This is a genomic window from Streptomyces sp. bgisy130 (assembly GCF_057708345.1).
In genome coordinates this window covers 56274-113428 of record NZ_JBYISA010000013.1, presented here as the reverse complement: position 1 = coordinate 113428, position 57155 = coordinate 56274, and the positions used below count along the sequence as shown (strand labels likewise).

General features: G+C 71.7%; 48 protein-coding genes (1 of these 48 only partly in view). 24 read left to right on the top strand and 24 right to left on the bottom strand.

The features are described from left to right. Window positions 1-635, bottom strand: the 5' end (the start) of a protein-coding gene (gabT, locus tag AC3EUV_RS19400) for a 4-aminobutyrate--2-oxoglutarate transaminase (RefSeq protein ID WP_398827166.1). Its footprint begins 715 nt before the window's first position; only the first 635 of its 1350 coding nucleotides appear in the window; its start codon is at window positions 633-635; its stop codon lies off the left edge, out of view. Window positions 636-897: 262 nt separating this feature from the next. Between gabT and AC3EUV_RS19395 the strand changes: the two genes are divergently transcribed. From AC3EUV_RS19395 to AC3EUV_RS19345, 11 genes are all read left to right on the top strand, one after another. Then, window positions 898-3108, top strand: coding sequence for a type IV secretory system conjugative DNA transfer family protein (locus AC3EUV_RS19395; RefSeq protein WP_435603431.1), 2211 nt, complete (start codon window positions 898-900; stop codon window positions 3106-3108). A gap of 210 nt (window positions 3109-3318) precedes the next feature. Continuing rightward, window positions 3319-4965: a PucR family transcriptional regulator gene (locus AC3EUV_RS19390; protein WP_432145852.1), complete on the top strand. Its 1647-nt coding sequence runs from the start codon at window positions 3319-3321 to the stop codon at window positions 4963-4965. A 220-nt stretch (window positions 4966-5185) separates the two neighbouring features. After that, on the top strand, window positions 5186-6646 hold the full coding sequence (locus AC3EUV_RS19385; RefSeq protein WP_432145851.1) for an aldehyde dehydrogenase family protein: 1461 nt from the start codon (window positions 5186-5188) through the stop codon (window positions 6644-6646). A gap of 497 nt (window positions 6647-7143) precedes the next feature. Next, complete coding sequence (locus tag AC3EUV_RS19380; protein ID WP_432145850.1) at window positions 7144-9063, top strand: acyl-CoA dehydrogenase family protein; 1920 nt, start codon at window positions 7144-7146, stop codon at window positions 9061-9063. Between the two features lie 150 nt (window positions 9064-9213). Next, entirely contained in the window at window positions 9214-10479 is a 1266-nt protein-coding gene (gene dxr, locus AC3EUV_RS19375) for a 1-deoxy-D-xylulose-5-phosphate reductoisomerase (protein ID WP_432145849.1), read from the top strand. After that, entirely contained in the window at window positions 10476-11777 is a 1302-nt protein-coding gene (locus AC3EUV_RS19370; protein WP_432145848.1) for a M50 family metallopeptidase, read from the top strand. The genes dxr and AC3EUV_RS19370 overlap by 4 nt, the downstream gene beginning before the upstream one ends. 194 nt (window positions 11778-11971) lie before the next feature. Continuing rightward, window positions 11972-13129: a flavodoxin-dependent (E)-4-hydroxy-3-methylbut-2-enyl-diphosphate synthase gene (gene ispG / locus AC3EUV_RS19365; protein WP_042149495.1), complete on the top strand. Its 1158-nt coding sequence runs from the start codon at window positions 11972-11974 to the stop codon at window positions 13127-13129. Window positions 13130-13314: 185 nt separating this feature from the next. Next, window positions 13315-14160: a GNAT family N-acetyltransferase gene (locus AC3EUV_RS19360; protein WP_435603430.1), complete on the top strand. Its 846-nt coding sequence runs from the start codon at window positions 13315-13317 to the stop codon at window positions 14158-14160. A gap of 24 nt (window positions 14161-14184) precedes the next feature. Further along, window positions 14185-14721 (top strand): GNAT family N-acetyltransferase, encoded by a 537-nt coding sequence (locus AC3EUV_RS19355; RefSeq protein ID WP_432145846.1) that lies wholly within the window; start codon window positions 14185-14187, stop codon window positions 14719-14721. Between the two features lie 471 nt (window positions 14722-15192). Beyond that, window positions 15193-16221, top strand: coding sequence for an ATP-binding cassette domain-containing protein (locus AC3EUV_RS19350; protein ID WP_435603429.1), 1029 nt, complete (start codon window positions 15193-15195; stop codon window positions 16219-16221). Next, window positions 16218-17048 (top strand): ABC transporter permease, encoded by an 831-nt coding sequence (locus AC3EUV_RS19345; protein WP_432146031.1) that lies wholly within the window; start codon window positions 16218-16220, stop codon window positions 17046-17048. The genes AC3EUV_RS19350 and AC3EUV_RS19345 overlap by 4 nt, the downstream gene beginning before the upstream one ends. Before the next feature lie 109 nt (window positions 17049-17157). Here the strand turns inward: AC3EUV_RS19345 and AC3EUV_RS19340 are convergent, their stop codons facing one another. Next, entirely contained in the window at window positions 17158-20538 is a 3381-nt protein-coding gene (locus tag AC3EUV_RS19340; protein WP_435603428.1) for an AfsR/SARP family transcriptional regulator, read from the bottom strand. A 173-nt stretch (window positions 20539-20711) separates the two neighbouring features. Between AC3EUV_RS19340 and AC3EUV_RS19335 the strand changes: the two genes are divergently transcribed. Further along, entirely contained in the window at window positions 20712-21518 is an 807-nt protein-coding gene (locus AC3EUV_RS19335) for a site-2 protease family protein (RefSeq protein WP_432146029.1), read from the top strand. A gap of 136 nt (window positions 21519-21654) precedes the next feature. Here AC3EUV_RS19335 and AC3EUV_RS19330 read toward each other — a convergent pair whose 3' ends face one another. From AC3EUV_RS19330 to AC3EUV_RS19300, 7 genes are all read right to left on the bottom strand, one after another. Further along, window positions 21655-21864, bottom strand: a complete 210-nt coding sequence (locus AC3EUV_RS19330; RefSeq protein ID WP_432146028.1) for a hypothetical protein — start codon at window positions 21862-21864, stop codon at window positions 21655-21657. Window positions 21865-21942: 78 nt separating this feature from the next. Beyond that, the gene (gene npdG, locus AC3EUV_RS19325; protein ID WP_432146027.1) at window positions 21943-22674 is read right to left on the bottom strand and encodes an NADPH-dependent F420 reductase; all 732 of its coding nucleotides are present in this window, start codon (window positions 22672-22674) and stop codon (window positions 21943-21945) included. 79 nt (window positions 22675-22753) lie between these two features. Next, window positions 22754-23602, bottom strand: coding sequence for a carbohydrate ABC transporter permease (locus AC3EUV_RS19320; RefSeq protein WP_432146026.1), 849 nt, complete (start codon window positions 23600-23602; stop codon window positions 22754-22756). Further along, the gene (locus AC3EUV_RS19315) at window positions 23599-24600 is read right to left on the bottom strand and encodes a carbohydrate ABC transporter permease (protein WP_432146025.1); all 1002 of its coding nucleotides are present in this window, start codon (window positions 24598-24600) and stop codon (window positions 23599-23601) included. The genes AC3EUV_RS19320 and AC3EUV_RS19315 overlap by 4 nt, the downstream gene beginning before the upstream one ends. Beyond that, window positions 24597-25922 (bottom strand): ABC transporter substrate-binding protein, encoded by a 1326-nt coding sequence (locus tag AC3EUV_RS19310; RefSeq protein WP_432146024.1) that lies wholly within the window; start codon window positions 25920-25922, stop codon window positions 24597-24599. Before AC3EUV_RS19310 ends, AC3EUV_RS19315 begins: the two co-directional genes overlap by 4 nt. Next, window positions 25919-26842 (bottom strand): sialidase family protein, encoded by a 924-nt coding sequence (locus AC3EUV_RS19305; protein ID WP_432146023.1) that lies wholly within the window; start codon window positions 26840-26842, stop codon window positions 25919-25921. Before AC3EUV_RS19305 ends, AC3EUV_RS19310 begins: the two co-directional genes overlap by 4 nt. Window positions 26843-27044: 202 nt before the next feature. Further along, on the bottom strand, window positions 27045-27731 hold the full coding sequence (locus AC3EUV_RS19300; RefSeq protein ID WP_432146022.1) for a FadR/GntR family transcriptional regulator: 687 nt from the start codon (window positions 27729-27731) through the stop codon (window positions 27045-27047). Window positions 27732-27887: 156 nt separating this feature from the next. On the opposite strand from AC3EUV_RS19300, the gene AC3EUV_RS19295 reads away from it, so the two are divergent. Beyond that, a complete protein-coding gene (locus tag AC3EUV_RS19295; protein WP_432146021.1) occupies window positions 27888-28862 on the top strand; it encodes a dihydrodipicolinate synthase family protein in 975 nt (324 codons plus the stop codon). Here AC3EUV_RS19295 and AC3EUV_RS19290 read toward each other — a convergent pair. After that, complete coding sequence (locus AC3EUV_RS19290; RefSeq protein ID WP_435603427.1) at window positions 28859-30244, bottom strand: hypothetical protein; 1386 nt, start codon at window positions 30242-30244, stop codon at window positions 28859-28861. The two genes, AC3EUV_RS19295 and AC3EUV_RS19290, sit on opposite strands and share 4 nt — an antisense overlap. A gap of 161 nt (window positions 30245-30405) precedes the next feature. Here AC3EUV_RS19290 and AC3EUV_RS19285 point away from each other — a divergent pair, with 161 nt between their 5' ends. Both AC3EUV_RS19285 and AC3EUV_RS19280 read left to right on the top strand, forming a co-directional pair. Further along, entirely contained in the window at window positions 30406-31035 is a 630-nt protein-coding gene (locus AC3EUV_RS19285; RefSeq protein ID WP_432146019.1) for a hypothetical protein, read from the top strand. Window positions 31036-31105: 70 nt separating this feature from the next. Continuing rightward, window positions 31106-32500 carry an MFS transporter gene (locus AC3EUV_RS19280; RefSeq protein WP_432146018.1) on the top strand — a complete coding sequence of 465 codons (1395 nt, stop codon included), beginning with the start codon at window positions 31106-31108 and terminating at the stop codon, window positions 32498-32500. Window positions 32501-32551: 51 nt separating this feature from the next. On the opposite strand, the gene AC3EUV_RS19275 is transcribed toward AC3EUV_RS19280, so the two are convergent. Then, entirely contained in the window at window positions 32552-32794 is a 243-nt protein-coding gene (locus AC3EUV_RS19275) for a hypothetical protein (RefSeq protein ID WP_432146017.1), read from the bottom strand. Between the two features lie 65 nt (window positions 32795-32859). Between AC3EUV_RS19275 and map the strand changes: the two genes are divergently transcribed. Together map and AC3EUV_RS19265 are read left to right on the top strand one after the other, a co-directional pair. After that, window positions 32860-33717 (top strand): type I methionyl aminopeptidase, encoded by an 858-nt coding sequence (gene map / locus AC3EUV_RS19270; protein WP_388199311.1) that lies wholly within the window; start codon window positions 32860-32862, stop codon window positions 33715-33717. Window positions 33718-33888: 171 nt separating this feature from the next. Next, window positions 33889-34578 carry a biliverdin-producing heme oxygenase gene (locus AC3EUV_RS19265; RefSeq protein WP_432146016.1) on the top strand — a complete coding sequence of 230 codons (690 nt, stop codon included), beginning with the start codon at window positions 33889-33891 and terminating at the stop codon, window positions 34576-34578. 124 nt (window positions 34579-34702) lie between these two features. On the opposite strand, the gene AC3EUV_RS19260 is transcribed toward AC3EUV_RS19265, so the two are convergent. Continuing rightward, the gene (locus AC3EUV_RS19260) at window positions 34703-35368 is read right to left on the bottom strand and encodes a PhzF family phenazine biosynthesis protein (protein WP_432146015.1); all 666 of its coding nucleotides are present in this window, start codon (window positions 35366-35368) and stop codon (window positions 34703-34705) included. Window positions 35369-35668: 300 nt separating this feature from the next. Here AC3EUV_RS19260 and efeO point away from each other — a divergent pair, with 300 nt between their 5' ends. The 4 genes from efeO (at window position 35669) to AC3EUV_RS19240 (ending at window position 40094) form a co-directional block, all read left to right on the top strand. Beyond that, on the top strand, window positions 35669-36823 hold the full coding sequence (gene efeO, locus AC3EUV_RS19255; RefSeq protein ID WP_432146014.1) for an iron uptake system protein EfeO: 1155 nt from the start codon (window positions 35669-35671) through the stop codon (window positions 36821-36823). A gap of 24 nt (window positions 36824-36847) precedes the next feature. Continuing rightward, a complete protein-coding gene (efeB, locus tag AC3EUV_RS19250) occupies window positions 36848-38176 on the top strand; it encodes an iron uptake transporter deferrochelatase/peroxidase subunit (protein WP_435603426.1) in 1329 nt (442 codons plus the stop codon). 66 nt (window positions 38177-38242) lie between these two features. Beyond that, window positions 38243-39235 carry an iron uptake transporter permease EfeU gene (efeU, locus tag AC3EUV_RS19245; protein ID WP_432146012.1) on the top strand — a complete coding sequence of 331 codons (993 nt, stop codon included), beginning with the start codon at window positions 38243-38245 and terminating at the stop codon, window positions 39233-39235. Continuing rightward, the gene (locus AC3EUV_RS19240) at window positions 39132-40094 is read left to right on the top strand and encodes an SCO2278 family lipoprotein (RefSeq protein WP_488187912.1); all 963 of its coding nucleotides are present in this window, start codon (window positions 39132-39134) and stop codon (window positions 40092-40094) included. The genes efeU and AC3EUV_RS19240 overlap by 104 nt, the downstream gene beginning before the upstream one ends. 99 nt (window positions 40095-40193) lie before the next feature. On the opposite strand, the gene AC3EUV_RS19235 is transcribed toward AC3EUV_RS19240, so the two are convergent. The 6 genes from AC3EUV_RS19235 to AC3EUV_RS19210 all read right to left on the bottom strand — a co-directional run bounded on the left by AC3EUV_RS19235 (window position 40194) and on the right by AC3EUV_RS19210 (window position 47310). Continuing rightward, on the bottom strand, window positions 40194-40940 hold the full coding sequence (locus AC3EUV_RS19235) for a bifunctional DNA primase/polymerase (protein WP_042154160.1): 747 nt from the start codon (window positions 40938-40940) through the stop codon (window positions 40194-40196). Window positions 40941-41102: 162 nt separating this feature from the next. Beyond that, window positions 41103-41702, bottom strand: a complete 600-nt coding sequence (locus AC3EUV_RS19230) for a TetR/AcrR family transcriptional regulator (RefSeq protein ID WP_432146010.1) — start codon at window positions 41700-41702, stop codon at window positions 41103-41105. A 369-nt stretch (window positions 41703-42071) separates the two neighbouring features. Next, window positions 42072-43028, bottom strand: coding sequence for a small ribosomal subunit Rsm22 family protein (locus tag AC3EUV_RS19225; protein ID WP_432146009.1), 957 nt, complete (start codon window positions 43026-43028; stop codon window positions 42072-42074). Window positions 43029-43068: 40 nt separating this feature from the next. Next, window positions 43069-44124, bottom strand: a complete 1056-nt coding sequence (locus AC3EUV_RS19220; protein ID WP_432146008.1) for a serine hydrolase domain-containing protein — start codon at window positions 44122-44124, stop codon at window positions 43069-43071. A 77-nt stretch (window positions 44125-44201) separates the two neighbouring features. Then, the gene (locus tag AC3EUV_RS19215) at window positions 44202-45518 is read right to left on the bottom strand and encodes a multidrug effflux MFS transporter (RefSeq protein WP_432146007.1); all 1317 of its coding nucleotides are present in this window, start codon (window positions 45516-45518) and stop codon (window positions 44202-44204) included. Window positions 45519-45642: 124 nt separating this feature from the next. Then, window positions 45643-47310, bottom strand: coding sequence for an alkaline phosphatase D family protein (locus AC3EUV_RS19210; protein WP_432146006.1), 1668 nt, complete (start codon window positions 47308-47310; stop codon window positions 45643-45645). Between the two features lie 178 nt (window positions 47311-47488). On the opposite strand from AC3EUV_RS19210, the gene AC3EUV_RS19205 reads away from it, so the two are divergent. The 3 genes from AC3EUV_RS19205 to AC3EUV_RS19195 all read left to right on the top strand — a co-directional run bounded on the left by AC3EUV_RS19205 (window position 47489) and on the right by AC3EUV_RS19195 (window position 50679). Further along, window positions 47489-48421, top strand: a complete 933-nt coding sequence (locus AC3EUV_RS19205; RefSeq protein WP_432146005.1) for a DUF4429 domain-containing protein — start codon at window positions 47489-47491, stop codon at window positions 48419-48421. 97 nt (window positions 48422-48518) lie between these two features. Continuing rightward, entirely contained in the window at window positions 48519-49409 is an 891-nt protein-coding gene (locus tag AC3EUV_RS19200) for an SDR family oxidoreductase (protein ID WP_432146035.1), read from the top strand. A gap of 235 nt (window positions 49410-49644) precedes the next feature. Further along, window positions 49645-50679, top strand: a complete 1035-nt coding sequence (locus AC3EUV_RS19195; protein ID WP_432146004.1) for a trypsin-like serine peptidase — start codon at window positions 49645-49647, stop codon at window positions 50677-50679. A 78-nt stretch (window positions 50680-50757) separates the two neighbouring features. Here the strand turns inward: AC3EUV_RS19195 and AC3EUV_RS19190 are convergent, their stop codons facing one another. The 6 genes from AC3EUV_RS19190 to AC3EUV_RS19165 form a co-directional block, all read right to left on the bottom strand. Further along, window positions 50758-51495, bottom strand: coding sequence for an HAD family hydrolase (locus AC3EUV_RS19190; RefSeq protein WP_432146003.1), 738 nt, complete (start codon window positions 51493-51495; stop codon window positions 50758-50760). Continuing rightward, window positions 51492-52298 carry a DeoR/GlpR family DNA-binding transcription regulator gene (locus tag AC3EUV_RS19185; RefSeq protein ID WP_435603425.1) on the bottom strand — a complete coding sequence of 269 codons (807 nt, stop codon included), beginning with the start codon at window positions 52296-52298 and terminating at the stop codon, window positions 51492-51494. Before AC3EUV_RS19185 ends, AC3EUV_RS19190 begins: the two co-directional genes overlap by 4 nt. A gap of 144 nt (window positions 52299-52442) precedes the next feature. Then, entirely contained in the window at window positions 52443-53477 is a 1035-nt protein-coding gene (locus AC3EUV_RS19180; protein ID WP_432146001.1) for a zinc-dependent alcohol dehydrogenase, read from the bottom strand. Window positions 53478-53552: 75 nt separating this feature from the next. Next, on the bottom strand, window positions 53553-54449 hold the full coding sequence (locus tag AC3EUV_RS19175; RefSeq protein WP_432146000.1) for a carbohydrate ABC transporter permease: 897 nt from the start codon (window positions 54447-54449) through the stop codon (window positions 53553-53555). Further along, window positions 54446-55408, bottom strand: coding sequence for a carbohydrate ABC transporter permease (locus AC3EUV_RS19170; RefSeq protein WP_432145999.1), 963 nt, complete (start codon window positions 55406-55408; stop codon window positions 54446-54448). Before AC3EUV_RS19170 ends, AC3EUV_RS19175 begins: the two co-directional genes overlap by 4 nt. Window positions 55409-55493: 85 nt before the next feature. Next, on the bottom strand, window positions 55494-56852 hold the full coding sequence (locus AC3EUV_RS19165) for an ABC transporter substrate-binding protein (RefSeq protein ID WP_432145998.1): 1359 nt from the start codon (window positions 56850-56852) through the stop codon (window positions 55494-55496). Window positions 56853-57155: the final 303 nt, after the last annotated feature.

The window sequence follows — 57155 nt, the reverse complement described above, 5'->3', positions numbered from 1 at the left end:
TGGTCGGCGGCCTCCTGCGCGCAGTTCTCCGGGCCGGTCAGCCAGCGGTAGGGGTAGGCCAGCGGGACGCGGTAGACCTCGGGCGCGAACGGGCCGAAGCCGTGCTTGTACGGCATGTTCTTGGCGGTCAGCGCCATCGTCAGGTTCGTCCGGCCGTGGTACCCGTGGTCGAACACGACCACGGCCTGCCGCTTGGTGTACGCACGCGCGATCTTGACCGCGTTCTCCACCGCCTCCGCACCGGAGTTGAACAGCGCCGACTTCTTCGCGTGATCACCCGGCGTCAGCTCGGCCAGCTGCTCACAGACCTCGATGTACGGCTCGTACGGCGCCACCATGGCACAGGTGTGGGTGAAGGCCGCGAGCTGCGCGGTGGCCCGGCGGACGACCGCCTCCGCGCTGTTGCCGACCGAGGTCACCGCGATGCCGGAGCCGAAGTCGATCAGGGAGTTGCCGTCCACGTCCTCCAGGACGCCACCGCCCGCGCGCTTGACGAAGACGGGCAGCACGGCGCCGACACCACCGGCCACCGTGGCCTGCTTACGGGCCCACAGCTCCTGCGACTTCGGGCCGGGGATCGCGGTGACGACGCGACGCTCCTGGGCGAGGGCGGGGCCTCCGGACAGTTCGGTCATGGCAGTCTCCTGGGGGTGGAACGGGACGTACACAGGTGTTGTTCTCGCAGGCTAGGGGCGGCGGGGCGGGTCTGGCATGTTCCGTTCGGGAGAAGTGCGCGTGTTGCGTTGTCCGCACCGGACATAGCGGCGCCCCACGGCCAGTAGATTGAACGCCGGCCCACCCGGCAACGGTGGCCACCAGCGCGGGCATGACAATGACAACGCGGCCGGCCGCCCCGGCCGCGACAGGCCACGGCTCAAGGGGGACAAGGGGCACCGGATGGACACCGAGGGCACGCACGACGCACAGCACACCGCTCCCCAACCGTCCGGCGGAGCGCACCGACCCGAACCCACCGTGCCGCACCCCGTGGCACCCCCCGCCGCACCGGCCGCGGCGCCGCACACCCCGCCACCACCCGCTGTTCCGCCCACCTTGCCGGCCATGCCCACCACCCCACCGGGCCCCGCGCCCGCCGGCGCCGCGGCCGAACCGCCGCTGCTGGGCTGGCTGCGCACCCCGCGCCCCGCCGCCGCCCCCGGGATCTGGACGTACGGCCACCGGCCCCGGCCGGCGGAGGAGCCCGACCGGGTCCCCGGACGGCAGCTGATCAGCGGGGCGGTGATCTCGTTCCTGTGCGGGTGGCTGTTGTGGTCGTTGCTGTGGAACGGCTACCTCGGGCCGTACTGGTCCTGGCCCATGGCAGTGCTTTTCCCCGACGCCTGGGTGCTGGGAGCGACGCCCGGTGACCGGCTCGCCAACGCCATTGCCTCCAACGTCTACTACGGCCTGTGGATCGTCGGCCTGGTGATCGTCTTCGGGCGTCTCGGCCGGTGGGCGGAGGTGGTCCGCCGGTACGTGCTCCCGGCTTTCCGCCGTAAGCGCGCCCCCGCCCCCAAGCCCGAGCCCGCCGCCGACCGGGCACTGTGGCCCGAGCTGCGTGCCCAGGGCGCCGCCGATGCCGCCGACAAGCTCGCGGCCGAGGCACGGACCGGGCGGATGAACGATGTGGACGTGGCCAGGATCGAGCGTGCCTGGCAGTCGGTGCGGGCCGGCAAGAACTCCGCCGCCTCCTTCACCGACACCGTGCTCCGGCACGGCGCGGCGGCCTGTGCGCATCCTTCGGGGCGGCGCGATCTGCCCCGCAGGGCCGCCCACCACGACCTGCTCGCCCACCAGGTCCGGATCGGCACCGCCGCCGAACACCCGCGGAACCCGTATCAGCACCGCGGCGCGGGCAGCGCGCTGTCGCCCGCCGTGCTGGGCACCTCGCTGCTGGCCGTGGGCCCCGCCGGAAGCGGCAAGACCACCCGCGTCGTCAAGCCGGTCGTTGAGTCGATGTGCCTCCAGGCGCTGGCCGGGCAGTGCGCGCTGATCGCCGTCGGCCCGGCGGGATCGGACCTCGGGCCGGACGACGCGTTCGATGTGGTGGTCAGGGTCGGCCGCTCCGACCCGGACTGCGACCTCGACCTGTACGGCGGCACCACCGACCCTGACGAGGCGTCCGGAATCCTCGCCGAGGCGCTGGTCGGTGACCTTGCCGAGCAGCTGCCCGGCGGTGACAGCCGGCGCGCCGCGACGGCGCTGTCCCAGCTGCTCGGCCCCTTCCGGGCCGCCCACGACCGCTTCCCCACGGTGCCGGAACTGCGGGAGCTGCTGGACGGCGCGCCCGCAGCGATCGCCGCACTGCGCACCGCGCTGGAGGCTGCCGATGCCCCCGCCCTGCTGCGCGAACTGGACGCCCGCGTACGGCAGTCGGACCGCCCCGGCGATGTCGCCGTACTGCTCGCCGACCGCATCGCGCTGCTCGACCGGCCGGCCTTCGCCGCCTTCTTCGACCCCACGGGTCGCACCCGCCAGGTCTTCCTGCGGGCCCTGGACCACCCCCTGCGGGTCCGCATCGAACTGCCGGAGCGCGGGCACGCGGAGGCTTCGCGGATTCTCGCCCGGCTGGTCCTCGCCCAGTTCACCGAGTGCGCGGTGGCCCGCGGCGACCGCTCGCTGTTCGCGTGTCTGGTCGTCGACGAGGCCGCGCACACCATCACCGCCGAGGCCCTGCGCGGGCTGCAACGGCTGCGTTCGGCCAATGCGGGTGCGGTGCTGACGCTGCGTTCCTTGGACGACGTGCCCGACGCGCTGCGCGGCACCCTGCTCGGCGCGGTCGGCTGCCGGATGGCGTTCTCGGGCGTCACGACCTGGGACGGCGCGCGGTTCGCCGAGGTGTGGGGCAAGGAGTGGGTGGAGACCCGCGATGTGACCGACCGCCAGATCATCGCGGAGAGCGCCGCGGGGAAGGCGTTCCATATGCTGCGCCAACTGGTCACCGGCAAGGCGGCCACCGCCAAAGCCGTCACCGTCCGCACCGTCGAGCGGGAGCGCTGGTCCGCCTCGGATCTGGCGAATTGTGTGCCGCCCGGGCATGCGGTGCTGTCCGTGACGTCGGTGGCGGGGGAGCATGCTCCGCCGGTGCTGGTGGATCTGCGGTCCTGAGGGGCCCGGGGGAGGGCCGGCCGTCCCGGCTGCCCGGCGCGGAGGTGTGGGGGGCTGGAATGACGGGTCCCCCCGATTCCTCCGTTGAGGCAGAATCGGCGGTGGCCGTTCATACGAGGCGGCGTAATCAATCGGGTGTCGGGCGGGCATCGGCCGGTTCGTGGCCGGTTGCCGGCCGGTCCTCGTAGTTGTCGACGTCATGAAGGTTCCATGCCGCACACCCTGGCTTCCCTGGTCAATCACACCGCGCTCAAGCTGACCGTGCTCGCGGGCGAGGAGCGGCTGGATGTGCCGGTGCGCTGGGCGCACGCCAGTGAGCTGATCGATCCGGTGCCGTACATGGAGGGCGGCGAGCTGCTGCTGATCACCGCGCTCAAGCTGGACGCGGAGGACGCGGAGGCGACCCGCAGGTATGTGCGGCGGGTCGCGGAGGCGGGGGTCGTCGGGCTGGGTTTCGCGGTCGGGGTGAATTACGAGGGGGTGCCGCAGGCGCTGGTCGACGCGGCCAGGGAGCAGGGGCTGCCGCTGCTCGGGGTGCCGCGCAGGACACCGTTCATCGCGATCAGCAAGGCGGTGTCGGCGGCCGTCGCCGCGGACCAGTACCGCGCGGTGACGGCCGGGTTCGAGGCGCAGCGGGAGCTGACCCGGGCGGCGCTCAGCGCGGAGGGGCCGGCCGAGCTGCTGGCCCGGCTGGCGGCGCATCTGGACGGCTGGGCCGCGCTCTATGACGCGTCGGGTGCGGTGGTGGCCGCCGCCCCCGACTGGGCCGCCCGCCGCGCGGCCCGGCTGACCGACGACGTCGGGCGGCTGCGGGAGCGGCCCGCCCCCGCCAGCTCGGTCGTCAGCGACACCGACGGCGACGACCGGGTCGAGCTCCAGTCGCTGGGCACCGGGCGCCGGGCCCGCGGGGTGCTCGCGGTGGGGACGGCCGCGCCGCTCGGCACCGCCGAGCGCTATGCCGTGCACTCCGCGGTCGCGCTGCTCACCCTGACCACCGAGCGGTCCCGGGCGCTTCAGGACGCCGAGCAGCGGCTGGGTGCCGCGGTGCTGAAGATGCTGCTCGCGGCGGAGCCGGACCATGCGCGGGCGGTGGCCGGGCGGCTTTACGGCGGACTGCTGGACGCGCCGTTCCGGGTGGTGGTCGCCGAACCGGTGGCCGGTGAGGAGCCGCTGCCGGGCGGCGGCGCGGGAGCCGGGGCCGCCGGGGTGCTCGATGCGCTCGCCGACGCGATGGACTCCGCGGCCGCGCGGACCGGTGAGGCGGTGCTCGCCGTCCCGGACGGCGGCCGGCTGATCGTGCTGGTCGCGGACGGCGGGGCGGCGGCGGACGCCTGTGCCGCGTACGCCGCCGAGGCCGAGGCCCGGGCCGGTGCGCGGCCGCGGGTGCGCGGCCGGGCGGCGCGGGCGGAGGCGGGCAGCGGCGCGTGGGTGGCCGTCGGGCTGTCGGCGCCGACCGGGCCGATCGCCGCGGCGAACGCCTACCGCCAGGCCGAACAGGCGCTCTCGGTGGCGCGCCGGCGCGGCCGTGCGCTGGTCGAGCACGAGGACGTGGCGGCCGGGTCCGTCCTGCCGCTGCTCGCCGACGAGGCGGTCCGCGCCTTCGCGGACGGGCTGCTGCGGGCGCTGCGCGAGCACGACGCGACCGGCCGCGGCGATCTCGTGGCCTCGCTGCGCGCCTGGCTGGCCCGGCACGGCCAGTGGGACGCGGCCGCCGCCGACCTGGGGGTGCACCGTCACACGCTGCGCTACCGGATGCGGCGGGTGGAGGAGATCCTGGGGCGCTCGCTGGACGACGCGGATGTGCGGATGGAGCTGTGGCTGGCGCTCAAGGCGACCTCGGCGCCGCAGGGGGAGTGAGGGCGAGGCGCCCGCAGGTGCTGGGACCCAGCTCCGCCCCGCGCCCCGGACCGGCCCCCGACGCCCCCTCCACCGCGGAGAGACGGGCGTCGTGATTACGCCGCTTCGGACAAACGCCACGACGGCGCCGCACCCCTACCGTGGGTCCAGAGTCAAAACCGCAGAGACGCTCCCTGAGCCATGCGCACCACCCACCACTTCTGAAGGGCCGGGTTCCACTGTGCCGATCCCCACTGATGCAGCCCCCACCGCCTTTTGGCTCGCCGGCCGCGAGGCCACCGGCGAGGCCACCTTCGATGTCACCTCCCCCTGGGACGGACGTCTCGTCGGCACGGTGAGCGTCCCCACCGAAGCCCAGGTCGAGGAGGCCGTCGCCGCCTCCGTCGCCGTCCAGGAGGAGCTCGCCGCGACCCCCGCGCATGTGCGGGCCGCCGCGCTGGACCATGTGCACCGCCGGCTGGTGGAGCGTACGGAGGAGATCGCCCGGCTGATCTCCGCGGAGAACGGCAAGCCCATGAAGTGGGCGCGCGGCGAGGTCGGCCGTGCCGTGTCCGTGTTCCGGTTCGCCGCCGAGGAGGCCCGCCGCTTCAACGGCGGCGAGGCGCAGCGGCTGGACACCGACGCGGGCGGCGCCGGCCGGCTGGCGCTGACCCGCCGCTTCCCGCGCGGCACGGTCCTGGGCATCGCCCCGTTCAACTTCCCGCTGAACCTCTGCGCCCACAAGGTCGCCCCGGCCATCGCGGCGGGCGCCCCGATCATCCTCAAGCCGGCCCCGGCCACCCCGCTCTCCGGCCTGATCCTCGGCGAGCTGCTGGCCGAGACCGACCTGCCGGCCGGTTCCTGGTCGATCCTCCCGGTGCCCAACGACCGGATGCCGGCGCTGGTCCAGGACGAGCGGCTGCCGGTGGTCTCCTTCACCGGCTCCGAGAAGGTCGGCTACGCGATCCTCGACTCGGTGCCGCGCAAGCACTGCACCCTGGAGCTCGGCGGCAACGGCGCGGCCGTCGTTCTGCCGGACTTCTCCTCCGAGGCGGACCTGGACTGGGCGGCGCAGCGCATCGCCACCTTCTCCAACTACCAGGGCGGCCAGTCCTGCATCTCGGTGCAGCGGGTCATCGCCGACGCGTCCGTGTACGACCGGCTGGTGCCGAAGATCGTGGCGGCCGTCGGGGCGCAGGTCACCGGCGACCCGTCGGACGACGCGACCGAGGTCGGCCCGCTGGTCGACGAGAACGCGGCAAAGCGCGTCGAGTCCTGGGTGGACGAGGCCGTGGAGCGCGGGGCGAAGCTGCTCGCGGGCGGCAAGCGCGACGGCGCCTCCTACGCGCCGACCGTGCTGGCGGACGTGCCCGCCGACGCCACCCTCGCCTGCGAGGAGGTCTTCGGCCCGGTGCTCACGCTCAAGAAGGTCGACGGGGAGGCGGCGGCCTTCGCGGCCGTCAACGACTCCAAGTTCGGCCTTCAGGCGGGTGTGTTCACCCATGACGTGCAGACCGCCTTCCGCGCCCACCGCGCGCTGGAGGTCGGCGGCGTGATCATCGGCGATGTGCCGTCCTACCGTGCCGACCAGATGCCGTACGGCGGCGTCAAGCAGTCCGGTGTGGGCCGCGAGGGCGTGCGCTTCGCGATGGACGACTACACCTACGAGCGGGTGCTGGTCCTGACCGGACTCGCCCTGTAACACCCGGCCCGGCCCGGACCGGTGGACAGCGACGGCCATCCCTTGGGCCGTATCGCCGTCCGGGCCCCGGCCGGCGCGCCCCCCCGGCGCCGGCCTCTCGACGCGGCGCGCTCCGGCACCCTGTTTCCGGAGCGCGCCGCGTCCCCCGTTTCCGGCATCGTCTCCCGCCATGCCGGATCTTGACCGTACGGGACGCGTCCCCGCCACTTCCTCCTGTCTGAGGGGGAGCCGCGCCGGTACCGCAGGGGGAGACCGCGCCGCGTGTACAACCTCCGCGGTATGCCGCACCCCCCGAAGGGCGGAGGGCGGCCGGCCGGCCCGGTCCGGGGCCGGGGCGTAGGTCCCGCTTGGCGTGCGATGGCCCGAACACCCACCCGCGCCCGGTACCTCCAGTGGTGCAACCCGTGCGGATCGGGTAACTCTCACAAGTAGCGCTGTCCAGCGGCCGACCGGCCGCCGGCGCTGAACTCCCGACCCAGCGGCGAGGTGAGCTCCTGATGACCGCTCCATCCATCCGCAACGTTTCCGAGCGCGAAGCACGCCAGGTCGCCGAGGCGGCACGCGAGCAGGACTGGCGCAAGCCCAGCTTCGCCAAGGAACTGTTCCTGGGGCGCTTCCGGCTCGACCTCATCCATCCGCACCCCACCCCCGCGGTCGACGACGTACGCCGCGGCGAGAAGTTCCTGGCCACGCTGCGCGAATTCTGCGAGACGGAGGTCGACGGGGCGCGGATCGAGCGCGAGGGGCAGATTCCGGACGAGACCGTGGACGGGCTGAAGGCGCTCGGCGCGTTCGGGATGAAGATCGACCCCAAGTACGGCGGCCTCGGCCTCACCCAGGTCTACTACAACCGCGCCCTCTCCCTGGTCGGCACCGCCAGCCCCGCCATCGGCGCCCTGCTGTCGGCACACCAGTCGATCGGCGTCCCCCAGCCGCTGAAGCTGTTCGGCACCAAGGAGCAGAAGGAGACCTTCCTGCCCCGCTGTGCCCGTACGGACATCTCGGCCTTCCTGCTGACCGAGCCCGATGTCGGCTCGGACCCCGCCCGGCTGGCGACCATGGCCGTCCCGGACGGTACGGACTATGTGCTCGACGGCGTGAAACTGTGGACCACCAACGGCGTGGTCGCCGATCTGCTGGTGGTGATGGCGCGGGTGCCCGCGTCCGAGGGCCACAAGGGCGGCATCACGGCCTTCGTCGTCGAGGCGGACTCGCCCGGCATCACCGTCGAGAACCGCAACGCGTTCATGGGCCTGCGCGGCCTGGAGAACGGCGTCACCCGCTTCCACCAGGTACGGGTCCCGGCCGCGAACCGCATCGGCCCCGAGGGCGCCGGCCTGAAGATCGCCCTGACCACCCTCAACACCGGACGGCTGTCGCTGCCCGCGATGTGCGTCGGCTCCGGCAAGTGGTGCCTGAAGATCGCCCGTGAGTGGTCCGGCGCCCGCGAGCAGTGGGGGCGGCCGGTCGCCAAGCACGAGGCCGTCGGCGCCAAGATCTCCTTCATCGCCGCCACCACCTTCGCCCTCGAAGCGGTCGTCGACCTGTCCTCCCAGATGGCCGACGAGAACCGCAACGACATCCGCATCGAGGCCGCCCTCGCCAAGCTCTACGGCTCCGAGATGGGCTGGCTGATGGCCGACGAACTGGTCCAGATCCGCGGCGGCCGCGGCTTCGAGACCGCCGACTCGCTCGCCGCCCGCGGCGAACGCGGGGTCCCGGCCGAGCAGATGCTGCGCGATATGCGCATCAACCGGATCTTCGAGGGCTCCACGGAGATCATGCATCTGCTGATCGCCCGCGAGGCGGTGGACGCCCATCTGTCGGTCGCCGGTGACCTCATCGACCCCGACAAGACCCTCGCCGACAAGGGCCGGGCGGCGGCCAGGGCGGGCGGGTTCTACGCCCGCTGGCTGCCCAAGCTCGTCGCCGGACCGGGCCAACTGCCGCGTACGTACCAGGAGTTCGGCATCCTTTCGGGTCATCTGCGGTATGTCGAGCGGACCTCCCGCAAGCTCGCCCGGTCCACCTTCTACGCGATGTCCCGCTGGCAGGGCCGGATGGAGACCAAGCAGGGCTTCCTCGGCCGGATCGTCGACATCGGCGCCGAACTCTTCGCGATGAGCGCCGCCTGCGTCAGGGCCGAGTATCTGCGGGAGACCGGAGACCACGGCCGTGAGGCACAGCAGCTGGCCGATGTGTTCTGCCGGCAGGCGCGGATCCGCGTCGAGGAGCTGTTCGGCCGGCTGTGGACCAACACCGACGAGCTCGACCGCAAGGTCGTCTCCGGCGTCCTCGACGGCACCTACGCCTGGCTGGAGGAGGGCATCATCGACCCCAGCAGCGACGGCCCCTGGATCGCCGACGCCACTCCGGGCCCGAGCTTGACCGACAACGTCCGGCGGCCCATCCGCTGACGTCCCCCGGCCGCACGCCCGGGGCCGGTCCGGCAGCGATCCACCGGACCGGCCCCGGGGCACGTGCCGCGGCGCGCGGAGGAGCCACATGATCCATCCGACCGGGCCTGGGTGTCCTGGCCTCCCCGGCGACCGGCCACAATGGACCACATGACGGACTCCCTCGCCCACCCGCATCTGCGTTTCGAGCCGGCCGCCCCGCACCCCGGCGGCCCGCGCGACATCGTGATCCTCGGCTCGACCGGATCGATCGGCACCCAGGCGATCGACATCGTGCTGCGCAACCCCGACCGCTTCCGGGTGACCGCGCTCTCCGCGGCCGGCGGCCGGGTCGAGCTGCTCGCCGACCAGGCGCACCAGCTGCGGGTGACCGCCGTCGCCGTGGCGCGCGAGGACGCGGTGCCCGCGCTGCGTACGGCGCTGGCGGACCGCTACGGCGCGGGCGAGCCGCTGCCCGAGATCCTGGCCGGCCCCGACGCGGCCACCGACCTGGCCGCCTCCCCCTGCCACACCGTCCTCAACGGCATCACCGGCTCCATCGGGCTCGCCCCCACCCTGGCCGCCCTCAAGGCGGGCCGGGTGCTCGCGCTGGCCAACAAGGAGTCGCTGATCGTCGGCGGCCCCCTGGTCAAGGAGCTCGCCGCGCCCGGCCAGATCATCCCCGTCGACTCCGAGCACTCCGCGCTCTTCCAGGCGCTGGCCGGCGGCGACCGGGCCGAGGTCCGCAAGCTGGTCGTCACCGCCTCCGGCGGCCCGTTCCGCGGCCGCACCCGGCACGAGCTGGCCGGGGTCACACCCGAGCAGGCGCTGGCCCACCCCACCTGGGCGATGGGGCCGGTCGTCACCATCAACTCCGCCACCCTCGTCAACAAGGGCCTGGAGGTCATCGAGGCGCATCTGCTCTTCGACGTCCCCTTCGACCGCATCGAGGTCGTCGTCCATCCGCAGTCCTACATCCACTCGATGGTGGAGTTCACCGACGGCTCCACGCTCGCCCAGGCCAGCCCGCCCGACATGCGGATGCCGATCGCCCTGGGCATCGGCTGGCCCGAGCGGGTCCCGGACGCGGCCCCGGGCGTGGACTGGACGAAGGCGCAGACCTGGGAGTTCTTCCCGCTGGACGAGGAAGCCTTCCCCGCCGTTTCGCTGGCCTGCCGGGTCGGTGATCTCGGCGGCACCGCCCCCGCCGTCTTCAACGCGGCGAACGAGGAATGCGTGGCTGCCTTCCTCCAGGGCGGGCTGCCATTCACCGGGATTGTGGATACGGTCGCGGCAGTGGTCGCCGAGCACGGCACGCCCGCACGGGGAACCTCCCTGACGGTCGCGGACGTCCTGGAGGCGGAAACCTGGGCGCGCGCCCGCGCCCGCGAACTGGCCGCCCGTGCGGCACGGACACCTTCGGAGGCTCGCGCATGACGACCTGGATGACCATCCTCGGCATAGTCGTCTTCGTCGTCGGCCTGCTGTTCTCCATTGCCTGGCACGAGCTCGGCCATCTCTCCACGGCCAAGATGTTCGGTATCCGCGTGCCGCAGTACATGGTGGGCTTCGGGCCGACGCTCTTCTCCCGTAAGAAGGGCGATACCGAGTACGGCATCAAGGCCGTCCCGCTCGGCGGCTACATCCGCATGATCGGCATGTTCCCGCCCGGCGACGACGGAAAGCTCCAGGCCCGCTCCACCTCGCCGTTCCGCGGCATGATCGAGGACGCCCGCTCGGCGGCCTTCGAGGAGCTCCAGCCCGGGGACGAGAAGCGGCTCTTCTACACCCGTAAGCCCTGGAAGCGCGTCATCGTGATGTTCGCCGGGCCGTTCATGAATCTGATCCTGGCGGTCGTGATCTTCATGAGCGTGCTGATGGGCTTCGGCATCAACACCCAGACCACCCAGGTCGGCTCGGTCTCGGAGTGCGTCATCTCGGCGGCGGCCAAGACGGACAAGTGCCCGTCCGGCGCCAAGGACTCCCCGGCGAAGGCCGCGGGCCTGCGGGCCGGCGACAAGATCGTCTCGTTCAACGGCCACCCCGTGCCGGACTGGGGCGCCCTCCAGCAGCAGATCCGCGACACCACCGGGCCCGCGACCCTCGTCGTCGAACGGCACGGGGCGCGCAAGACCCTGCACGCCGACCTCATCGAGAACAAGGTCGCCAAGACCGACGGCCGCGGCGGCTATGTCCCCGGCGAATTCGTCACCGCCGGCTTCCTCGGCTTCACCCCGGCCAGCGGCGTCGTCCAGCAGTCCTTCGGCCAGTCCGTCGACCGCATGGGCAACATGGTCGAGCAGGGCGTCTCCTCGCTGATAAACCTGCCCGCCAAGGTCCCGGACCTGTGGGACGCGGCCTTCAACGGCGGCGAGCGCAAGCAGGACTCCCCGATGGGCGTGGTCGGCGCGGCCCGGGTCGGCGGCGAGGTCTTCTCCCTGGACATCCCGCCGGAGCAGCGGGTGGCGACCATGCTCTTCCTGGTCGCCGGCTTCAACCTCTCGCTGTTCCTGTTCAACATGCTGCCGCTGCTGCCGCTGGACGGCGGGCACATCGCCGGTGCCGTGTGGGAGTCGATCCGGCGGGCCTTCGCCAAGATCGTCCGGCGTCCGGACCCCGGGCCCTTCGACGTCGCCAAGCTGATGCCGGTCGCCTACGTCGTCGCCGGGATCTTCATCTGCTTCACGCTGCTGGTCCTGGTCGCCGACGTGGTGAATCCGGTGAAGCTGACCTGAAAGCAGGTTTGGCGGCGGCCGGGCGCCTCCGTGAGGTTTGGCCGGGCACCTCTGTGGCGTTTGGAGGTGCCCGGCCGTCCCATTCGTGGCACCACACGGGCGCGATGTGCTTGCCGCGACTCCTGTGCCGTAATCTCGAAGACCGGAGCCCGCCGCTGCGGGGCCTTGATCCACACCTTGGGGTTGCTCGCCAGATGACTGCCATTTCACTGGGAATGCCGGACGTACCGACGAAACTTGCCGACCGACGGGTCAGCCGCAAGATCCAGGTCGGTCCGGTCGCCGTGGGCGGAGACGCACCGGTCTCGGTGCAGTCGATGACGACCACGCGGACGTCCGACATCGGCGCGACATTGCAGCAGATCGCCGAGCTGACGGCCTCCGGCTGCCAGATCGTCCGGGTCGCCTGCCCGACGCAGGACGACGCCGACGCGCTGCCCGTGATCGCCCGGAAGTCGCAGATTCCGGTCATCGCGGACATCCATTTCCAGCCGAAGTATGTTTTCGCCGCGATCGACGCCGGGTGCGCCGCGGTCCGGGTCAATCCCGGCAACATCAAGCAGTTCGACGACAAGGTCAAGGAGATCGCGAAGGCGGCCGGTGACGCCGGCACCCCGATCCGGATCGGCGTCAACGCCGGCTCCCTCGACCGCCGCCTGCTCCAGAAGTACGGCAAGGCCACCCCCGAGGCGCTCGTCGAGTCCGCGCTGTGGGAGGCGTCCCTCTTCGAGGAGCACGGCTTCCGCGACATCAAGATCTCGGTCAAGCACAACGACCCGGTCGTGATGGTCAACGCCTACCGCCAGCTCGCCGCCCAGTGCGACTACCCCCTCCACCTCGGCGTCACGGAGGCCGGACCGGCCTTCCAGGGCACCATCAAGTCCGCCGTCGCCTTCGGCGCCCTGCTCTCCGAGGGCATCGGCGACACCATCCGCGTCTCCCTCTCCGCACCGCCCGCCGAAGAGGTCAAGGTCGGCATCTCCATCCTGGAGTCGCTCAACCTCCGCCAGCGCCGGCTGGAGATCGTCTCCTGCCCGTCCTGCGGCCGCGCCCAGGTCGATGTCTACAAGCTCGCCGACGAGGTCACCGCGGGCCTGGACGGCATGGAGGTGCCGCTGCGCGTCGCCGTCATGGGCTGCGTCGTCAACGGCCCCGGCGAGGCCCGCGAGGCCGACCTCGGGGTCGCCTCCGGCAACGGCAAGGGCCAGATCTTCGTCAAGGGCGAGGTCATCAAGACCGTCCCCGAGTCGAAGATTGTCGAGACCCTCATCGAAGAGGCCATGAAGATCGCCGAGCAGATGGAGAAGGACGGCATCGCCTCCGGCGAGCCGACCGTCGCCGTCGCCGGCTGACCCACGGCCACCACGGCCCGCAGCACCGCCGCCGAGCCCCGCGCCCGCCCCGGGCCGCGGGGCTCCGCGCTGCCGGGACAATCCGCCCCCGCAGCGGCCGGGTACTCCCGCGCGGGGGGAGGTAAAGTGCCAAGACCTGCTCCCGCCTGGCCTCCCAGGCCCGTAACGGTGAGGCTTTCCGACACGTGCTGACGACCACCGCCATCAAGGTCCTCGAGCCGGGGGAGCTCGACGACGCCCTCGCGGTCCTCGACCGCGATCCGGTCGCCAATGCCTTCGTCGCCGCCCGCGTACAGATCGCCGGCCTCGACCCCTGGCGGCTGGGCGGCGAGATGTGGGGCTGGTACGTGGACGGCCGCCTGGAATCGCTCTGCTACGCCGGTGCCAACCTCGTCCCCGTCTGCGCCACCTCCGAAGCCATCCACGGCTTCGCCGAGCGCGCCCGCCGCCAGGGCCGCCGCTGCTCGTCCATCGTCGGCCCCGCGGAAGCCACCGCCGAACTGTGGTCGCTGCTGGAGCCCTACTGGGGACCGGCCCGCGACATCCGGGCCCACCAGCCCCTGATGGTCACCACCACACCGTCCGCCGAGATCGCCCCCGACCCGTACGTCCGGCGGATCCGCAAGAACGAGATGGACCTGATCATGCCCGCGTGCGTGGCCATGTTCACCGAAGAGGTCGGCATCTCCCCGATGGCCGGCGACGGCGGACTGCTCTACCAGGCCAGAGTCGCCGAACTCGTCGGCGCCGGCCGCTCGTTCGCCCGCATGGAGAACGGCAAGGTCATCTTCAAGGCCGAGATCGGCGCCGCCACCCCGCGGGCCTGCCAGATCCAGGGCGTCTGGGTCGACCCCGCCTACCGCGGCAAGGGCCTCTCCGAGACCGGCATGGCCGCCGTGCTGAACTACGCCCTCAACGACGTCGCCCCCGTCGTCAGCCTCTACGTCAACGACTTCAACACCGCAGCCCGCGCCTCCTATCGCCGGGTGGGCTTCGAGGAAGTCGGAGCGTTCATGAGCGTACTGTTCTGACCCACCGCCTTGTACGCTCCGAGCATGGATGACGTCGCGGTCGGCCCCCTTGATCTCGCTGCCCGCGTGGATGACGCGCTGGCCGTCCAGGCGCTCGCCTTCGGCCTGAGCGACGAGGAGATCGCCGTCCGCCGGCACATCGTGCTGCGCCACCTCGGCTGCCCCGGCGCCCGCGCCCTCGGCGCCACCACCCCCGAGGGCCGGCTGGTCGGCTTCGTCTACGGGATGCCCAACGACCGCACCCACTGGTGGTCCACCGTCGTCGAGCCCTACCTCCGCAACGAGTGCCTCGACCACTGGCTCGACGACTCCTTCACCATCACCGAGCTGCATGTCCACCCCGGCTACCAGCACCGCGGCATCGGCCGCTCGCTGATCACCCGCATCACCGACGAGGCCGCCGAACCCCGCTCCATCCTCTCCGCCATCGACACCGAAAGCCCCGCCCGCCGCCTCTACCGCTCCCTCGGCTACCACGACCTGGCCCGCCGCGTCCTCTTTCCCAGCGCCCCCACGCCTTACGCGGTCATGGGCGCAGCCCTCCCCCTGAATCGCCCTTAACCCGCCTTCCCGCGTTTTTGTCTTTCCCGCCGTGGTGGTTGTTCGCCGTTGCGCCTGCGGCGGGCGGGGTTGTTGGTGGGTGCGGGTGGTGGGGGCTGGCCGCCGTGAAGCAATAGCCGGGCCCTACGGCCCGCACCGGACCACTACGGGTCCCCCGCCAAGGTTTTTCCCACCCTTCAACGGGAGGGGACGGGCCTGCGCGGGTGGGGTGTGCCGGACGTAAAGCGAAGCAGTCCGGCACACCCCACCCGCGCAGGCCCGTCACCGCACCCGAGAGCCCCGCGCAGCGGACCCGCCCGCCGCAGGCGCAACGGCGAGCAAGCCACAAACGTCGGCCGAGGCAAAGCGCAGCGGGGAGCACCGCGCAAGCGGGCAACAAACGGCGAGCAACAACCACGGCGAGAAAGCCAAAAACATGGGATGTAGGCGCCCTATCGGCGCCATGTCGGCGGCAGCTGACACCTTGAAGACATGACGCGACAGACGATATCCGCCAAGGGCGGCAACGCCGTGGAGGTGCGCGGCCTGGTCAAGCACTTCGGCGCGGTGAAGGCCGTTGACGGGGTGGACCTGAACGTGAAGGAAGGCACCGTGCTCGGGGTGCTGGGCCCCAACGGTGCCGGGAAGACGACGCTGGTGCGCTGCCTGTCCACCCTCGTGGTGCCGGACGCCGGCCGCGCCGTGGTGGCCGGCTTCGATGTGGTGCGCCAGCCGCGCGCGCTGCGCCGCACGATCGGCCTGACCGGGCAGTACGCCTCGGTCGACGAGAAGCTCTCCGGCTGGGAGAACCTCTACATGATCGGGCGGCTGCTCGATCTGTCCCGTAAGGACGCCCGCCGGCGCGCGGACGAGATGCTGGAGCGGTTCTCGCTGACGGACGCCGCCAAGCGGGCCGCCGCCAAGTACTCCGGCGGTATGCGCCGCCGGCTCGACCTGGCCGCCTCGATGATCGGCCGGCCGGCGGTGCTCTTCCTGGACGAGCCGACCACCGGGCTGGACCCCCGCACCCGTAACGAGGTGTGGCAGGAGGTCCAGCGGATGGTGCGCGAGGGCGCGACGGTGCTGCTGACCACCCAGTACATGGAAGAGGCCGAGCAGTTGGCGAACGAGCTGGCGGTGATCGACCGTGGCCGGGTGATCGCCGAGGGCCGGGTCGACGAGCTGAAGGCCAAGGTCGGCGGGCGGACGCTCCAGATCCAGCCGTCGGACGAGAGCGAGCTGGGCCGGATGGTCACCGCCATCGAGCAGGCCGGACTGGACGGCATCGCGGGGGCCACCGCTGACCACCACGGGGGAGTGGTCAACGTGCCGATCATCAGCGATGAGCAGCTGACCGAGGTGGTCGGTCTGCTCAGCCGGCAGGGCTTCACGCTCGCCGGGATCAGCACCCATCTGCCCAGCCTGGACGAGGTGTTCCTGGCCATCACCGGCCAGAAGACCTCCCCGGCCGATATATCCGAGGACGACATGGACCAGCAGTACGCGGAGGTGTCGGCATGACTGCCGCGACGATGACGGCGCCGCTCGCCAAGCCCGGCGCCGACGAGGGCCGGATCGGGCTCCGCGCCAATCTGCGGCACATCGGCGCGCTGGTGCGCCGCAACGCCCTGCAGATCAAGCAGGACCCGGAGTCGATGTTCGACGTCCTACTGATGCCGGTCGTCTTCATCCTGCTGTTCACCTACGTCTTCGGCGGTGCCATCGCCGGCAAGGGCAATCAGCACGGCTACCTCCAGCATCTGGTGCCCGGCATGATGGCGATGATGGGCATGAACATCGCCATGGCGGTGGGCACGGGCGTCAACGAGGACTTCCGCAAGGGCGTGATGGACCGCTTCCGGACCATGCCGATCGCCCGGTCCTCGGTCCTGATAGCCAAGATCGTCGTGGAGATCGGCCGGATGCTGGTCGCCACCGCGATCCTGCTCGGCATGGGCTTCCTGATGGGCCTGGAGATCAAGGGCAGCATGCTCGCCTTCCTCGCCTCGATCGTACTGTCCACGGTCTTCGGGGCGGCCCTGATGTGGATCTTCATTCTGCTGGGGCTCTCCGTGAAGACCCCGCAGGCGGTCCAGGGCATGGCGATGCTGGTGCTGATGCCGCTCCAGTTCGGCTCGTCAATCTTCACTCCGACGACGAAGATGCCCGACTGGCTGAAGGGCTTCACCGAGGTCAACCCGCTCTCCAACCTGGCGGACGCGGCCCGTGCACTGGTCAACGGCGAGGGCGCGGTGGCGCACCCGACGCTGGTCACGCTCGGCTGGGCGGTCGCCATCACGGCGATCACCATGCCGCTCGCGGTGCGGAAGTTCCGTACGAAGACCTGAGGCGCGTCCCGCGGGGGAGAGCTTGCTTCCCCCGCGGGACGGCCTTGGTCAGCCATCGGGAAGCCGTCGGCCCAGTGCCACGAGACGGCGCACTCCCGCCCCGCTCGTGTCAGATGAGGGCGGTGGCCTCCCCTAGGGAGAGGCCACCGCCTTCGGCGTACGCGCGGGCGTACGCCGTATCGCCCAGCAGTGCCCGCGCCGCCGCCTCCGTACGCGCCCGGTCCCTGCGGATCAGCTGCGGCGCCACCTGGCCGTCCGCCCGCAGTGCGTCGTACGCACCCACCAGACGCGCCGCGTCCCGGCCCCCAGCGGCGCCCCGCTCAGCCATCAACACCCGTGCGCCGGTGAGGAGTTGGACCACCGGAAGGTCCGGGGCGATCATCTGCGCCATGGAGTCCTGCAACAGCTCCATGGCCTGCCGGAACCTCGGCAGCAGTCCCTCCCGGTGCCCCTCGTCCACATCCAGCGAGATCAGCAGGGCCTGAAGCATCCCGGAGAAGACGTCGGGGGCGCGCGGGGCGAACAGCTCCTGGACGTGCTGGAGTTCGGTCCGCGCCTCCTGGAGGCGACCCGTCTCCGTCAGCCGCATCGCGAGGGTCAGCCGCGCGAACGGCTCGGTGTCCCGGCCACTGTTGCCCTTCGCGGCGTCGGCCAGCACCTCGCGCAGCATCCGCTCACCGGCCTCCGCCTGGCCGTCCTCGATCAGTACGGCGCCCAGCCGGCAGCGCAGCAGCAGGATCTGGCCGTGTGCCCGCAGGTCCTCGGCATGCACCATCGCCGCCCGGTAGTCGTCCGCCGCCGCCCCGTACGCACCTCGCCTCTCATGGCTCTCGCCGCGTCCCGACAGCGCCTCGGCCGCGCCCCAGGTGTCGCCGAGCCGGAGGAAGAGCCGCAGCGCCTCGTCGGCATCGCGGGCCGCCTGCGCCAGCCCGCCGGGGTGGTCGTTGAAGACCTTGGAGCGCAGCTGGAGGGTGTAGGCCAGCTCCCAGTCGTAGCCGAATTCGCGGCAGGCCCGCACGGCGCCGTCGACCAGCTCCGCCAGCTCGTCGACCCGCCCGGTGGCCATCACCGCGTAGAACCACATCACGCCGGGCACCTTGCAGGTCTGCGGCATGCCGGGACGGTAGGCGGCGAGCAGCCCCGCCAGCTCCTCCTTCATCGCCGGATCGCTCAGCGCCGCGATATCGCTGTCCATGCTGGCGAGCACGACCAGCCGGACCTCACGGCGGGCCTCCAGCAGCTGCTCGGGAGCCATCGGCGGCGGTCTGTCGATGGGGCTCTCGTGCAGGTCGGGGGCGGGTTCGGCGGGCGCGGCAAAGGGGTTGGGGCCGAGGGCTGCGGCCGCGGTCGCCCAGTGCCGGGCATCGCTGCGGTGGTCCCGCAGCGACCAGAACCACTGGAGGGACAGCACCAGACACAGCGCCTCGTGCTCGTCCCCGGCGGCCAGGGCCCGGCGCAGCGCGGTGCGCAGGTTGTCGTGCTCCAGCTCCAGCCGCTCCATACCGGCGCGCTGGCCGGGTCCGCGCAACAACGGGTCGGTGGTACGGGCCAGTTCGCGGTAGGCGACGAGATGCCGGCGCTCGGCACCGGCGCGCTCCCCCGCCTCGTCCAGCCGCTCCCCGGCGTACTCCCCCACGGTCTCCAGCAGCCGGTAGCGCATCTGCCCGGCGGCGCCGGCTTCCTGGCCGGCCGGCGCCGCCACCACCAGCGACTTGTCGATCAGCGAGCCGAGCAGCCCGGCCACCTCGCGTCCGTCGACCCCGTCGCCCGCGCACACCTCCTCCGCGGCGGTCAGATCACACCCGCCGGCGAAGACGGACAGCCGCCGCAGCACGGCCCGTTCGGGCTCATCGGTCAGCTCCCAGGACCAGTCCACGACGGCGCGCAGCGTCTGCTGCCGGGGCAGCAGGGTCCGGCTGCCGCTGGTCAGCAGCCGGAACCGGTCGTCGAGGCGGTCGGCCAGCTGCCGCGGCGAGAGCAACCGCAGCCGGGCGGCGGCGAGTTCGATGGCAAGCGGCAGCCCGTCCAGCCGGCGGCAGATCTCGGCGCAGGCCGCCGGGTCGTCCTCGACCCGGAAGCCGGGGCGGGCGGCCGCCCCGCGGTCGGCGAGCAGCCGCAGCGCGACCGGGTCGGGCAGCGGCTCGACCGGCCGCAGCACCTCACCCGGTACGGCCAGCGGCTCCCGGCTGGTGGCCAGCACCGTCACCCCGGGACAGTCGGCCAGCAGCCGCTCGGTGAGCTCGGCCGCGGCGTCGATCACATGCTCACAGTTGTCGAGGACGAGCAGCATCCGGCGGCCCGCGCAGTGCTCGGCGAGCCGGGCGAGCGGGTCCAGCGCCGTCGGGTCGCCGGCGGCGCGCAGCCCCTCCGCGGTGGTGCCGCGGACGACGGTCTCGCGGGCGCCGAGGGCGGTCAGCACGGCCTCGGGCACGGTCTGCGGATCGTCCACCGGCGCCAGTTCGGCCAGCCATACGCCGTGCGGCCAGGCTTCCGGCGAGGCGGCCGCGGCGGTCTCGGCGCCCTCCTGGGACAGCCGGGTCTTCCCGGCGCCACCGGGGCCCAGCAGCGTCACCAGCCGGTGCGCGGCCAGATCGGCGCGGATCGCCGCCAGATCGGTGTCCCGCCCGACGAAGGAGGTGAGCCGGGGCCGGAGATTGCCGGGGCGGGGGTGGGAGTGGGGTTGGGGGTGGGGCTGGGGGGTCCTGGGGTGGTCGGTGGCCGGGGCGCCGGGTATCAGGGGCGGCGGGGGATTCGTCGGCGGATGCGGTGGCGGGGGCCGGAGCAGCTCCGCGTGCAGGGTGCGGAGTTCCGGGCCCGGGTCGGCGCCGAGGCGTTCGGCGAGGCCGATGCGTATCTCCTCGTAGGCCGCCAGGGCCTCCGCGGTGCGGCCGGCGGCGCGCAGGGCGTGCAGCCGCAGGGCCTGGAGGGGCTCGTCGAGGGGGTGCTCCTCGCACAGCGCGAGGAGGGTGGGCAGCGCCTGGGCGGCCCGGCCGAGGGCGAGATCGGCGGCGAGGCGGGTGCACTGGGCGTCCAGCCGGCGGCGCTCGGCACGGGCCACCTCGACGCCCGCGTCCGGGAGATCGGCGAGGACCGGGCCGCGCCAGAGCGCCAGGGCGTCATCGAGCAGGGCGGCGGCCCGCGCCGGATCCGCGTCGGCCAGCGCCCGGCCGCCCTCCGCCGCGAGACGTTCGAAGCGGTGCAGATCGACGGCGTCGGGCTCGGCGCACAGCCGGTAGCCGCCGTCGACCGAGGCGATCTCGGCATGGCCCAGGGCGCGGCGCAGCCGGCCGACCAGTGCCTGGAGTGCCCCGGCCGCGTCGGCGGGCGGGTCCGCGCCCCAGATGTCGCCGATCAGCAACTCCGGGGACAGCGCCCGGCCGGGTCGCAGCGCGAGGGCGGCGAGCAGCGCACGCAGGCGTGCGCCGCCGAGGGCGACGGGGGTGCCGTCGGCCCGTCCGGCCTGGGTGGTGCCGAGAATTCCGTAATGCACCGGCCCATTGTCGTGCAAGGCGGAAGCCGGAAGGTATCGGCTTTCGATTTCGGGGCACGGGCACCGGGAGGAGGGGTCCCGCGGACGCGGCAGTTCCGCGGGGACCGTGCGCCGCGCGCCCCACCGCGGTTACGGTCATGGCTGCCCCTCACCAGAATCCGGGAGCCCGCACCATGACCACAGCAATCCGGCGCGCCGACCGTCGCGTCAGCCCGGTCTTCCTCGCGCTTGCCGCCGTCATGGCGGTGTCGGGGTGGGCCGTGTGGAACGGGACGCTCGGGGAGTACACCGGTGTCGCGGTGTTCTGCTTCGTGGTGTCCGGGTGGGTGGTCTCGCTGTGTCTGCACGAGTACGCCCACGCGCGCACCGCGCTGCACAGCGGTGACATCTCGGTGGAGGCGAAGGGCTATCTCACCCTGAACCCGCTGAAATACACCCATGCGCTGCTGAGCATCGTGCTGCCGGTGATCTTCGTGATCATGGGCGGGATCGGGCTGCCGGGCGGTGCGGTGTTCATCGAGCGCGGCCGGATCCGGGGGCGCTGGCGGCACAGCCTGATCTCGGCGGCCGGGCCGCTGACGAACATCCTGTTCGCGGCGGTGTGCACGGCGCCGTTCTGGCTGCACGCACTGTCGGGCGTACCGGCCGTGTTCCGCTACGCGCTGGCCTTCCTGGCCCTGCTCCAGGTGACCGCGGCGATCCTGAACTTCCTGCCGGTCCCGGGGCTGGACGGCTACGGCGTGCTCGAACCCTGGCTGTCGCGGAAGCTGCGGCGGCAGGTGGAGCCGTTCGCGCCGTTCGGACTGCTCGCGGTCTTCGTCTTCCTGTGGGTGCCGGAGGTCAACCGGGTGTTCTTCGACCTGGTCGACGCGATCCTGCGCGGCCTCGGCGTCTCGGAGCTGGAGACCTACATCGGCCAGGAGTACTTCCGCTTCTGGCAGGGCGCACCGCAGCTCCCGCAGACCGGCGGGTTCTTCTGAGGGCGGGATCTTCCGAAGGCGGGGCACTACTGGCGGCGGGGGCCGCGCGCGTCTGACGGCGCGGGCCGGCGCCGAAGGCCGGGCGTCAAGGGGTAATGACTCCCGGCGGCTGGGCGACGGCGCGGGCCCTCGGGCCTCAGCCGGCTGCCGTGGACCGCTGGATCTTCGCCTTGCGGAGGTAGAACCACGCCATGTTGCTGGAGATGCCCGCCAGCAGGATCCAGACCACGCCGACGAAGCTGCCCTCCACGAAGGCGACGACCGCCGCGGCGACGGAGAGGACGCACACGGCGAGGGCCATCAGGGCGAGGCGCCGGGCCGGGCCGGGCGGGGGCAAGAGGGACATGCGGGCGGCTCCTGTCGGGAGTGGTCGGACCACCCCAGTGTCCCCCATGCCGGCGCTCCCCCGCCCCCTCCCCCTCCCTCAGACGTCCGTGACCCGCAGCCCCGCGTGGGCCTTGTAGCGGCGGTTGACCGAGATCAGGTTGGCGACCAGCGACTCGACCTGGTGGGCGTTGCGCAGCCGGCCGGCGAAGACGCCGCGCATACCGGGGATACGGGCGGCGAGCGCCTGCACCACATCGGTGTCGGCGCGGGACTCGCCGAGCACCATCACATCGGTGTCGATCTGCTCGACCTCCGGGTCCTGGAGCAGCACCGCGGACAGATGGTGGAACGCGGCGGTGACCCGGGCCCCGGGCAGCAGGGCCGCGGCCTGCTCGGCGGCGCTGCCCTCCTCCGGCTTGATCGCGTAGGCGCCCTTCCGGTCGAAGCCGAGCGGGTTGACGCAGTCGATGACGAGCTTGCCGTCCAGCTCGTCGCGGAGCGCCTGAAGGGTCTTGGCATGGCCCTCCCAGGGCACCGCGACGATCACGACATCGCTGCGCCGGGCACATTCGGCGTTCTCCGCGCCCTCGATGCCCAGGCCGAGTTCCCCGGCGGCGGTCAGCGCGCGCTCGGCGGCCCGGGAACCGATGATCACCTTCTGGCCGGCCCTGGCCAGCCGGTAGGCCAGGCCGCGGCCCTGGTCGCCGGTGCCGCCGAGGACGCCGACCACCAGACCGGAGACATCCGGGAGGTCCCAGGGGTCGCGCTGGAGGGCTGCCTTCGCACGGGTCGCGGCGTTCGGGGACCGGGAAGCGTCAGAAGTAGTCATGACAGCGATACTGTCACGCTCCGGCGGCGAGCCGGCCATGCCCTCGACGGCAATCCGGCCCACACGGTCCCCCCGCCCCTCACGCCTTCACGCTCCCCTCGGTCAGCCCCGTACGCCAGTACCGCTGGAGCACCGTCATCAGCACCATCAGGGGCACCACGGACAGGAACGCACCGCCCACCGTGTACTGGTAGAGCACCGGTTGGCGGTCGGCGTAGCCGGTCCAGGAGGTCAGGCCCAGCTGGATCGGGTAGAGGCCGGAGTCCGAGAGCATCACCAGCGGCAGGAAGTAGTTGTTCCAGATGTGGACGAACTGGAAGAGGAAGACGGTGACCAGCGCCGGGGTCATCAGCCGCAGCCCGAGCCCGCCGAAGATCCGGGCCTCGCCCGCGCCGTCGATCCGGGCCGCCTCCAGCAGCGAGTCGGGGACCGCGGCGGCCGCGTAGATCCGGCACAGATAGACGCCGAACGGGCTGACCATGCCGGGGATCAGCACCGCCCAGTAGGTGTTGGCCAGTCCGATCGCGCTGAAGAGGAAGTAGAGCGGCAGGGCCAGTGCCGTGCCGGGGATCAGCACCCCGGCGAGCACCACGTTGAACAGCGCCTCCCGGCCGCGGAACGGGAACTTCGCCAGCGCATAGCCGGCCGCGGCGGACAGCAGGGTGGCGCAGACCGCGCCGGCTCCGGCGTAGAGGAGGGAGTTGGCGAACCAGCGGGCGTAGGTGCCGTGGTCGTAGGTGAGGACGTCGAGGAGGTACGCGACGGGGCGCGGATGGTCGGAGAACCAGAAGCCGAAGGTGCCGAAGAGGTCGGCGCTGTTTTTGGTGGCGGAGACGGCCAGCCAGTAGACGGGCACCAGGAAGTAGAGCGCGGCGATGGTCAGCAGGGAGGCGGTGATGATCCGGTAGCGGACCGGGGGCCGGGTCATCCGTGCTCCTTCCCGCGTCCGCCGACCAGCCGCAGAAAACCGAAGGACAGCACGCACGCCACCAGCGCGAGCAGGACCGCCTCGGCCGCCGCCGCGTGCTGGTTGTTGCCGACGAACGCCTCGCTGTAGGCGTGCAGGTTCGGGGTGAAGCCGGAGTCGATGGAGGAGGCCAGCGGGCGCAGCACCATGGGTTCGGCGAAGAGCTGGAGGGTGCCGATGATGCTGAAGACACCGGTGAGCACCAGCGCCGGCCGGATCAGCGGGAGTTTGATGTGCCGGGCGACCTGCCAGGCGCTCGCCCCGTCGATCCGGGCGGCCTCGTACAACTCCCCCGGTACGGCCTTGAGCTGGGCGATCAGCACCAGCATGTTGTAGCCGGTGAACTGCCAGGTGACGATGTTGGCGAGGGACCACAGGACGGTGCCGCGGGAGAGGAAGTCGAGGTCCCAGCCCACGGCGCCGGCGATCTTCACCAGCGGGCTGATGCCCGGTACGTACAGGAAGCCCCACAGGATCGAGGCGATCACGCCGGGCACGCCGTACGGCAGGAAGAAGGCGCTGCGGAAGAACGGGACGCCGCGGGCGCTCGCGCTCTCCAGCAGCAGGGCCAGGGCGGTGGCGAGCACGATCATCAGCGGGATCTGGACGGCGCCGAAGAGCAGCACCCGGCCGAAGCCGGTCAGGAACCGGTCGTCGGCGAGCGCCTGTGCGTAGTTGGTGAGGCCCGCGAAGACCTCGTGCTCCTGGCCGCCGAGGCCGAGCGGGCCGGTCCGTTCGGTCGTGAACAGGCTCTGGTGGAGGGCGTAGCCGATCGGGGCGAGGAAGCAGAGAGCAAAGAGGGCGAAGAAGGGCAGCACGAACGCGGTCGCGGCGCGGGCGTTGCGGGCCTCGGCGCGGGAGGCGCGGCGCCGGGGTCCGCGGCGGTTTTGGCGGGCCGGCCGCGGGGTGACCGCCGCCGGCCGGCCCGGGGTGTCCCGGCTCAGCACCTCCCGGTTCATCCGCTCTCCACCTTCAGACCCTTGCCCTTGAGGTCGGCGAGGGTCTGGCCCTGCACCTTGGTCAGGACCGAGCGGAAGGAGCTGCCGTCGGCGAGCGCGTCGGTGAAGGCGTCGCCGAGCCGCTGGTAGAGGGTGTCCACGCCGGGTCCCCACCGCCAGCTGGTGTCGACATGCGCGCCGGCGTCCGCGAAGACCTTGCTGTACGCCTGGCCGCCGAAGAAGTCCTTGTCGACGTCGAGGTCGGTGGTGGCGTACCCCTTCTTGGCGCTGGGGAAGCCGTAGCCGCCGTCGATCAGCAGCTTGATCGAGTCCGGGTCGGTGTTGAGCCAGACGGCGAAGTCCAGGGCGTCCTTGGGGTAGCGGGCCTTGGCGAAGACGGCGGTGGTCGAGCCGCCCCAGTTGGCGAAGTTCTGCTCGCCCGCCTTCCACTGCGGCAGCGGCGCGGCCCGCCACTTCCCCTTGGTGCCCGGCGCGTTGCCGACCAGCAGGGCGTCGCCCCAACTGGCGCCCACCCAGGCGGCGATGGCGCCGGTCTGGAGGTCCTTGTACCAGGCGTTCTGCCGGTCCGGGATGGTCTTGACGAGCTTCCGCCGGACCAGGGACTCCCAGTAGTCGGCGACCCGGCGGGTGGGTGCGTCATCGAGGTGCACGATCCAGGTGTCGCCCTGCGTCCGGTACCACTTGGCGCCGGCCTGCCAGGCGAGGCCGGCGAAGCGGTTGCCGTTGGTGGGCGCGAAGGTCTCGATCCAGGCGCCCTTCCTGCGGACGGCCTTGGCGGCGGTCTCGTACTCGTCCCAGGTCCGCGGGGCCGGCACGTCCCATCTGTCGAAGAGGTCCTGGCGCAGGAACAGGCCCATCGGTCCGGAGGCCTGCGGGATGGCGTAGAGGCTCTTGCCGAAGACGGACTGCTGCCACTGCCAGCCGGAGAACTTGTCCTTGTGACGGGCGGCGCCGAGCGGGGCGAGGTCCAGCAGCCCGTTGTCGAGGAGGAAGCTGGGGACCACCGGGAATTCGATCTGGCCGAGGTCGGGCGGGTTGCCGGCCTTGATGGCGGCGTGCATCTTCGCGTACTGCTGGCCGTTGACGGCCGACACCTTCTCGACCGTGACCTGGACGTCCGGGTTCCGGCGGTTCCACAGGTCGACGGGCTTGTCGATGCCCGGCACCCAGGACCAGAAGGTCAGGCTGATCTTCTGGCCCTTCTTGCGCTCCTCGGGCGCCCGGCCGTCGTCGCCGTCGCCGCAGCCGGCGAGCGCGAAGCCGGCGGCGAGGGCGGCCGCCCCGCCCAGGACCGTTCTGCGGTGCAGGGGATTGCTGGTCATGTCGGCTCCTCCACGGGGATGCGGCGGAAGGTGATCGTCGAGTAGGCGCTCAAGTCGCCCGTCTCGTAGAGCAGTCCGACGCTGTCGCGGTCGAGGCGGACGAGGTCGGAGTAGGCGGCCGGGAGCCCGGTGACGGTGTGCGCGGTCCTCCCCCACGCTCGGCTTCGCTCGCGCGGGGGGACCCCCATGGTCAGCCCGCCGTCGCGGCTGGTGCGCAGGGTCATCAGGGCGCGGGCCGACGGGTGCGCCGGCCCGGAGAACAGCAGCGCGCCGCGGTCGCCGTGGGGCAGAGCGCTGCCCTGGACGGCCGGTCCGGTGAGCCCGGCCTGCGGCCGGAAGGGGCGGGTGAGGTGCTCGCCGCCGTCCGTCGAGACCGTGTCGACGCGCCGCCGGGCGGCCGGGGCCTCATTGCGGGCGTTCAGATAGACGCTGCCGTCGGCGAGTTCGGCGGCGGTGGTCTCGTTGGGGGCGACCGCGCGGTCGGTGTCGCTGTCGGTGTCGCTGCCGCTGTCGGTGTAGCCGATCCGCCAGGTGGCGCCGTCGTCGTCGCTGTGCTGGAGCCGGACGCGGCGGCCGTCGGCGGGCGGGACCTGGCCGCGGCGGATACGGTCCTCGGTGGCGTCGGCGGCGTTGTGGACCTGGAGGAGCAGTAACCGGCCGCTGTCGAGAGCGACCGGTGCGGGGTTGCCCGCGGTGCCGGTGCCGTTGCGGGCGACGACCTGGAGGGGGCCCCAGGTGCGGTCGCCGTCCGCGGACCGTTTGAGGACGAGGTGGATGGTGCCGGAATCGGCGGCCGAGGTGACCCGGCCCTCGGCGAAGGCAAGGAGGACCCCGGAGCGTGCCCGGACCACGGCGGGGATCCGGAAGCTGGTGTACCCCTCGGTCCCGGCCCGGTACGGCACTGAGCTCTCGTACGCCATGGGTCACCCCCAATGGGCAAGGACGTAGGATGTCCCTCGTCCTGCGGCGACCATAGGGAGTGCCCAACTGGCCGTCAAGACGCCCCACATGACGCCTTGCCGGGTCGGCAACGGGCACCCCGACACCGGGTGATATCCCGGTGAACGGGATCGGTCACCCCCGCACCGGTGCCGTGGGCGCGCACTGCCGCGCGCCCCTGGGTCACTGCTCGGACAGCCGCCGCCGGATGCCGTCGAAGTGCCGGTGTATGGCCTTCACGGCGCGGTCGCCGTCGCCCGCCTCCAACGCGTCCACGATCTCCTGGTGCTGACGGTACGTCACCATCGGGTCGGGCCGGTCGTCGGAGAGGTCCTCCCGCACCCGCCGCAGCGCCGCCCAGAACGCGTCCAGCACCTCGCTCAGCAGATGGTTGCCCAGCGAGCGGTACAGGGCGAGATGGAAGGCCCGGTCGGTGGCGCTCTGCACCTGCCCGCCGCGCGCCTCCTCCGCCATCCGCTGCACCAGTCCCTTGAGGACGGCGAGATCCCCGGCGGGCAGATTGCGGGCGACGGCGCCGATCAGGCCCGCCTCCAGCGCCTCCCGGACCTCCATCAGCTCGTACAGGCTCGACTCACCCTGGTGGTGGCGGACCGCGGCGCGGAAGGCGACGCCCTCGACGAACGGCTCCAGGGTGAGCGGGCCGACATAGGTACCGAAGCCGTGCCGGATCTCCACGATGCGCATGGCCTGGAGCGCCTTGAGCGCCTCACGCACCGAGTTGCGGCTGACGTCGAGCAGGGCGACCAGCTCGGCCTCGGTGGGCAGCGGATCCCCGGGCGTCAGCCGGCCCTTCAGGATCAGCTGCTTGATCTGGGCCTGCACATCCTCGGACATCGTCCCTCGCGCCATGGATCTCCCTCTCCCGCTCCCGCGTCTGCCGTGCCGCCGGCCCTCCGCCACCTGCCCCGCCGTGACCGCTGATCCTTGACCGACCGCCCGTGAACAGGTCTATTGTGCTCGACATAGGACATCCCATGTCCTGTCCGACCGGAGCCCGGAGCCCTCATGGCACTGCCCGCCCCCCTGCACGGCGTCATCCCGCCGGTCTGCACCCCGCTGGACCCCCGCGGCGAGATCGACACCGCCTCTCTGACACGCCTGGTGAACCACCTCGTCGACGGCGGCGTGCACGGCCTGTTCGCGCTCGGCTCCACCAGCGAGGTCGCCTACCTCACCGACGCCCAGCGCGGCACCGCCCTGGAGGCCGTCATCAAGGCCGCGGACGACCGGGTTCCGGTGCTCGCCGGGGTCATCGACACCACCACCCCCCGGGTGCTCGACCACGCCCGGACCGCCGCCGCGCTGGGCGCCGACGCCCTGGTCGCCACCGCGCCCTTCTACACCCGCACCCACCCCCGGGAGATCGCCGCCCACTTCCGCCATCTGCGCACGGCCGTCGACCTGCCCCTCTTCGCCTACGACATCCCCGTCGCCGTCCACAGCAAGCTGTCCCCGTCGCTGGTGCGGGAGCTGGCCGAGGACGGCACGCTCGCCGGGCTCAAGGACAGCAGCGGCGACGAGGGCTCGCTGCGCCGCCTGCTCACCGCGCTCGGCGGCCGCACCGCCCGGAACACCGGCCCCGCCCCCGGCTTCTCGGTGCTCACGGGCTCCGAACTCACCGTGGACGCCGCCCTGTTGGCGGGTGCCGACGGAGTCGTCCCCGGTATCGGCAATGTCGACCCGGCGGCCTATGTACGCCTCTACGACGCCGCCCGGGCCGGCGACTGGGAACAGGCCGCCGCCGAACAGGAACGCCTGGTCACCCTCTTCTCCCTGGTCGACGTCGGCCCGGAGACCGAGATGGGCCGCAGCTCCTCCGCCCTGGGCGCGTTCAAGGCGGCCCTCCACCTCCTCGGCGTGATCGACCGGAGCGCCACCGCCTTCCCCCAACGCCCGCTGAGCGACGACGCCGTGGCGGAGGTAGGACGTCGGCTCACGGAGGCGGGACTGCTGAAGCGGGGCGGCCAGGACGGCCCTTAGGGACTCACCCGCATCTCGGCGATGCTCTCGGTGTTCTGGTCCCGCACCAGGGCATCGATCGCCTCCGCCTCCTTCTCCTCCTTCTTGAACTGAGCCGGTCTGCCCTTGAATTCATGGTCGGCGGACTGGAATCGCGTATACAGGGACGCCATCCGCTCCTTCCGGTTCACCTTCTTCTGCGCTTTCGCCAGCAGCCTCTTCTGCGCCTCCTTCACCTTCGACGGGAAGAAGCTGATCGTACGGGCAATCGGCTGATCGCCGAGCACCATGCGCATCAGACTCTGCGAAGGCAATCTGGTCTGGGTGCACTTGGCACTCCCGGGCGCCTCCGGAGCAATTTCCAGGGAAAACTTTCCGCTGCATGTGCCGGACGTTGTCGAGTCGCCGGTATGGGTCAGCGTCGAGAGATGGACGACGAGGCGCACCATGTCCTGCTTGTCGCCTCGCGCATCGAACACAAATGACTTGTACCACTTCTGCCCCGGCATCAAGATTTCGCCGGACTGCATGACATCGTCGAACGTCAAGAGCGATACATACTTACCCAGGTGCGTTTGGTTCGCGGTGGCCCCGTCCAGCTTCTCGACCACGTTCTGTGCGGACATTCCTTCGGCTGACTGCATGTGGTAGCCGCGCACCGTATACATGGCACCGAGAATATCGGCGGGCGCCGACCCTTCGTTGTGGAGGGTGATTTCCCCCCGCAGGTGCGAGACCCCGCGAGAGTGCCCCAGCTCAGCGAGGCGCGAGGTCACACTCACGCGAGGGCTGTCGTGGGTCGGCTTGTAGAAGTTCATGTACCAGAACTGGATCACTCCCGCCAAGGGCAGCAAGGCGATGGCCGCCGTTCCGACCTTCGACAGCTGGATATGGTCGAAGGCGAAGGCGCGGACGATGACGGTCACCGCAAAGGCGACCAACAAAACCGCGACAACCGTCACCAGCAGGTCCCAGAATTCATCGTGAATGGGACTGTAGATCTCGACCCATACGGGAATGAAGAGCATGGGAATGGAGGACGCCTGGGCGACCAGCACGACCGGCTCCCGCCACGCTTCCACCGCCCCGCTTCGGCGATGCTGGTGAAACGTCTTCTGGAGCTCCCGGAAGACGCGCCAGGCAGCGACCCCGTTCAGGATGGCAATCACGATCCGAAGCACCGCCGAAACAACCTGTTCCCGCGGATACTTGATCACATCATAGATGGCACTGCCGGAAAACAGCAGGGCTTCGAAGACGAGGACGGCACAGAGCAGCTGCACCCGCCTCCGGGGCGGAAATACCTTGTTCCAGAGGGACAGCAGGGAATGCCACGCACCTTTCATGCCGCGTGCGGAAGCATTCACCGCGCCTTTCATCCAGCGTGGGGGAAATGTGGGCATGGCCCAAAGTTAAGAGCAGCCCGATCGGCTCTCCGCGGCGCCGCGCGGCAATTGCCCCGGATGGGCCCCTGCCGACGCCGCGCACACCCCCAAGTCCCGTACGGGTGACACCGGTTGAAACGCCAACCGAAACGGGCCGGGCTGCGGCACCATTCCGGAGCATGGATGCCGTACGGGTCGCAATGCTGCGTGAGGTCCTCGCGGGGACCGAGTGGATTCAGGCCACCCGCCGCTTCGCCGGGGCGCTGCGGGGCGCCGTCGTCCCGCACGGGGGCGGGCTGCTGCTGGTCGGCAGTGCCGCGTACGAGCCCTGGCATCTGGCCGCGCATCTGGACGACGAGGCCGCCTGGTCGGGGCTGCCGGAGTTGTCACCGACTCTGGTGCGACACCGTGTCCCGGGCGGGGCGCCGGCCCATCTGGCGGTCGGGCTGGGCCGGTTGGAGGCGGCCGGGCGAGGTGAGACGCTGCTGGTCGTGGCGCCGGGGCAGCCGGGTGCCGAGCTGCTGGAGCGGGTGCACGACGCCCGCCGGAACGGCGCCACGGTGCTCGCCCTGGACGACGGCGACCGCGATCTGCATGCCCTGGCCCATGACGCGCTCGCCGCGCCCCCGGCCCCGCCCGACGCGGCCGCCGGGGCCTCGCCGGACCTCGACCTGGACACCGTCCAGCATCTGGTGAGCGCGGCCGCCGGCGAGAACAGCCTGCCCGCACCCCGCGGCCGCCGCCGCTTCCGCGACCGTCTGGCCCGTCTCGCCGATCAGCTGACCGCCCCGCCACCGCCTCGCTGGTAGTCCTCCGCCCCACCCGCGCACCGGAAATAACCCTTTGCGCCGTTCCGCGCCCAAGGGTGAGGGTGCACGGGTGACTTCGGACGGCCCCCCACTTCCCTCCCCCTCACCGGCCGCCCGGCGGCGGCCGGCCGCACTGCTGCCGGACCTGGCGCCCTGGCGCTCCTCGCGCGACTTCCGGCTGCTGTGGTGCGCGGGCGCGATCACGGTCTTCGGCACCTTCCTGACCGTCGTGGCGCTGCCGCTCCAGTTGAAGGAGCTGACCGGCTCCACCCTCGCGGTCGGCGCGCTGGGCGCGGTGGAGCTGGTCCCGCTGCTGGTCTTCGGGCTCTACGGCGGTGCGCTCGCGGACTTCGTGGACCGCCGCCTGCTGATCATCGGCAGCGAGCTGGCGCTCGGCCTGATCTCCGCGTTGCTGCTCCTCAACAGCCTGCTGCCGGATCCGCTCGTGTGGCCGCTGTACGCGGCGGCCGCGATGTCCAGCGCACTGACCGGGCTTCAGCGGCCGGCCCTGGACGCGATGGTGCCGCGGATCGTGCGGCACGACCAGCTCGCCGCGGCCGCCGCCCTCAACTCCCTGCGCTGGCAGATCGGCGCCATCGCCGGACCGGCGCTGGCCGGCGGACTGCTGGCCCTCGCCGGGCTGCGCTGGGCGTACGCCATCGACGCGGTCACCTACCTGCTCTCGGCGCTGCTGTCCCGGAAGCTGGCGCCGTCGCCCGCCGCGCACGACGCCGAGAAGCCGTCGTTGCGCGGGATCGCCGAGGGCGCGCGCTACGCCTGGAGCCGCAAGGAACTGCTCGGCACCTACGCCGTCGATGTGATCGCGATGCTCTTCGCCTTCCCGCTGGCGATCTTCCCGTTCCTCGCCGATGAGCTCGATGCGCCGTGGTCGCTGGGCATGATGTACGCGGCGCTGCCCGCCGGGGCGCTGCTGGTGAGCCTGACCAGCGGCTGGACCACGCGGGTCCACCGGCAGGGCCGGGCGATCGTGCTGGCGGCCGCCGGCTGGGGGCTGGCGATCGCCGCCGCCGGGCAGCTGCGCCAGGTCTGGCTGGTACTCCTGCTGCTGGCTCTGGCCGGCGCCTTCGACATGATCAGCGGCATCTTCCGCTCGGCGCTGTGGAACCGGACCATCCCCGACGAACTGCGCGGCCGGCTGGCCGGCATCGAGCTGCTGTCCTATGCGACGGGCCCGCAGCTGGGCCAGGTCCGGGTCGGCGGAATGGCGGCCCTGATGGGCGTGCGGGCGTCGGTGTCGGCGGGCGGTCTGCTGTGCTTCGCCGGGGTCGGGCTGCTGGCGCTGGGGCTGCCGAAGCTGCGGGCGTACGACTCCCGGACGGATGAGCACGCCCGGCGGATGCGGGAGCGCCGGGCCGCCGCGGAAGGTCCCCGGGCGGACGACCGGGCCGGCGCCGACGCCGCCCCCGGGGCCGGCACTCAGGACACGGACCCGGCGGCGGTCTGAGTACGGGCCGGGAGCGGGGCCGGGTGCAGGCGGCCCTGCGGCCCCGGCCGGTCAGTCGCCCTCCGAGCCGGCCTTCCCCTTGTCCGCGTCCGCGTCATGCCACTTCGGGTCGGTCTCCCACTCCAGGTTCCGCTCGCGGGCGGTTTCCATGGCGTGCGACGCCTCCTCGCGGGTGGCATACGGGCCGAAGCGGTCGGCGGCGCGGCACTCGGGGCCCTCTTCGACCGTCCCGTGCTTGAGGCAGTAGTACCACTCGCCCGGCTTGCCGACCGCATGCCTCTTGAACAGCGCCATTGCCGCCTCCTGTGGATATTCCGTGCCACCATCCTGCCCGACGGCCCGCGGATACACTCGCTGACATGTCTGGCCAGTCGCTTCTTGTCCCGGGGAAGATCTCCCCCACCCGCCCCGTCCCCGCCTCGATCCGGCGCCCCGAGTACGTCGGGAAGGACGCACCCACCCCTTACACGGGGCCCGAGGTGCAGGATGCCGAAACGATCGAGAAGATGCGGATCGCCGGCCGGATCGCCGCGCAGGCGATGGCGGAGGCCGCCAAGCTGATCGCGCCGGGCGTGACGACCGACGAACTGGACCGGGTCGCCCATGAGTTCATGTGTGATCACGGCGCCTACCCGTCCACGCTCGGCTACCGCGGCTTCCCCAAGTCGCTGTGCTCCTCGCTCAACGAGGTCATCTGCCACGGCATCCCGGACTCGACCGTCCTCAAGGACGGCGACATCGTGAACCTGGACGTGACCGCGTACATCAACGGTGTGCACGGCGACAACAACGCCACCTACCTGTGCGGCGACGTGGACGAGGAGTCCACGCTGCTGGTCGAGCGCACCCGGGAGGCGCTCAACCGCGCGATCAAGGCCGTCAAGCCGGGCCGGCAGATCAACATCATCGGCCGGGTCATCGAGTCGTACGCCAAGCGCTTCGGCTACGGAGTGGTCCGTGACTTCACCGGCCACGGCATCAATTCCTCCTTCCACTCCGGCCTGATCGTTCCGCACTACGACAGCCCGCACCACACCACCGACATCAAGCCCGGCATGACCTTCACGATCGAGCCGATGCTGACGCTGGGGTCCTACGACTACGACATGTGGGACGACGGCTGGACGGTCGTGACCAAGGACCGCAAGCGGACCGCGCAGTTCGAGCACACGCTGGTGGTCACGGACACCGGGGCGGAGATCCTCACGCTGCCCTGACGGGAGCGGGGAAAATCTTTACCGACAGCGCGTCGGGAACAGGGGTAGGCTCGTTACCGACAGGACGTCGGGAACGGTTGACGCGGGCCGCGGGTTAGGTAACCCTAAGTTCGGCGGCTCGGCGGAGCCGGCCTGTTCCCGTCTGCTGCCCTCAGTCCCCGGAGGTCCGCCTTGGAAGCTTCCAGCCCGACCCCGCTCGCCCCTTCTGCTCCGTCCGCTCCGTTTTCGACGGTGATCCGCACCGCGTCCCACGAGCAGCACACGGAGGCCGAGAACTCCTCCTTCATGAGCGATCTGCTCGGCGGCCGGCTCGGCGTCGGGGCCTACCGGCGCTACACCGAACAGCTGTGGTTCGTCTACCGCGCGCTGGAAGACGCCTCCGGGCCGCTCTCCGGCGATCCGGTGGCGGGGCCCTTCCTCCGGCCGGAACTGGCCCGCACCGCCGCGCTGGAGCGTGACCTCGCCCATCTCGGCGGGCCGTCCTGGCGCACCGGTCTGGCGCCGCTGCCGGCCACCGCGGCCTACGCGGACCGGGTGGCGGCCTGCGCCCGCGAATGGCCGGCCGGCTTTGTCGCCCACCACTACACCCGCTATCTCGGCGATCTCTCCGGCGGCCAGATCATCCGTGGCACCGCGGAGAAGACCTGGGGCTTTGCCCGCAAGGGCGACGGGGTGCGCTTCTACGTCTTCGAGGACATCCCCAACCCCGCCGCCTTCAAGCGGGAGTACCGGGCCCTGCTGGACGCGCTGCCCGTGGACGACCTGGAGAAGCAGCGGGTGGTCGACGAGTGCAAGCGGGCCTTCCGGCTGAACAGCGCGGTCTTCCGGGAGCTGGGCGAGCAGTTCCCGCTGAGCGCGTAGCGGCCGTTCGCCCGTTCTGCGTCAACTGCCCGCCGGTACCCGTACTGCCTCAACTGCCGTCGGCGCCCGTTCTGCCTCAATTGCCGCCGGACGCCTGCTCGTTGACGCCTTCAGGGGCAGACGGTCAAGAGGTGGCGCGGCGCACCCGTCCCCCTACGGCGATGGTGCCGTCGGGATGGGTGCGGGTGAGGATCCGGGAGCCGGTGCCCTGGCGGATGTCGAGCGGGCGGCCCAGCTCATGGGTGAGCAGCATGGCGGCGGCGCCGGTCGCCTCGTCCTCGGTGATGCCGTCGCCGCGGCGCGGGAAGCCCCGGGCCCGGACCACGCCCGCGGCCTCGTCCTGCCAGGCCCAGGCGTAGAGCCAGCCCTCGCCCGGCGGCGGCGCGGGCAGCGCGTCGACCTCGGCCACCGAGGCGTACCGCCGGGTCGTCCGGGCGGGCACCCACTCCGCGCGCCCGCGCACCCAGGTCACCTCCCCCTCGAAGTCGACCGCCACCTCACCGGCCGGCGGGCGCAGGGTGCGCGGTGGCCGTCCCAGGCTCCGCAGCAGCCAGGCCAGACCGACCAGCGGATGGCCCGCGAACGGCAGCCGGACGCCGGGGGTGTGGATGTCCACGGTGCCGCGGGCGGCGTCGTCGAGAAAGACGGTTTCGCTGAAGCCGAGTTCGGCGGCGAGCGCGGCGCGGGCGTCGGCGCCGGGGAGGGCGGCCCCGTCGCGGACCACGCCCAGCGCATTGCCGCCGGCCCCGTCCGGTCCGCAGAACACCCGGAGCACCTCAAGATCGGTCATCCGGACAGTGAACAGCAGAGCCGGGAGGGGGCGACAAGAGCCCGGCGACGGTGGCCGGATTTCGTCGGTCATGGATCCTCGCGAACGAGGCCCCTTACCTTGACCGGCACATGGCGGTTCCGTGACCGGGCGCGGGCCAATCCGTAATCGGGCCGTTGTCCATGAGAGCGGGATCACTCGTCAGGCCGGGCAGAAATAGGTAAGCCTCGGTTAAGTTAGGGCCGCCTTAGTGGCGATCCCGGCCACTGTCTATCGTTCCGTACGCCGTTTCCGTACATCCGAGCCCGCTTGGAGCCCTGTATGCGTGCCCTTCGTCCCGCCGCCGTCGCCGCCCTCGCGGCAGCCACGGCCGTCACCGCCGTCTCCGGCTGCGCCGCGAAGAACGACGGCAAGGGGGGCAGCGGCAAGGGAACCATCGAGGTCACCGCCGACGACACCAGCTGTGAGCTCTCCGCGAAGGAATTCCCCGCCGGACATGTCCGGTTCGCGGTGCAGAACAAGGGCTCCAAGGTCACCGAGGTCTACCTCTACGCGCCCGGCGACCGGATCGTGACCGAGCGGGAGAACATCGGCCCCGGCACCCGGACGGAGATCACCGCCGAGGTCAAGGCCGGTTCGTACGAAATCGCCTGTAAGCCGGGCATGAAGGGCGACGGCATCCGCCAGAAGGTGACCGCCAGCGGCAAGGGCGCGGCCACCAAGCGCGACCCCAAGCTGGACGCCGCGGTCACCGCGTACCGCAAGTACGTCCAGGAGCAGGCCGACCAGACCCTCCCGGCGGCGCAGAAGTTCGCCGACGCGGTCAAGGACGGCGATGTCGAGGCCGCCAAGAAGACCTATGCGCTCTCGCGGGTCGGCTGGGAGCGCACCGAGCCGGTCGCCGAGTCGTTCGGTGACATCGACCCCAAGGTCGATGTGCGCGCCGACGGCCTGGAGAAGGGCCAGAAGTGGACCGGCTGGCACAAGCTGGAGAAATCCCTGTGGGAGGAGAAGAAGATCTCCGGGGACGACAAGAAGCTGGCCGGACAGCTCATCACCGACCTCAAGGACTGGCAGAAGCGGGTCGGCAAGGCCGAGATCACCCCGACCAGCATGGCCAACGGTGCCAAGGAGCTGCTCGACGAGGTGGCCACCGGCAAGGTCACCGGTGAGGAAGAGCGCTACAGCCACACCGACCTGCTCGACTTCCACGCCAATGTCGAGGGCGCCGAGAAGGCCTACGAGCTGCTGAAGCCGGTCGTCGGCAAGAACGACCCGGCGCTCGCCAAGGAGCTGGACAAGCAGTTCAAGGTGATCGGCGACCTGCTCGACGAGCACCGCGACGACAAGTCCGCCGACGGCTTCGCCTCGTACGAGACGGTCGACAAGGGCGAGCGCAAGAAGCTCTCCGACGGGGTCAACGCGCTGGCCGAGCCGCTGTCCAAGCTGGCCGCCGCCGTGGCCACCGCCAAGTAGTCCGCTGCCAGGCAAGGGGAGACGATGACGCACGACGACGACACGTCCACCGAGAACACCGCCACCGAGGGCGGCGAGGCCACGCAGACCACCGAAGGGCGGGCGCCCTCCCGGCGTTCACTGCTCGGCTGGGGCGGCGCGGGCCTGGCCCTCGGCGCGGTCGCGGCCGGCGGTACCGCGGCGGCGCTGCGCACCGGCGGCGACGCCCAGCCGGCCGGCGCGGACGCGACCGCGGGCGCCGCGATCGCCTTCCACGGCAAGCACCAGTCCGGGATCGCCTCCGCGGTCCAGGACCGGCTGCACTTCGCCTCGTTCGATGTCACCACCGACGACCGCGACGAGCTGATCACGCTGCTCAAGGAGTGGACGAAGGCGGCGGCGCGGATGCAGGCCGGGGACGCGGTCGGTGACGGCGCGGTCGGCGGGCTGGCGGAGGCGCCGCCGGACGACACCGGCGAGGCGCTCGGGCTGCCGCCGTCCCGCCTCACCCTCACCTTCGGCATCGGCCCCACGCTGTTCGAGAAGGACGGCAAGGACCGGTTCGGTATCAAGGCGCGGCGTCCCGAGGCGCTGATCGAGCTGCCGCAGTTCCCCGGCGACAACCTCGACAAGGCGCGCAGCGGCGGCGATCTGTGTGTCCAGGCCTGTGCGGACGACCCGCAGGTCGCGGTGCACGCGATCCGCAACCTGGCCCGTATCGGCTTCGGCAAGGTCGCGATCCGCTGGTCGCAGCTGGGCTTCGGCAAGACGTCCTCCACGACGCCGGACGCCCAGACCCCGCGCAACATGTTCGGCTTCAAGGACGGCACCCACAACCTCGCGGGCACCGACTCCGCCGCGCTGGACAAGCATGTGTGGGTCGCGGACGGCGACGCGAAGGGCAAGGAGAGCTGGATGGCCGGCGGCTCCTACCTCGTCGCCCGCCGGATCCGGATGCACATCGAGACCTGGGACCGCACCTCGCTCCAGGAGCAGGAGGACATCTTCGGCCGGAACAAGGGCGAGGGCGCACCGGTCGGCAAGAAGAACGAGCGGGACACCCCGCATCTGAAGTCGATGCTGCCGACCGCGCATGTCCGCCTGGCGCATCCGGACTCCAACGGCGGGGTGCGGATCCTGCGCCGCGGCTACTCCTTCACCGACGGGACGGACGGGCTGGGCCGGCTGGACGCGGGGCTGTTCTTCCTCGCCTACCAGCGGGACGTACGCCAGGGCTTCGTCCCGCTCCAGAAGCGGCTGGCCGCCAATGACGCACTCAACGAATACATCCAGCACGTGGGTTCCGCGCTCTTCGCGGTGCCGCCGGGCGTCCGGAACGCGGACGACTGGTGGGGCCGGGCGCTGTTCGCCTGACACCACCGTGCCACCGTCGGCGGCGGAGACCGTCGCCGACTCCATGAAGGAAGGGAAGGAACCGACGTGTTCGGCAACTACCTGATCGGTCTGCGCGAGGGCCTGGAAGCCAGCCTCGTGGTCTGCATTCTCATCGCCTACCTGGTCAAGACCGGGAGGCGGGAGGCGCTGCGCCCGGTCTGGCTCGGGGTCGCGCTCGCCGTGGTGCTGTCGTTCGCGTTCGGTGCGGCGCTCCAGTTCGGTTCGCAGACACTGACCTTCGAGGCCCAGGAAGCGCTCGGCGGTTCGCTGTCGGTCATCGCGGTGGGCCTGGTGACGTGGATGGTCTTCTGGATGCGGCGCACCGCGCGGCATCTGAAGCAGGAGCTGCACGGCAAGCTGGACGCGGCGCTCCAGATGGGCACCGTGGCGCTGGTGGTCACCGCGTTCCTGTCGGTGGGCCGCGAGGGCCTGGAGACCGCGCTGTTCATCTGGACGGCCGCGCAGTCCGCGAACGACGGCGTACGGCCGCTGATCGGGGCGCTGCTGGGGCTGCTGACGGCGGTGCTGCTGGGCTGGCTGTTCTACCGCGGTGCGGTGCGGATCAACCTGGCGAAGTTCTTCACCTGGACCGGCGGCATGCTGGTGGTGGTCGCGGCGGGCGTGCTGGCGTACGGCTTCCACGATCTCCAGGAGGCGGACATCCTGCCGGGGCTGGGCACCCGGGCGTTCGACATCAGCGCCCAGATCCCGGCCGACAGCTGGTACGGGACGCTGCTGAAGGGCGTCTTCAACTTCCAGCCGGACCCGACGGTCCTTCAGGTCACGGTGTGGGCTCTGTATCTGATCCCCACCCTCGCCTTCTTCCTCGCCCCCGGTAGGGTTGCGCCGAATCGTGCCACCCCGGCGGCCGCCCCGTCCGCCCCGGTCGCCCCGAAGGAGCCCGAGCCCCATGACACGCAGGTCGCCGTTCCGGGTGCCCGTAACACTGACGTCGGCAGCGGCGGCGCTGGTGATACTGAGCGGGTGCATGACGGTGCACGGCGAGAGGGAGATGCTGCCGGCGGTGTCGAAGGCTGAGGGCGCCAAGGCCCTCACCCGCTTCACCGACAGCTTCAACCAGACCTACCGGGAGCTGGACCCGAAGCGGAACCCCTCCTTCGAGGCGGGTGCGCTGCTGGCGATCGACCAGGCCGGGATAAAGGCGGCCCGCGCCCTCCGGCCGCAGGGCAATCCGCAGTTCCCCGCACTGGAGCTGACGGAGCCGCGCTTCACCGTCCCCAAGCAGGCGGGCTGGCCGAAGTACTTCGTCGCGGACGCGCTCAGCAACCGCAAGGACGCCAAGGGCCACCCCACCCGCTGGTTCCTGGTGTTCAGCCGCAACGACATCAACGAGAAGTGGCGCGCGGTGTACTTCGCGCAGTTCCCGGGCAACAAGGCACCGGAGCTGAAGACGAAGGACGGCTACGCCGAGGCGGTGCCGCCCAGCGCCGGCTCCGGTCTGACGGTGGCCCCCGGCAAGCTGAGCCGGGCCTACGCGGACTACCTCAACTCCGGTAAGGGCAGCCTGTTCGCGCCGGGTCCGCAGACCGACGGCTGGCGGGAGCGGCGTGCCAAGGACGCCCGTCAGGTCGGCTCACGCATCCAGTGGCAGGACTCCCCCTCGGACCATCCGCCGGTGGCGCTGCGGACCACGGACGGCGGGGCCCTGGTGTTCTTCTCGACCGTCTACCACCAGCAGCAGACGATGTTCGCCGGGGCGACGATCCGGGTGCCGGCGAATCTGCGGGGCCTGGTGGTGGGGCCGGAGAAGAAGACCAACCGGATGAACTTCACCACCGTCTCGTCCCAGGCGGTCACGGTGCCGGCCAAGGGCTCCGGCAACAAGGTCGTCGTCCTGAACCGGCGGGAGGGCAAGACGTCGGTGGAGCCGCAGTAGCGGAAGTACGGCGCACGCGGCCGGACCGCGGAGACGTCGAAGGGCCGCCGGGGTGATCCCGGCGGCCCTTCGACGTTCGGGCAGAGGGGCGCGGCCCGGTCAGCGGCCGATCGGCCAGGCGTGGGCCTCGTGGTGGTGCGGTTCGCGGTCGTTGAACTCCGCGCAGGCGTCGGTGAGCGACTCCAGCAGCGTCAGCGGGTCGGGCAGCGGGAGTTCGGGGCCGCGCAGCCAGGTCACCGCGGGCTGGTCGCCGGGCAGGGTGGAGGGCGGCAGCAGCACATAGCTGCCGCGGCAGTGCCAGCGCAGCCCCGGATGCTCGTCCATGGTCTCGGGGTGGCAGTCCAGCTCGCAGGGCCACCACTCGTCCTCGTCGTCCGGGGTGCCGCGGGTGGCGGTGAAGAAGAGCATCCGGCCGTCGCCGAAGCCGGCGCCGCTGAGGGTGATCGGGCCGACGTCGATGCCCGCCGCGTCCAGCCGCCCCAGGGCGCTGCGGCCCGCCTCGACGGGGACGTCCAGTACGTCATGGGTGATGCCGGTGGCGGTGATGAAGTTGGCCTGCGGGAGGGTGCGGACCCAGGCGGCGACCTTGTCGCGGTCGGTGGTGGCGACGGTCTGCCAGCCGAAGGAGACCGGGTGCCGGCCCGGGGTGGGACAGCCGATGCGTTCACAGGAACAGCCGTAGCCGGAAGGATGCGCCGCCGGGGCCACCGGGAATCCCGCGTCGGCCGCCGCCAGCAGCAGGTCCTCGCGGCTGCGCGCAGCCGCTGATCCCGTGTCCGTATCGCCGCCGTCCGATCCGCTCTTCGGCCGGCGCAGCCACTGGGAGAACCTGCTCTTGCGTTCCATCTATCCCCTCACTTCGAGCGGTGGTCTGGGATCAATGCTGCCACCATCCTGCTCCTCGGGTGACCGGTGTGCGGATCCGGGGTGAACGAACGACGGAGGAATACCGGCAATTCGGGGCAATGGCGGCACACCGGCTCCACCGGAACCCGGCCGTCCGCCCGCTCAGTCGCGCGGCCGCAGCCCCCGCAGCACCTGGTCGACCAGGACGTCGACGTACTCGTGGGTCAGTTCGCCGGTGCGCATCAGCCAGCGCTGTGAGAAGGGACTCAGCAGCATCTCGACGGCGATCCGTAGATCGATGTCGGCGGCGAGCTCTCCGGTTTCCTGGGCCACCCGCAGCCGGTCGATGTAGAGCCGGGTGCCGGGCTCCATCAGCCGGGCGACGAAGGTGCGGGAGAGCTCCTCGTCGTTCGCGCCGGCCGCCGCGAGGGCCCGATAGGGGGCCTGGAACGCCGGGTCGTTGAATTCGTCGGCGGTGGCCCGCAGCACGGTTTTGAGGTCCGCGGCCAGATCGCCGGTGTCGGGGAGGCCCTCCGCGTCGTACTCGTCGACCCCGGCGGTGAACGCGTCGAGCAGCACGGCGGCCTTGGAGGGCCACCAGCGGTAGATCGTCTGCTTGCCGACCCCGGCCCGGGAGGCGATGCCTTCGATCGTGAGCTTGTCGTAGCCGACCTCGCCGACGAGCACGAGGGCGGCGTCGAAGATCGCGCGGCGGGAGCGTTCGCTGCGGCGGGAGGAGTCGGGGGTCGATGTGTTCGCCATGCCGCGGAGTCTAACCGGGAAGAGGCGAGACGTATCGTCTTGACGAGACGGGATGTCTCGCGGGCTTCCCACGTTTTCGGCTCTCCCGCCGTGGTGGGTTTTCGCCCTTGGGGGGCTTCCCACGTTTTCGGCTTTCCCGCCGTGGTGGGTTTTCGCCCTTGGGGGGCTTCCCACGTTTTCGGCTTTCCCGCCGTGGGTGGTTTCGCCTTCGGCGGGGTGGGGGGTTAGGGCTGCGGCCCCGGTGCGTGGGGGTGCGGTGCCGGGGGCTCCGGGGTGTGTTGTCGGACTGCTTCGCTTTACGTCCGACAACACACCCCTCCGCCCCCGGCACCTCGTGTTTGTGGTGGGGCCGCGGCCCGGTGGGGGGAGTTAGTCGTTGGGCCAGGTGTCGCCCCAGGAGGCGTCGCGGGCCGCTCGGTACTGGGCGCCTTGGCGCTTGGTCACTGTGGTGCGCTGTAGGCCGTTCTGTGTGGTGCACAGGTCCAGGAGGACCTGGCCCTTGCGGAGTTGGGGTTTGCGGATGATGCGGGTGGGGGCGGGGGTGGCGTCGAGGGTGGTGGCGGCGACGTAGCTGAACTTTTCGTCCTCGTACGGGAGGGAGCCGCCCTTGACCTGGCGGTGCAGGGAGGAGCGGCTGACCCGGGCGGAGAAGTGGCACCAGTCTTCGCCGGGGACGATGGGGCAGGTGTCGCTGTGCGGGCAGGGGGCGACGATGCGCAGACCGGCCTCGGTGAGCTGGGTGCGGGCCTCGCGGATGCGGAGGTAGCCGTCGGGGGTGCCGGGTTCGATCAGGACGACGGTGCGGGCCGTGGTGGCCGCGGCGACGACGGCGCGGCGGTCCTCGGGGCGGAGTTCGCCGAGGACGTAGGAGACGGTGACCAGGTCCGTGCCGGCAGGGACGGTCAGGCCCTCGCCGATGGTCTGCCGCTGCCAGGTGATGTCGGGGAGGATCTCGGCGGCCAGTTCCCTGCCGAGGTCCAGGGCGGGCTGGGCCCAGTCCAGGACGGTGCTGTGGTGGCCTTCCCAGGTGGCGGCGGTGGCCCAGGTGGCGGCGCCGGTGCCGCCGCCGATGTCCACATGGGTGGCCGGGGACCAGTCCGGGACGCGGGCGGCGAACGCGGCCAGCGCGGCCCGTACGGCTTCGAAGGTGGCCGGCATGCGGTAGGCGGCGTACGCGGCCACATCCGCGCGGTCGCGCAGGACCGGGGCGTCGGTGGGGGTGCGGCCCCGGTAGTTGGTGATCAGCCGGTCGACTGCCTGCGCGGCCTGCTTGGGTGGCAGGCCGTCGAGCAGGCCCGCCAGCGCGGCGCGCAGTTCCTCGTGCATGGGGGAAATTCTACGGGGCCCGGCGGCGTGCCCTGCCTGGTCAGGTGGCGCGGGACACCGCGCGGGCGAGCCGGGTGGCGGCCGCGGCGCGGGGGGCGCTGCCGCCGTCGCGGCGGCGGGGGTGGACGGTGTTGGCGAGCAGCACGAGGAAGGTGTCGGTGGCGCGGTCCAGGACCAGGCTGGTGCCGGTGAAGCCGGTGTGGCCGGCCGCGCCGCGGCCCGCCAACTCGCCCATGAAATACGGCTGGTCGACGCCGAAGCCGAGGCCGGGCGGGTCGAGGAGGGTGGCGACGGCGTCGGGGCCGAGGATCCGGGCGGTGCCGTAGGTGCCGCCGTTGAGCAGGGTGCGGCAGAGCACGGCCAGGTCCTGGGCGGTGGAGAAGAGCCCGGCGTGGCCGGCGACACCGCCCAGCGCCCAGGCGTTCTCGTCGTGCACCTCGCCGCGGAGCAGGCCGCGGTCCGCCTTGGCCCAGGGCCGCCACTGGTCCTCGGTGGCCGCCACGCCGTGTGGTGCCAGCGGGCCGTACGAGGTGCTGGACATGCCCAGCGGGCCGGTGATGCCGTCGCGGATCAGGGCGTCGAGCCGGTGTCCGGTGCGCTGCTCCAGGATCAGCTGGAGGGCGATGAGGTTGAGGTCGGAGTAGCGGTGGACGGGGGTCCGGCCGCCGGAAGGGGCTGCCGCCTCCCGCCACAGCAGCGCCAGTTGGGCGGCGCGGTCCCGGTGGTCGTAGAAGGGGAGCTCGGGGGCGAGGCCGGAGGTGTGGGTGAGGAGCTGCCGGACGGTGATGCCGGGGGCGAAGGCGGGCAGATCGGCGCGGACCTCGTCGTCGAGGGCCAGCCGGCCGCGTTCGGTCTGCTGGACCGCGGATACGGCGGTGAAGAGCTTGCTGAGCGAGGCGAGGTCGAAGACGGTGCCGACCCGCATCGGCTCCCACCGGTCGCGGGGCAGTTCGAGGCCGCGGTCCCGCTCGGGGTCGTAGGCCCGGTAGCGGTATGCCCAGCCGGCGGCGGCCTCGGCGGCGACGACCGGGCCCCGGCCGGCCAGCACGACGACGCCGGGGGCCCAGGGCGGCCGGCCCTCCGGCAGCGCCCGCACCCCGCGGACCAGCCGTTCCGTCCAGCCGGGGTCCAGCCCGGCGCGGGCCGGTGTTCCGTAGGTGAGTGCCGTCGCGTTCAGAGTCTGGTCCTCTCGCCCGCCGTGCTCCCGTTGCTCTCCCCCCTACGCTGCCACGGGCGGCACATTCCCAGGAAGCTCACGAGCGCCAATACGGCGCAGGAGAGCTGTACGAGCGCCATCGGTACGGCCGTTCGCTCCCCCGCGATGCCCACCAGCGGGGAGGCCACCGAGCCGAGGAGGAAGGTGGAGGTGCCCAGCAGCGCGGAGGCGGAGCCGGCCGCGTGCGGGGTGCGCAGCAGGGCCAGGGTGTTGGTGCTCGGCATGACCAGGCCCATGGCGGACATCAGGACGAAGAGGCCGGCGGCCATCGGGACCAGACCGACCGGGCCGAAGACGCCGGCGGACATCAGGAGCAGGGCGGTCGCGGCGAGGGCGATCAGCGCCAGGCCGGTGCCCAGCACCTTGTCCAGGCCGACCCGGCCGACGAGGAGCTTGCCGTTGATCTGGCCGACGGTCACCAGGCCGATGGAGTTGATGCCGAAGAGCAGGCTGAAGGTCTGCGGGGAGGCGCCGTAGATCTCCTGGATGACGAACGGCGAGGCGGAGATGTAGGCGAAGAGGGCGGCGAAGGCGAAGGCGCCGACGAGGGCGTAGCCGGAGAAGACCCGGTCGGCGAGCAGATCGCGCATGGTGCGCAGGGTCTGGCCGAGGCCGCCGGAGTGCCGGCGGGCGGGCGGCAGGGTCTCGTCGAGCTTGCGCCACACCAGGAGGGTGAGCGCCACCCCGACGGCGGTGAGGACGACGAAGACCCCGCGCCAGTCGGTGAGCCGGAGGATCTGGCCACCGATGAGCGGGGCGACGACCGGCGCCACCCCGGAGATCAGCATCAGGGTGGAGAAGAACCGGGCCATCGCCACGCCGTCGTACAGATCGCGGACCACCGCCCGCGCGATGACGATGCCGGCCGCGCCCGCCAGGCCCTGCAACAGGCGGAAGGCGATGAGGAGTTCGGCGTTGGTGGCGATCGCGCAGAGGGCGGTCGCCAGGATGTAGACCACCATGCCGGCCAGCAGCGGGCGGCGGCGGCCCCACTTGTCGCTCATCGGGCCGACGATCATCTGCCCCAGCGCCATGCCCGCCAGGCAGGTGGTGAGGGTGAGCTGGACGGTGGCGGCCGGGCTGTGCAGGGCGGCGGTGACCTGCGGCAGGGCCGGGAGGTACATGTCCATGGAGAGCGGCGGGACCGCCGTGAGGCCGCCGAGGACGAGGGTGACGAGGAGGCTGGTGCGGCGGGACGCGGCCGGTGCTGCTGCCGCGCCCCGCTCGGCTATGGCGGGAAGGTCCTGGGTCTCGGCCGTGCCGGGCTCCGTCATGCGGGTCTCCATGGTGATAGATGGCTGCACCATGGTGTCATGCGGGAGGCGGCTTCTGACCGTTTTGGAACCGGTCTTTGGGCTTAGGACGGACCTCCCCAGGCCCTACGACAAACGTCCCGGATCAGGCCGGCTTCAGGCCCGGGTCGCCCGCTTCGGAGACGAACGAGGCGGCGGTCTGCACCGCGGCCCCGGGGGTGGTGACGGCGGACACCGTGCGGTAGTCGGCGCGGGCGGTGTCCTGTTCGAGGGTGACGGTGAGGTAGCCGCGCCGGCCGTTGTAGAACTTCAGGTGCGGGTTGGCGGCCAGGTAGGTGTCCCAGTTGGCCGGTTTGTCCGCGCCGTTCTTGCCACTGGCGATCGAGGTGGTGACCAACTCCACCCCCGCGGTGCGCGAACCGGGGTCCGCGAAGTCCTTCTTGATGTCGAAGGCGTAGTGGACGTGCACATCGCCCGTGAGGACGACGAGGTTGTCCACACCCGCCGACTCGGCACCGGCCAGCACCCGGTCGCGGGAGGCCGCGTAGCCGTCCCAGGCGTCCATGCTCAGCTGGTAGCCGGGGCCGGTGGCGTTGCGCCGCTCGGAGAACGTGACCTGCTGCGGCAGCACGTTCCAGCGCGCGGTGGACTCCCGCCAGCCGTCGATCAGCCAGCGCTCCTGGGCGGCGCCGGTCAGGGTGCGCGCGGGGTCCCGGGACTCGGCGCCCGGGGCGTGCCAGCCGTCGCCGTACGCCTGGTCGGAGCGGTACTGGCGGGTGTCGAGAATGTCGAACTGGGCGAGCTGCCCGTACTGGAGGCGGCGGTAGAGCCGGCAGTCGGCGCCCTGGGGCCGCTGCGGGCGGCGCAGCGGCTGGTTCTCCCAGTACGCGCGGTAGGCGGCGGCCCGGCGGACGAGGAACTCGGCGGGCGGGAGGTGGTCCTCGCTGATGTCGGAGGCGTAGTTGTTCTCCACCTCGTGGTCGTCCCAGGTGACGATGAAGGGGTGCGCGGCGTGCGCGGCCTGGAGGTCCGGGTCGGACTTGTAGAGGGCGTAGCGCAGCCGGTAGTCCTCCAGCGTGACCGTCTCGCGGTTGAAGACCGCGGGCAGCGTGCGGTCGGTGTAGTTGCGGGCACCGCCGTTCGCGCCGACCGGGTACTCGTAGAGATAGTCACCGAGGTGGAAGACGACGTCGAGGTCCTCCTCGGCCAGGTGGCGGTAGGCCGTGAAGTAGCCGTCGTGGTATGCCTGGCAGGAGACCGCAGCGAGCTTCAGATCCGAGATCCGGGCGCTGCGGGTGGGCGCGGTGCGGGTGCGGCCGACCGGGCTGATCCAGCTGCCGGCGCGGAAGCGGTAGTAGTAGACGCGGTCGGGCGCGAGACCGGTGGGCTCGATGTGCACGGAGTGGTTGAACTCCGGGTGGGCGTCGGCGCGGCCCTGGCCGGCCAGCCGCTTGAAGTGCTCGTCGTAGGCGACTTCCCAGCGGACGGTGACTCTGGCGTTGGGCATCCCTCCCCCACTCTCAACTTCGTTCGAGCGGGGGGACCCCCATCCAGGCTCATACGGACGCGGAGCGAGGCGGGTCCACAGCACGACGGAGCCGGGCTGCGGGTCACCGGAGGCGACGCCGAGGGTGAACGGGTTCTCGGTGATCTTCCGCGCATCGGCCTCGGCGGCGTAGGCGGCGCCCGCGCCCGGCAGGTTCGTCGCGAAGGCGAGCGCCGCGGCGGCCCCGGTGGCGGTGAGGAAGCGGCGGCGGCCGAAGTGCGCGGCCGCGGCCCGGATCTCCTGCTCGTGCGGTGCGTGGTGAGTCATCTGGCCCTCCCCTGAAGGCGGTTGTCGCAGAGCCCGTAGGGGATCCATTCCAGGGGCGCGGGACGGCGCGGTGCTGTCCCGTGCACGACACAGACATGACAGCTGGATGAGGACTGGGCCCGCACCGGACGCGGTCGGACAATCACGGCACCGGCCGTGCCTCCGTAGGATTCACGGCATGGCTGAACTGATGGTGCGCGACGGCACCTGGACCTTCGACGGCGACGCCGTGCGCATCGTGCCGGGCCGCGAACGCGGGGTCCACAAACTCCGCCAGGACCTTGGTGAGTTCACGGTGCCGCTGGCCGCGCTGGCCGGGATCGCCCTCGAACCGGGCCGTAAGGGCGGCCGGCTGCGACTGCGGCTGCGGGAAGGCGCGGATCCGCTGCTTCAGGCCACCGGCGGCGGTCTGCCGGACGAGGCGAACCCGTACCGGCTGACCGTCGACGCCGGACGGGTCGAGGTCGCCGAGTACTTCGTCGACACCGTACGCCAGGCCCTGATGCTGGAGCAGATACCGGACGGGCCCGCCGACCGCTATCTGCTGCCCGGTCCGTCCGTACCGCTGTCGGCCGCCGGGGTGGACGGTGTCGCCACCTTCGACGGCGAACGGGTGCACCTCGAATGGCGCTGGAACACCAGCGAGACCAAGCGGGACTGGGGCCCTCGGAACTTCGCGCTCAGCGCCCTGGAGGCGGTGGAGTGGCGGGCCGCCGCCGGTCTGGAGTCCGGCTATCTCCGGTTCCGGCCGCGCGGGGCGACGGAGCGGCTCAAGCCGGAGCGCGACCCCAACTCCATCGAGCTGTGGGGCTTCAAGAAGGAGAGTGGCACCACCGCGCTGCTGGCGGCCGCGGTCGCGGCGCGGCTGCCGCATCCGTCGGCCGGTGCGGGCACTGCCCTGCCTGCGGCGGCCCCGGCCACGCCGCACACACCGGCCGCGCCGCTCGCCCCGGCCGCTCCCCCGGCGTCCGCCGCCCCCGCCGAGGACCATGACGCCCTGCTGCGCCGGCTGCGCGAACTGGGCGACCTGCACCGCGACGGCATCCTCACCGAGGAGGAGTTCACCGCTACCAAGGCGGCGGTCCTGCGGCGCTTCCACACCGGGGGCTGAGTCGCGGCGGCGGCGCCCCGTCCGCCGCCCGTACGCCGTTTACGCTGCCGCCATGGCAGAGAACACAGAGCCGGCACGAGCAGCACGGACGACACCGATGGCACGGGCCGGGCAGGTGGGCGGGGTGGCGACCGCGCCCCGGCCCACCCTGCCGGCACCGACCTCGCGGGGCGGGCAGAGCACCCGGACGGCCCCGGCCGCACAGGAGGCACGGCAGGACGGGGCAGCGCCCCGGCAGGTGGCCGTGGTCACCGGTGCCGGCTCCGGCATCGGGCGGGCGGTCGCCCTCGCGCTGATCGCCGCCGGCTGGACGGTGGTACTGGCCGGGCGGCGCGCGGAGGCGCTGGCGGAGACCTCCCGGCTGGCCGGCCCGGCCGGTCCCGACGGCCCCGCGATCATGACGATGCCGACCGATGTCACCCGCCCCGAGCAGGTCGACGCCCTGTTCGCCGCCGTCCGCGAGCGGTTCGGGCAGCTGGACCTGCTCTTCAACAACGCGGGCACCTTCGGCCGGGCGGTGCCGCTGGAGGAAGTGGCGTACGAGGACTGGCGCGCCGTCGTCGATGTCAACCTCACCGGTTCCTTCCTCTGCGCCCAGGCCGCCTTCCGCGCCATGAAGGCCCAGGAACCACAGGGCGGACGGATCATCAACAACGGCTCGATCTCCGCCCACACCCCGCGCCCGCACTCCATCGCCTACACCGCCACCAAGCACGCGATGACCGGCCTGACCAAGTCGCTCTCCCTGGACGGCCGTCCGTATCAGATCGCCTGCGGCCAGATCGACATCGGCAACGCGGCGACCGAGATGACCGGCCGCATGCAGACCGGCATTCTCCAGGCGAACGGCCAGACGGCGGCCGAGCCGGTGATGGACGCGACGGATGTCGCCCGCACGGTCGTGCAGATGGCCGCACTGCCGCTGACGGCCAATGTGCAGTTCGCGACGGTGATGGCCACCAACATGCCGTACATCGGGCGGGGTTGAGGAAGCGACGAGGGGGAGGGCGGCCCATCGGATCCCGTACGACCCCTGCCCACTTTCCCCTTCCGGTGGCACCCTGAGAGCCTGCCCTCGCACCCGGCCGGGCCGACCGGCCGGGGTGTGAAGACAGGCGCTTCCTCGAATCCGCACCTCTCGTCTGCCGGGCCGCCCCCGTGCGGCCCGTCCCCACGCGGCCGCGCACGCCCGCCGTACGCGGCCCCCGCAGAAGGAGTTCCGCGTGAGACGAACCGCTCGCGGCATACCGGCAGTTCACGGCATACCGGCGCCGCGCCCCGCAGGCAGATCCCGGGCCGCCCTCGGCACCCTGACAGCCGCCGGTACCCTGCTCGCCCTCCTGCTCCCCACCGGCCCGGCCGGCGCAGCCACCCCGCAGCCCGGCCACCGCACCGCCACCCCGCGGACCACCCCCGTCGCCTTCTGGACCGCCGACCGGATGCGCGCCGCCGCACCCCTGGACCCCGCCACACCCACGAAGCGGTCCGCCCCCGCTGCGGTGGCGCGCAGCGCCCCGCTCACGGTGTCCCCCACCCTCCCCCGACTCCCCCGGACCGGCGCGCCGTTGCCCGGCGCTCTCCCCCAGGCCGGCGGCCCGTGGACCGGCGGCGGCGCGGTCGTCAAAACGACCGGCCGGGTGTTCTTCACCTACCAGGGCCGCAATGCCTCCTGCTCCGGCGACGCGGTCACCAGCGGCAACAAGAGCACCGTGATCACGGCGGGGCACTGTGTGAAGCTCCAGGGCGCCTGGCACACCAACTGGGTCTTCGTCCCCGGCTACCACGACGGCCAGGCCCCGTACGGCAAGTGGCCGGCGTCCAAGACGCTCGCCACTCCCCAGTGGACGGCGAGCGAGGACATCAACTACGACGTCGGGGCCGCGGTGGTCGCCCCGCTCGACGGCAAGAAGCTCACCGATGTCGTCGGCGGCCAGGGCCTGTCCTTCAACTCCGGCTACAGCAAGGCGATGTACGCCTTCGGCTTCCCCGCGGCGGCCCCGTACGACGGCAGCAAGCTCATCTATTGCAGCGGCACCACCTTCAAGGACCCGCTGTTCTCCCAGGACCACGGGCTGTCCTGCAACATGACCGGCGGCTCCAGCGGCGGCCCCTGGTTCACCTCGTTCGACGAGAAGACCGGCACCGGCCTCCAGTCCTCGGTGAACAGCTTCGGCTACCAGTTCTGGGCCAACACCATGTTCGGCCCGTACTTCGGCGACGACGCCAAGAACCTCTACAACGAGGCGCAGAAGTCCTGATCCAGGCACCCTGACCCACGCCCCGGGGGCCGCCCGGCGATGTCCGTGCGGCCCCCGACCGCTCAGCCGAGGACGCCCTCAGGCCACGAGACGCAGGACGTCCGCCAGGCCGCGCTCTCCGGTGCGGTTCTCGGCCGGCAGGAGGTAGGTCCGCAGGCCGCAGGCGCTGGCGCCGCCGTCACGGACCGGGTTGTCGCCGACCATGAGGGTGGCCCGCGGCGCGGCGCCGAGACCGGCACACGCCTGGAGAAACAGCTGGGGATCGGGCTTCTCGCGGCCCTGCTCGCAGGAGATGACGCAGCTGTCTATCAGGGCGTCGAGTCCGTGGTGGGCGAGGTGGGTGCGCAGGTCCCACGGGAAGTCGCTGACGATGCCGATGCGCAGTCCACGGGCGCGGAGTGCGCGCAGGACGGGCTCGGTGTCGGGGTAGGGGACCCAGGCGTCCGGGGCGGCGAGTTCCCGGTAGGCCGCGTCCTCCGCGCCACGGAGGAAGTCCACCCGGCTCCACCACCCGCACATGGCCCGGCGGTGCCGTTCGGGGGAGAGATCCCGGCACTCCTGGAGGGCGACAACGGCGGGCTCCCGGAAGGCGGTTCGCAGCTGACGGGCCACCTCGGCCTCGGCACCGGGCGCGTCGAGCAGGGCGAGCCGGCCGGCGGCGGCGCCCACCCGGCGCAGCCAGGTGGGCAGGGGGATCATCTGGAAGATGGTGTTGCTGAAGTCGAACAGCACGGCCTGCACCCGGGGCACGGGTGCGGCCATCTCGGTTTCGGTGAGGCGATAGGTGCTCGGGGTTTCGAACAGGGTCTGTATCACGAGGCGGGCTCTTCGGGGGCGACTGTCTCCACGGGGACTCCGAGGTCGCGGATGGCCGCGAGTTCCGCCGCGGGGGTGCCGGTGTCGGCGATGACCGCGGTGTAGTCGGCCACGGTGCCGTACGCGTAGGTGGCGGTCTTGCCGAATTTCGAATGGTCCACCAGGAGCAGGGCCTGCTCCGCGGACGCGAGCATGGCCAGCTTCACCTCGACGTAGTCGTTGAGGGGGTGGAAGAGCCGGCCCTCCAGGATGGCGGTGGCGGACATCAGGGCCAGGTCGGCATGGATCTTTGACAGGGCGCGGGTGACGGCGGGGCCGGTGCAGGAGTTGAAGTCGCCGCGGTAGCGGCCGCCCAGCAGGGTGACGGCCGCTCCGGGCGCGGATCCGAGGCGCTGTGCCAGGCCGACCGAGTTGGTGACGACATGGATCTGGTCCAGCTCGGCCAGCGCCGGGATCAGGGGGAACAGGGTGGTCGAGTCGTCCATGAGGACCGTGCTCCCCGGCTTGATCCGGTCGGCGACGGCCGCACACAGCGCGTTCTTGGCCGCGAGACCGCTGTTCTCCCGGAAGCGGGTGGCGGTCTCCATGGTGAGCGCGGGAAAGGCGACGGCCCGTCCGCGCTCCTTGCGCAGCAGATGGCGCCCCGCGAGGTGGTCCAGGTCCCGGTGCATCGTCATGAGGCTCACCCCGAAGTGCCGGGCGAGGGTGTCGATGCGGGTCTCACCGTGTTCGGCGACGTATCGCAGGATGGCCTGCCGCCGCTCCTCGACGACGGCATGCGACGGTCGCGTACGGGCGGGCACAGCAGGTCTCCTTCCCCTCCGTGACCTGGCCGGTCCCGCGGTGCGGGACGGACCGGACGGGGACCGGGATGAACGTTCGGCGTGGGTGGAGGTCGCAGGGCGGTTGTCCGGTGGCTCCAGTTTCGCAGTCTCGCACACGGGCCGCTACGCACCGTCCACGGTGACCAGCACCTTGACCTGCTCGGGGTCGACGGATGCGGTGAAGGCTTTGGCGGCGTCCTCCAACGCGTAGGTGGCGGTGACGAAATCGGCCGGGTCGACGGCTCCGGACGCGAGGAGGGACATGGCGGCGCGGTAGTCCTCGGCGGTGTACATCAGGGTGCCCTCGATCCGGATCTCCCGGTCCTGGAGCAGGTCCAGGCGGACCGGTGTGCCACCGGCGGCCCCCACGCCCACGACGACGATCCGGCCGCCCTTGGCCACCAGGCCGGTGGCCTGGGCCATGGACTGCTCGCGCGCCACGCAGTCGAAGACGACGTCGGCGGGCCCGCCGAGCGCGCCATGGGCCCGCCCGACCAGATCGGGGTCGGCCGCGGGCAGCGCCGCGTCGGCGCCGAGCCGCAGCGCCCGCTCCCGCTTGCCCGGCAGCAGGTCGGTGACCACGATCCGGGCGGCACCGGCGTGCCGGGCGGCGATCAGGGTGAACAGACCGATGGGGCCGGCACCGAGGACGGCGACGGTGCGGCCGGTGAGGTCGCCGGCCTTGGCCACCGCGTGCACGGGGGTGGCCAGCGGCTCCACGAGGGCGGCCTGGATATCGGTCATGCCGTCGGGAACGCGGTGCACGCGGCCGGCAGGGATGGTGAACAGGTCGGCCATCGCGCCGGGCGTCTGACAGCCGAAGACCTTCAGTTCCTGGCAGATGTTGTAGCGGCCGGAGCGGCACTGGGGGCACCGGCCGCAGTACAGGCCGGGTTCGACGATCACCCGGTCGCCGGGCGCGAAGTCATCGGCTCCGCGCCCCGTGGCGGCCACCCTGCCCACCGCCTCGTGGCCGGGGCGGTAGGGCAGGTCGATGAACGGGTGGTGACCGGCTGCGGCATGGGTGTCGGAGCCGCACACGCCGACGACCGTGGTGCGCACCAGGAGTTCGCCGTCCCCGGGGACGGGGGCGGGCACCTGCTCAAGGGTGATATCGGTGAGGGAGCGGACGAGCACACGGCGGATCTGCTCGGTCATGGTGAGGGGTTCCGTTCGGTTCGGGCGTTCACGCGGTGGCGGGGCCGGGCTGGATCCGGGTCGTGGCGGCGGCCCTCATTTGACCGCTCCCAGGGACAGGCCGCGCACCAGCTTGTCCTGGGCGGCGAATCCGGCGATGAGGACCGGCAGCGACACCAGCGTGGCCGCCGCGCAGAGCCGGGCCAGGAACAGGCCCTCGTTGGTGATGAAGCCCACCAGGAACACGGGTGCGGTGGACGCCTTCGTCGCGGTGAGGTTCACGGCGAACATGAACTCGTTCCAGCTGAAGATGAAACAGATCAGTGAGGTGGCGGCGAGTCCCGGCATGGCGACCGGCGCGACGATCCGCAGCAGCACGGTGGGCAGTCCGGCCCCGTCGACCTCGGCCGCCTCAAGGATCTCTCTGGGTACCTCGGCGAGGAACGACCGCATCATCCAGACCGCGATCGGCAGGTTCATCGAGGTGTAGAGGACGACGAGCGTCCAGATGTTGTCCAGCATCCCGGTGTTCTTGACGATCATGTAGACCGGCAGCAGGGCCGCGATGAGCGGAAGGAACTTCGTGGACAGGAAGAAGAACATCACGTCGGTCCACTTCTCGACCGGCTTGATGGACAGCGCGTAGGCCGCCGGCACCGCCAGGACGAGGACCAGCAGGGTCGAGAAGATGCTGGCCATGGCCGAGTTGAGCAGATATGGGGTGATGTCCCGGTCCAGCAGCAGCGCGTACTGGTCGAGGGTGAGCGGCGCGAACGGACTGGGCGGGTTGGTCGCCGCGTCGGACTCCTGATGGAAGGACGTGAGCACCAGCCAGGCCACCGGCACGAAGAAGGCCAGGGTGGCCAGCCAGGCGACGAAGGTCCACAGCGGCGACAGCCGCGGCGTCTGCCCGTCGTCGTCGCCGCGACGACGACGGCGGCGGAGTCTCTGGACGACGGTGCCGGACGCTGCCGGGGTGGTCGTGGCGGTCATCGGGACACCTCCTCACGGAACAGGGAGGCGACGACCCGCAGGGCGAACGTCGCGATGACGATCGAGCCGATCACCACGACGACGCCTGCGGCCGCGGCCTGGCCGTACTCGAACTTGCGGAACATGGTCAGGTAGATCTCGTAGGGCAGGTTGGTGGTCCGGGAGCCGGGCCCGCCCTGGGTGATGGTGTAAACCGCGTCGAAGGTCTGCACGACGAAGATGCTGCCGAGCACGGTGCCCAGCTCGATGTACTGCCGCAGGTGCGGCAGCGTGATGAGGCGGAAGGTCTGGAGCGCGGAGGCCCCGTCGACCCTGGCGGCCTCCAGTACGTCACCGGGCTGGGCCTGGAGACCGGCCAGCAGGATGAGCATCATGAACGGGGTCCACTGCCACACCAGCGCGATCACCAGGGCCGGCATGGGGAAGGACGACACCCAGTCGACGGTGGGGCCGTTGTCCGCGCCGAAGAGCCGGTAGACGGCGTTCAGGGTGCCGTTGAGGAGGCCGTAGTCGGGGTTGTATATGGCGTGCTTCCACAGCAGCGCGGCGGCGACCGGCATGACCAGGAACGGGGCGATGAGCAGGGTCCGCGCGAGGCCCCGGCCCAGGAAGCGGCGGTCGAGCAGCAGGGCCAGGCCCAGTCCGAGGAGCACGCTGAGGATGACCACGGACGCGGTGAGCACGGCGGTGTTGACGACCGCGGAGCGCAGCCGCGCGTCGGTGAAGACGACGGTGTAGTTGGACAGGCCGGTGAAGTGCCGGTCGCCCGGCTGAAGAATGTTCCACTGGAAGGTGGAGATGACGAGGGTGGCCACGAACGGCAGCTGGGTGACGATGATCGTGAAGATCAGCGCCGGCAGCAGCGGGAAGCGCCGCCGCCATCTGCGGTGGCCGGTGGGCTTGCCGCGGCGGGCCGGTGGCCGCCCGGTCTTCTCGGATGGACGGGTGTGCGTGCTCATGGGCTGACTTTCCGCCGCCGTCGGCGGCCGGGGATCGGTGGACTGGTGCCCCGGCCGGACGCGGTGCCGGCCGGGGAGAAGCGGGCTACCTGTGCTTCTCGGCAACGTCCTCCGCCTGCTTCTGGCCGTCGTTGAGCGCCTTGTCCACGCTGGTCTTGCCGGCGATGGCGGCGGAGATCTCCTGCGTCACCTTGGTCCCGAGGTCCTGGAACTCGGGGATGGCGACGAACTGGATGCCCACCGTGGGCCGCGGCTGGACGCCCGGGTCGACCGGGTCGGCCTGCTGGATGGACCGAAGGGTGATACCGCCGAACGCGGCTGCGGCCTTCTTGTACTGGGGGATCGCATAGGTGCTGGCCCGCTTCCCGGCGGGCACCCGCGCCCAGCCGAGCTTCGCGCCGACGAGCTTCTCGTACTTCTTGCTGGACGCCCAGAGCATGAACTTCGAGGCGGCGTCGGCGTTCTTGGTGGTCTTCGGCATCGCCCACGCCCAGGCCCACAGCCAGCCGCTGCTCTTGGTCTTCTCCACGGGTGCATACGCGTAGCCGATCTTGCCGGCCGCCTTGCTGGTGCGGGGGTCCTCCAGCGAGCCGGCCGCGCTGGTGGCGTCGTACCACATGGCGACCTTGCCCTGGCTCATGGCGTTCAGGCACTCGGTGAACCCGGACTGCGCCGCGCCCGCCTGACCGTGCTTGCGGACCAGGTCGACGTAGAACTGCGTGGCCTTCTTGAAGCCCGCACCGTTGACCTGCGCCTTCCAGTCCTTGGTGAACCAGGTGCCGCCGAAGGTGTTGACCACGCTGGTCAGCGGGGCCCCGAGCTCGCCCCAGCCGGGCAGGCCGCGCAGGCAGATGCCCTTCATCCCCGGCTTCGCGCCGTCGGCCTTCGCGGCGAGGTCGGCCACCTGCTGCCAGCTCGGATGGCTGGGCATCTTCAGGCCCTTCTCGGCGAAGACGTCCTTGCGGTACATGAGGAAGGACGACTCGCCGTAGAACGGCAGCGCGTAGAGCCTGCCGTCCTCGCCGGACAGCGACTGCACCATCGGCGTGAGCAGGTCGCTCTTGTCGAAGTCCTTGGACGGGTCGACGTAGCCGTTCAGGTCGTGCAGCCACCCGTTCTTGTGCCAGATGGGCACCTCGTAGGCGCCGATCGTGGTGACGTCGTACTGGCCGGCGCCGGTCGCGATGTCCTGGGTGGCCTTGTCGCGCAGCTCGTTCTCGGGGAGGACCGTGAAGTTCACCTTGATGCCGGTGTCCTTCGTGAAGGTGCTCTTCGTCAGCTTGGCGATGTCCTCCATCTGGGGGTTGCCGACCATCAGCACATTGATGCTCTTCCCGCCCTCCGGGGACGCGCCGGTTCCGGCGCCGGAACAGGCGGTGGCGAGCAGGGCGATGGCGGTGGCGCCGGCGAGGAGAGCATATCTGGTCGATCCGGTCGATCTCATGACGGGGGACCTCTCGTGCGGGTGGGCGGGGAACGGCCTGGGGGGTCCCACGGCGGCGCCGCTCGTGGGAACAGCTGCTCAGCGGGGTGAAATCGCGCGGAACCTCGACTGGGGCGTGGCCGGGGAAGGGGGTGTGGATGCCTCCCTGGGGTGGTGGGTACGGCATCTCTGGCGGAATTAATATCAGGTTAGTGGGCCGTTGTTAACGCATCTTGCGAGAAATTCTTGTGAGATCTCTCGTCAGTCCGTCTCCGCGGGGCAAGGTCTCCGGGGCGAGATCTCCGGGCGGAGCGCCGAACAGCT

Bases quoted from the DNA above. Each gene is read 5' to 3' on its own strand.
- AC3EUV_RS19230 (WP_432146010.1), bottom strand. From the start codon at position 41,702: ATGGCGAACACATCGACCCCCGACTCCTCCCGCCGCAGCGAACGCTCC.
- AC3EUV_RS19210 (WP_432146006.1), bottom strand. From the start codon at position 47,310: ATGACTCACCACGCACCGCACGAGCAGGAGATCCGGGCCGCGGCCGCG.
- AC3EUV_RS19165 (WP_432145998.1), bottom strand. From the start codon at position 56,852: ATGAGATCGACCGGATCGACCAGATATGCTCTCCTCGCCGGCGCCACC.
- AC3EUV_RS19295 (WP_432146021.1), top strand. From the start codon at position 27,888: ATGGCACTGCCCGCCCCCCTGCACGGCGTCATCCCGCCGGTCTGCACC.
- AC3EUV_RS19330 (WP_432146028.1), bottom strand. From the start codon at position 21,864: ATGTCCCTCTTGCCCCCGCCCGGCCCGGCCCGGCGCCTCGCCCTGATG.
- AC3EUV_RS19290 (WP_435603427.1), bottom strand. From the start codon at position 30,244: ATGCCCACATTTCCCCCACGCTGGATGAAAGGCGCGGTGAATGCTTCC.
- AC3EUV_RS19345 (WP_432146031.1), top strand. From the start codon at position 16,218: ATGACTGCCGCGACGATGACGGCGCCGCTCGCCAAGCCCGGCGCCGAC.
- AC3EUV_RS19350 (WP_435603429.1), top strand. From the start codon at position 15,193: ATGACGCGACAGACGATATCCGCCAAGGGCGGCAACGCCGTGGAGGTG.
- AC3EUV_RS19320 (WP_432146026.1), bottom strand. From the start codon at position 23,602: ATGACCCGGCCCCCGGTCCGCTACCGGATCATCACCGCCTCCCTGCTG.
- AC3EUV_RS19275 (WP_432146017.1), bottom strand. From the start codon at position 32,794: ATGGCGCTGTTCAAGAGGCATGCGGTCGGCAAGCCGGGCGAGTGGTAC.
- dxr (WP_432145849.1), top strand. From the start codon at position 9,214: ATGACGGACTCCCTCGCCCACCCGCATCTGCGTTTCGAGCCGGCCGCC.
- AC3EUV_RS19300 (WP_432146022.1), bottom strand. From the start codon at position 27,731: ATGGCGCGAGGGACGATGTCCGAGGATGTGCAGGCCCAGATCAAGCAG.
- AC3EUV_RS19335 (WP_432146029.1), top strand. From the start codon at position 20,712: ATGACCACAGCAATCCGGCGCGCCGACCGTCGCGTCAGCCCGGTCTTC.
- AC3EUV_RS19225 (WP_432146009.1), bottom strand. From the start codon at position 43,028: ATGCACGAGGAACTGCGCGCCGCGCTGGCGGGCCTGCTCGACGGCCTG.
- map (WP_388199311.1), top strand. From the start codon at position 32,860: ATGTCTGGCCAGTCGCTTCTTGTCCCGGGGAAGATCTCCCCCACCCGC.
- AC3EUV_RS19215 (WP_432146007.1), bottom strand. From the start codon at position 45,518: ATGACGGAGCCCGGCACGGCCGAGACCCAGGACCTTCCCGCCATAGCC.
- npdG (WP_432146027.1), bottom strand. From the start codon at position 22,674: ATGACTACTTCTGACGCTTCCCGGTCCCCGAACGCCGCGACCCGTGCG.
- AC3EUV_RS19285 (WP_432146019.1), top strand. From the start codon at position 30,406: ATGGATGCCGTACGGGTCGCAATGCTGCGTGAGGTCCTCGCGGGGACC.
- AC3EUV_RS19310 (WP_432146024.1), bottom strand. From the start codon at position 25,922: ATGACCAGCAATCCCCTGCACCGCAGAACGGTCCTGGGCGGGGCGGCC.
- AC3EUV_RS19370 (WP_432145848.1), top strand. From the start codon at position 10,476: ATGACGACCTGGATGACCATCCTCGGCATAGTCGTCTTCGTCGTCGGC.
- AC3EUV_RS19175 (WP_432146000.1), bottom strand. From the start codon at position 54,449: ATGACCGCCACGACCACCCCGGCAGCGTCCGGCACCGTCGTCCAGAGA.
- AC3EUV_RS19235 (WP_042154160.1), bottom strand. From the start codon at position 40,940: ATGGAACGCAAGAGCAGGTTCTCCCAGTGGCTGCGCCGGCCGAAGAGC.
- efeO (WP_432146014.1), top strand. From the start codon at position 35,669: ATGCGTGCCCTTCGTCCCGCCGCCGTCGCCGCCCTCGCGGCAGCCACG.
- AC3EUV_RS19260 (WP_432146015.1), bottom strand. From the start codon at position 35,368: ATGACCGATCTTGAGGTGCTCCGGGTGTTCTGCGGACCGGACGGGGCC.
- AC3EUV_RS19305 (WP_432146023.1), bottom strand. From the start codon at position 26,842: ATGGCGTACGAGAGCTCAGTGCCGTACCGGGCCGGGACCGAGGGGTAC.
- AC3EUV_RS19380 (WP_432145850.1), top strand. From the start codon at position 7,144: ATGACCGCTCCATCCATCCGCAACGTTTCCGAGCGCGAAGCACGCCAG.
- AC3EUV_RS19390 (WP_432145852.1), top strand. From the start codon at position 3,319: ATGCCGCACACCCTGGCTTCCCTGGTCAATCACACCGCGCTCAAGCTG.
- AC3EUV_RS19205 (WP_432146005.1), top strand. From the start codon at position 47,489: ATGGCTGAACTGATGGTGCGCGACGGCACCTGGACCTTCGACGGCGAC.
- ispG (WP_042149495.1), top strand. From the start codon at position 11,972: ATGACTGCCATTTCACTGGGAATGCCGGACGTACCGACGAAACTTGCC.
- AC3EUV_RS19355 (WP_432145846.1), top strand. From the start codon at position 14,185: ATGGATGACGTCGCGGTCGGCCCCCTTGATCTCGCTGCCCGCGTGGAT.
- AC3EUV_RS19315 (WP_432146025.1), bottom strand. From the start codon at position 24,600: ATGAACCGGGAGGTGCTGAGCCGGGACACCCCGGGCCGGCCGGCGGCG.
- AC3EUV_RS19395 (WP_435603431.1), top strand. From the start codon at position 898: ATGGACACCGAGGGCACGCACGACGCACAGCACACCGCTCCCCAACCG.
- AC3EUV_RS19170 (WP_432145999.1), bottom strand. From the start codon at position 55,408: ATGAGCACGCACACCCGTCCATCCGAGAAGACCGGGCGGCCACCGGCC.
- efeB (WP_435603426.1), top strand. From the start codon at position 36,848: ATGACGCACGACGACGACACGTCCACCGAGAACACCGCCACCGAGGGC.
- AC3EUV_RS19200 (WP_432146035.1), top strand. From the start codon at position 48,519: ATGGCACGGGCCGGGCAGGTGGGCGGGGTGGCGACCGCGCCCCGGCCC.
- AC3EUV_RS19180 (WP_432146001.1), bottom strand. From the start codon at position 53,477: ATGACCGAGCAGATCCGCCGTGTGCTCGTCCGCTCCCTCACCGATATC.